The organism is Cellulosimicrobium sp. EB106-03-01-XG111 (assembly GCF_058792115.1).
Map to the genome: position 1 here is coordinate 227,774 of NZ_JBYTEQ010000001.1, position 57,671 is coordinate 285,444.

A 57,671-nucleotide genomic window follows, 5' to 3' on the forward strand; every position below is an offset into this window, starting at 1 on the left:
CGACGTCGTCTGGGGCGCGCCGGTGTTCTCTCCCGCGGCCGTCACGGTCGGTGACGGGGAGGACACGCTCGTCACCCTGACCAACACGACGCAGGACGTGGCCGCGGTCGGCGGGTTCTCCGTCGCGAAGGAGGTCGTGGGCGACCGCGCGGACCTCGTCCCGGCGGGGACGACGTTCACGGTCACGTACGCGTACGAGCTCGAGGGCACGCCCGTGGGCGGCTCCGTCGAGGTCCCGGCCGACGGCACGGTCGTCGCCGGGCCGCAGAACCTCCCGGCCGGGACGGTCGTGACGTTCGGCGAGACCGACCTGCCCGCGGTCGACGGCGTCGTGTGGGGCACGCCCGTGTTCAGCCCGCCGACGCTCGTCGTCGGCGACGGGACGGACGCGCTCGTCACGGTGACGAACACGGCCGACCAGGCCGTCGGCGGGTTCTCCGTCGTCAAGGAGGTCGTGGGGTCCGCGGCGGGCTCCGTGCCGGCGAGCACCGGGTTCACCGTCCGCTACGCGTTCGACCGCGACGGCGAGCCCGTCGCCGGCACGCTCACGGTGCGGGCCGACGGCCGGGTCGTCGACGGCCCGCAGGACGTCCCCGTGGGGACGGTCGTGCGGCTCACCGAGACCGACCTGCCGACGGTCCGCGGCGTCGGGTGGGGCACGCCGGTGCTCACCGTCGGCGACGAGCGGGTGACCGAGGTGACGGTCGGTGCGGGCGCACCGGTCGTCGTGACGCTGACGAACACCGCGTCGTCGGCCGGCGGCCTCGCGATCACGGGCGGGGACGTCGTCGCCGTGACGACGCTCGCGCTGCTGCTCGTCGGCACGGGCGCCGCGCTCCTCGCGGTCCGCGCTCGCCGCCGCCGCACCGCCTGACGCGCGGGGCGTCGTCGGGCCGGTGCCGGACGGCCGACGGGCCGGTCACCTCCTCGCGGGGGTGACCGGCCCGTCGTCGTGCGGGGCGGGACGCGTCAGTCGTGGCCCGCGAGCGTCGCGAGCGCCTTCGTCCACAGCGCGTGGGCGCGCTCGGCGCGCTCGGCCGTCTCGATGTTGCGCTCGACGACGCGCACGAGCGTCCCCGAGTCGTCGGGCTCGAGCGTGATCGCGATGTCGTGGTAGCTCTCCGGCACGTCGGGCAGGCCCATGGTGGGCGAGAAGTGCGTGAAGTGCAGCAGGCGCGGGCGCTCGACGGCCACGACGGTGCCCCAGTCGGCGAACTCGCGGCCCATGTAGTGGCCCTCGAACGTCACGGGGCTCCCGGGCCGGAAGTCGGTCTCGATGTTCATACCGAGCATCCAGCGGGCGCTCGGGTGCATGAGCTCGGCCCAGACGACCTGCGGGGGGCGGGCCACGTGGGTCTCGACGGTCGTGCTGTGCTCGGTCAGGGTGTGGTCGTTCACGAGGGTCTCCGGGGGCTGGGGGCTGGCTCCTGGGCCCGACGGTAGACCCTCCGGGGGGCACCGGCAGCCGGTAGGTTCGGCGCGTGACCCGACTCGTGCTCGTCCACGGCCGCGACAACCAGGGGCTCGACGCCGAGCAGCTCGACCGCACGTGGACCGAGGTCCTGGACGCGGGTCTCGCGGCGGCGGGCTCGGGCGTCGTCGTGCGCGACGCGGACACGGCGTTCGTCTACTACGGCGACACGCTCGCCGCGCTCGTCGGCGGCGCTGCGGCGCCGCCGCCGGTCACCGTGCACGCGGTCGGCGCGCCGCGCGACGGGGACGCCCTTCTGTCCGCGGCCGAGGCCGCGGACGAGGCCGCGTTCGTGGCGGCCGTCGCCGAGGAGGTGCTGCGCGCCGCGGGCGCGACGGTGCCGGCGCGCCCGGAGGGCGCCGGGCCGGGCGCCGTCGGGGGAGACGTCTGCGCGTGGCTGAACCTGCTGCTGTCCGCGCTCGACCGGTCCGTGCCGGGCCTGAGCGGCGCCGTCGTCGCGCTGCTCGCGCGCGACGTCTGGGCGTACCTGCACGACGACACCGTCCGCACGACGATCGACGACGCCCTCGCCGCAGCGATCCCCACGGACGGGCCCGCCGTCGTCGTCGCGCACTCGCTCGGGTCGGTCCTCGCCTACGCCGTGCTGCGCGAGCACCCCGACGCCGCGCGCTGGGACGTGCCGCTCCTGCTCACGCTCGGGTCCCCGCTCGCCGTCCGCGCGATCCGGGACGTCCTCGCCGCGCGCGCCCCGCTGCGCGTGTCGGCCCCGGTGCGGCGGTGGGTCGCGGCGCGCGACCCCCGGGACGCGCTCGCGCTGCACGGCCTCGGGCCCGCGGCGTTCCCGCTCGACCCGCCGTCGCCGGGGATCGAGGAGCTCGTCGTCGCGAACGCCGCGCCGGGTCACCACGCGGCGGCCGTCCTGCTCGACGGCGGCCGGCCCGCCGGGTACCTGGCCGTCCCGGAGGTCGCGCGCACCGTCGCGGACGCGCTCGACGCCTGAGGGCGGCGCTCCGGCTGAAGCGCGGGCGGTGGCGGCCCGGGTGCCCGACGCCGGGTCGGGTCTCGTCAGGCGACGCCGGTCAGGAGACGCCGTGCAGGCGCGCGTGCAGCGCGCGGACCTCCACCTCGAGCTCGTACGCGGGACCGCGCACGGCGATCCCCGGCGCGACGTCGCCGATCGCGAGCGGGCGCACCGGACCCGGCGCGACGCCCCACTCCTCCAGCCACCCCACGAGCTGCGTCGTGCTCGCGGCGTAGACGACCGGGCCGAGACCGACCCACGCGTGCGCCGCGCTGCACATCGCGCAGTGCTCGCCGGACGTGTAGACGACCGCGTCGCGCCGCTCCTCGGGGGTGAGGTGCGCGGCGGCCCAGCGGGCGATCTCGAGCTCGGGGTGCCGGGTCGCGTCGCCGTCCTTGACGCGGTTGCGGTCCTCGAACCGCACGACCCCGTCCCGGTCGACGAGGAGCGAGCCGAACGGCTCGTCGCCGTCGTCGAGCGCCTCGCGGGCCAGCTCGACGCAGCGGCGCAGGTGCACGAGGTCGTCGGCGGTCGGCTGGGGCAGGCTCTGGTCGCTCATGGCGTCATCCTCGCCCGGTCACGACGCGACCGCGAGGGCGGCCCGCACGTCCGCGACGAACCCGTCCACGTCGCCCGGGGTCGTGTCCCACGCGCACATCCACCGCACCTCGACACGGTCGGGCGTCTCGCCCGGCCCCCAGTCGTAGAACCGGTGCCGCTCGCGCAGGCGCGCGACCGCCGTGCGCGGGAGCGTCGCGAAGACCGCGTTGACGAGCGTGGGCTGGGTGAAGGCGAGGCCCGACGCCGGGCCCGGGGCGGCGCCGTCGGGCCCGACGGCGGCCGGCACGACGGCGTCCGCGAGCCCCGCGCGCAGCCGCGCGGCCATCGCGTTCGCGTGCCGGGCGTTGCGGAGCCAGAGCTCGTCGGCGTCGGCGACCTCGTCGACCTCGGCCACGACGTCGCCGACGGGCTCGAAGAGCGCGAGGAGCTGCGCGGAGACGTAGCGCATCTTCGACGCGAGCTGCATCGTCGACTTGCGCACGAACTCGACGCCGTCGACCGCGGACGGGTCGAGCACGACGACCGCCTCGCCGAGCGCGAGCCCGTTCTTGGTGCCGCCGAACGACAGCACGTCCACGCCCGCGTCGGTCGTCAGGGCGCGGAGCGGGACGCCGAGCGCCGCGGCGGCGTTCGCGAGGCGCGACCCGTCGAGGTGCACCCGCATGCCGCGCGCGTGCGCGGCGTCGGCCACGGCGCGGATCTCGTCCGCCGTGTAGAGCGTGCCGAGCTCGGTGGACTGCGTGAGCGACACGACGAGCGGCTGCGCGCGGTGCGGGTCGCCGAGGTCGCCCGCGAACCGCTCGACGGCCGCGGGCGTGAGCTTCCCGTCGGGCGCCGGCACCGTGAGCACCTTGACCCCGCCCACCCGCTCGGGAGCGCCGTTCTCGTCCGTGTTGAGGTGCGCGTGCTCCGACGCCACGACGGCGCCCCAGCGGGGGAGCGTCGCCATGAGCGCGACGACGTTCGCGCCCGTCCCCGTGAGCACGGGGTACGCGGTGGCGTCGGGCCCGAACCGCGCGCGCACCGCATCCTGGAGGCGCGCGGTCCACGGGTCCTCGCCGTACGAGATCTCGTGCCCGGCGCTCGCGGCGGCGAGCGCGGCGAGGACGTCGGGGTGGGCGGGGGAGTAGTTGTCCGAGGCGAACGAGGTCACGTGCCCAGCGTAGGTCGGCGGGGCGGCCCGGCCGCGCGCGAGCGGGCCGGGGCGCGCCTAGCGTCGAGCAGGGACGCGGTGCGCGTCCTCAGGACCGCGCGCAGCGCGCGAAGCACGGAGGTGCAGCGATGACCACGAACCCCGACCAGCCCGGCACGGGTCCGGGCTCCCCGGTGGAGCCGACGGTGGAGCCGCCCAAGTCGCCCGGGCCGCCCCCGGACCCCTCGGAGCCGCCGCACGACCCGAGCCACGCCGACCCGGTCCCCGGCGGGCCGGCCGACCCGTCGCCCGACGTCCCCGACCGGCCGTCGTCCCCGGGTCGGCCCGTCGGTCCCGACGAGCCGACCCACGGCTGACGCTCCGGGGCCAGGCCCGGCCGGCACCCGGCCCCCGGCGCACGCCCCGGCCGCGCCGGCTCAGAGGAGCCGGCGCGACCCGGGCGGCGTGACGCGCAGCCAGCGGAACCCGTAGCCGTCGAGGCGCACCTCGGCGCTGCCGTCGGGCGCGGGCTCGACGTCGTCCGCGTCGAGGACGTCGACGAGCCGCGCCTCGTCGGGAAGGCCCCCCAGCGGCACCCGCACGACGACCGGGTCCGGCGACAGGTTGTGCAGCGTCACCATGGAGGCGTCCTGCCAGGTGGTGCGCAGCGCCAGCACGGACGGCTCGGGCGAGTCGAGCACCTCCGTGTCGCCCCAGCCCAGCTCGGGGCACTCGCGGTAGCGGTGCGCGAGCATCCGCACGAACGTGAGCAGCGACTCCGGGTCGCGGCGCTGGTCGGCGACGTTGACGTGCTCGGGCGCGTAGCCGTCGCCCGGCAGCGGTGCCGCGAGCCGGCGCGCGGGGGCACGGGAGAACCCGCCGTTCGGCCCGGACGTCCACTGCATGGGCGTCCGCACGGCGAGGCGCCCCGGCACGTCCAGGTTCTCGCCCATGCCGATCTCCTCGCCGTAGAACAGCACGGGCGTGCCCGGCAGCGAGAAGAGCAGCGAGTACACCATCCGCAGGCGGCGCGGGTCGCCGCCCAGCATCGGGGGCAGCCGCCGTCGCAGCCCGCGCCCGTAGAGCTGCATGTCCTCCTCGGGCCCGAACGCCGCGAACACCTCCGCGCGCTCGTCGTCCGTGAGCTTGTCGAGCGTGAGCTCGTCGTGGTTGCGCACGAACGTCGCCCACTGGGTGTCGCGCGGGATGGGCGGGCGCGCGGCGAGCGACCCGGCGAGCGGGGTCGCGTCGTGCCGGGCGAGCGACAGGTACAGCGCCTGCATCGCGTTGAAGTCGAACTGGAGCGTGAGCTCGTTGCTCGTCACCCCGCCGGGGTCGCCGTCGGTCGGGTCGCCGTCCCCGAAGTACCGCGCCTGCTCCTCGTACGGCAGGTTGACCTCGCCCATGAGGATCGCGTCGCCCGACCGCCGCCCGACGAACGCGCGCAGCACGCGCAGCAGGTCGTGGGGGTCGTCGATCTCGTCGCCCGGGGTCGCGGCCGCGTCGGTCAGCGCGTACGGGACGGCGTCGACGCGGAAGCCCGAGATGCCGAGCTCCAGCCAGAACCCGATCGTCTTGGCGATCGCGTCCCGCACGTGCGGGTTCGCGGTGTTGAGGTCGGGCTGGTGCCGGTAGAACCGGTGCCGGTACCACTCGCCCGAGGCATCGTCGAGCGTCCAGATGCCCTCCTCCTGGTCGGGGAACACGACCTGGTCCTTGGTCGACGGCGGCTCGTCGGACCGCCACACGTAGTAGTCCCGGAACGGGGACGACGTCGACCGCCGCGCCGAGCGGAACCACGGGTGGCGGTCGGACGTGTGGTTGACGACGAGGTCGACGATCACGCGGATGCCCCGGTCGCGCGCGGTCCGCACGAGCTCGACGACGTCGCCCAGGTCGCCCAGGCGCGGGTCGACGCCGAGGAAGTCGGTGATGTCGTAGCCGTCGTCGCGGTCGGCCGTCGGGTAGAACGGCATGAGCCACAGGCACGTCACCCCGAGGTCGGCGAGGTGGTCGATCCGCTGGACCAGACCGGGGAAGTCGCCGATCCCGTCGTCGTCCCAGTCCATGAACGTCTCGACGTCGAGGCAGTAGACGACCGCGTTCTTCCACCACAGGTCGCCGGTGTCGCGGATCCTCACGCCGCACCCCCGTCCGTCGTGGCGGCGGCGCACGCCTCGCGCAGTCGGGGCAGGAGGGTCTCGCCGGCCGCGTCGAGGAACGCGTCCTGCTGCTGCCCCACGTGGTGCAGGTACACCTCGTCGAACCCGCACGCGACCATCTCGGCGACGCGGTCCGCGAGCCGCTGGGGGTCGTGCTCGACGAGCACCGTGCCGCGCACCTCCTCCGGGCGCACGAGCTCCGCCACCGCGTCGTACTGCTCGGGGGTCTCGAGGTGCCAGTTCACGCTCGGCGGCAGGAGGTTCGAGCGCCACTGGTCGTGCGCGACGGCGAAGGCCGCCTCGTCGTCGGTGCCCCACGCGACGTGCACCTGCAGAGCGAGCGGCCCGCGGCCTCCCGCGTCGCGGTACTCGCCGACGACCTGCCGCAGCGACTCGACGGGCTGGTTCACGGTGGCGAGGCCGTCGGCCCAGTCGGCGTGACGACGCGCCGTGGCGGGCGTGACGGCCGGCCCCACGAGCCGCGGCGCGACGTCGGGCAGGGACCACACGCGCGCCCGGTCCACCGTGACGTGCCCGTGGTGCGTCACCTCCTCGCCCGCGAGGAGCGCGCGGATGACGTCGACGCACTCGCGCAGCCGGGCGTCGCGCTCGGCCTTCGTCGGCCAGCGGTCGCCCGTGACGTGCTCGTTCATCGCCTCGCCCGAGCCGAGCGCGGCCCAGAACCGGCCCGGGAACATCGCGCCGAGCGTCGCGATCGCCTGCGCGACGATCGCCGGGTGGTAGCGCTGGCCGGGGGCGGTGACGACGCCGAACGGCAGGGAGGTCGTCGCGAGCGCGGCGCCGAGCCACGACCACGCGAACCCGGACTCGCCCTGGCGCACGCTCCAGGGGGCCAGGTGGTCGGAGCACATGGCGGCGTCGAAGCCGACCTGCTCGGCGCGGCGGGCCGCGGCGAGGAGGGGGCCGGGCGGGATCTGCTCGTGGGAGGCGTGGAAGCCGACGGTGACCATGGCGCCCAGTGAACCGACCCTCGCCGTCCCACGCTCGGCGAGGAGGGGGAACGGTGGAGGCTCCGTGGCCGCGCCGCGGGGCCCGGCGCGTCCGGGACCCGCGCCCGTACGCTGACGGGATGCGCCTGCTGACCTGGACGTTCGCCGCCTATCTCGCCGCCGTCCTGGTCGTGACGCTCTGGCCGTCGCCGCAGTCGACCGACGCGCCCGGCTGGGCGACGTCCACCCTCGGCTTCCTCCAGGGGCTCGGGATCCCCATCACGCTGCCGGTGCTCGAGGCGCTCGCCAACGTCGTGATGTTCGGGCCGTTCGGCGTGCTCGGCGTGCCCCTCCTGCGGGGCGCGGCAGCCCGCCGGGGCGGTGCGGTCCCCGGCGTGTGGCGCGCCGTCGGGCTCGTGACGCTCGCGGGCTGCGCCCTCTCGGTCGCGATCGAGCTCACCCAGAACCTCCTGCCCGGCCGCGTCCCGACGGTCCAGGACGTCGTCCTCAACACAGCCGGCGCGCTGCTGGGCGCCGTGCTCGTGGCCGCGGTGCTCGCGGTCGGGGCGGCGCGCCGCCCGGCCGCGCCCCGCCGCTGAGCGCTCCCGAGCACTCCTGATCGCCGCGGCGGCGTCGTCAGGCGACCGCGCCGTCGAGGTAGGACCAGCGGTCGCCCTCCCGGACGAACCGGCTCACCTCGTGGAGCCGGCCGCGGTCGGCCGGGTCGGTGCGCGAGCGGTGGTGCGCGACGAACTCCACGACCCCGGTCGTCTCGAACGGGCCGCCCGCCTCCGTCCGCACGACGTCGAGGCGGCGCCACTCGACGTCGTCGTCGAGGTCGAGGTCGGCGGGCCGGGTGGAGGTGTGCCACGTCGCGAGCAGGTAGTCGGCGTCGCCGACGGCGAACGCGCTGTAGCGCGAGCGCATGAGCGCCTCGGCGGTCGGTGCGTGCGGGCCCGGGGCGGCGCCGTCCGGGCCGGGGCGCAGCCCGGCGTGGTACCGGCCGCAGCACGACCCGTAGGTGTCGCCGGAGAGGCACAGGCAGCGTGCGTCGTCGTCGAGGGGGTTCCCGGTCATGCGGCCGCATCCTACGGGCGGGACGTGCGGAGGCGGGCCGCGCACGACGGCGCCCGCCCACCGACCGGTGAGCGGGCGCCGTCGTGCGCGTCAGTCCTGCGGGTCCCAGGGGCCCCAGCGGTCGCCGGGCGCCTGGTTCCGGGTCCACCACTTCGCGGTGTACGTCGTGCCCTCGTACGTCACGCTGTCGCCCTTGACGTAGACGCGGCTCGGCTTCCACGCGCCGACCCCGGCGGAGTCGACCCCCGCGATCTCCTCCCACGGGCCCCACGCGTCGGCACCGGGCGTCTGGCCCTTCGTCCACCACTGCGCGCGCCACACGGCGCCGCCGTAGGTGACCGTGGTGCCGCCCGCGTACGCGGTGCCCTTCGACCAGGCCGGCGGCTCGGTGTACGTCGGCTGGGCCTGCGGGTTGAACTCGTCCGTCACGACCGACTTCGCGGCGTTCGTCACCGGGTCGTCGAGCAGCAGGACGTCGAGGCCCTGCTGGATGTCGTTCGAGATGATCGCGCCGTTGTACCAGTACGCCGACCACGAGCCGCCGAGGATCAGCCGCTCCGCGGACAGCGGGCCGCGGTCGAACCACGCGATCTCGACGGGGTTCGCCGAGTCCGTGAAGTCCCACACCGAGATGCCGCCCTGGTACCAGGCCTGGACCATGATGTCGCGGCCCGGGACGGGGATCAGCGAGCCGTTGTGCGCGACGCAGTTCTCCGTCGCGGCCTGCTCGCGCTCGATCTTGTAGTAGCTCTTGAACACGAGCTCGCCGCCCACGATGTCGTAGATGGCGTCCGCGCCCTTCTCGGGCCCGACGGTCGGGTTGCACGTCGGCGCCCCGCCCCCGCCGAGCTCGTCGGTGAAGACGACCTTGGTGCCGGCGTTGTTGAACGTCGCCGAGTGCCAGAACGCGAAGTTCGTCGTGTCCCGGACGACCTCGGTCACCACCGGGTGCGCGCGGTCGGAGATGTCGAGCAGGATGCCGTCGCCCATGCACGCGCCCGCCGCGAGGTCCTTCGACGGGTAGGTCGTGATGTCGTGGCAGCCCGACGTCGTGCTCGAGCCGTTCCCGCCCGGGTTGCCGCCGTCCGGGAAGAGGACGGGCGTCGAGACGAGCTCCGCCGCGGCGGGGTCGTCGAGCGGGATCTGCACGACGGAGATGAGGTCGTGCGGCGGCTGGCAGTCGGGGAACGCCGCGTTCGGGCTGTACGACGAGACGTAGACGAACAGCTCCTCGCCGTCCTGCGACGGCGCGAGGGAGTGCGTGTGGGAGCCGCACTGCGTCTCGACCGACGCCACGTACTGCGGCGAGGTCGGCTCGGAGATGTCGAAGACCTTGATGCCCTCCCACGAGTCCTTGACCGTGGCGCTCTGGGCGACGTTCTCGCACGAGTCGTTGCTGCGCGAGGAGTCGGTGCTGAGGACGAGCAGGTCGCCGTAGACCGAGATGTCGTTCTGGGACCCGGGGCAGACGACCTGCGCGACCTGCTGCGGGGCGGTCGGGTTCGCGACGTCGTACACGGTGAAGCCGCCGTAGTTCCCGGCGAACGCGTACCGGCCCTGGAACGCGAGGTCGGTGCTGTACTGCCCCTCGGGCGTGAAGTCGCCGTTCTTCGGGATGTTGGCGACGTGCGTGAGGTTGGGGCTGCCGGCCGTCTCCCCGGGCGCCAGGACGTCGGTGGCCTGGGCGAGGGGGGCGAGGCGCTGTGCGGGGAGGTCTGCGAGCGAGGCGGCGGCCTGGTCGGTGAGTGCCGCCACCGCCTCGGGGGAGCCGTCGGACGGCTCCGCGGCGGCTGTCGTGGCGACCGCGAGGGTGGAGACGGCGAGGGTCGCCGCCAGGGACGAGGCGAGCAGGACCCGGCTCCGGTGCCGGTGCGTCTGCCGGTGCGTTCTTCGATGCACGAGGGAAACACCTCCTTGGTAGGGTGCTGCAAATTCTGGCGGGCGAATGTGATCTGGACCACTCAAACCGGGCAGTTCGCGGCGACCTTTTACACGGAGGGAACAGGGCAGGTGCAGATTTTTCCCAGCCGTAACACAGAGCCCCGCACCGTCACGCGTGCCCTGACCTGCGGCGTCGCCGCGACCGGCCTCGCGCTCGGGTCCGCGCTCGGGCTGGCGGCGTGCACGCCCGACCCGCAGCCGACCTCGACGCCGTCGAGCGTCGTCGTGCAGCCCGGGCGGCCGGGCGAGGACGCCACGACCGTCGCCCCCGACGACTACGCGGGGGCGCCCGACGAGGGCTCGTGGAACCAGGCGGACGCCGCGTTCGTCACCGGCATGATCGAGCACCACCTCCAGGCGCTCGAGATCGCCGCGCTCGCACCCGACCGCGCCGGGTCCGACGCCGTGCGGTCGTTCGCGGAGCGCGTCACCGCCGCGCAGGGCCCCGAGGTGCACGCGCTCGCGTCGTGGTTGCAGGCCCGCGACCTCGCCGTGCCCGAGGGCGCGCAGGACGCGGGCGGGACCGGCCCGCGCGCGCCCGACGGCGCGGGGCACGACCACGGCGACGGCACCGCCGGGATGCTCTCGGACGAGCAGCTCGCGGCGCTCGAGGCCGCGAGCGGGCCGGAGTTCGACCGCCTGTTCCTCGAGGGGATGATCCAGCACCACGAGGGCGCGCTCGCGATGGTCGACGTCGTGCTCGTCGAGGGGGAGGACCTCTTCGCGAACGAGATGGCGGCCGAGACGGCGGCCGGCCAGGGCGGCGAGATCGACCGCATGCGGGACCTCCTCGCGCAGCTCTGACCCGTCCGGCCGGGCACGGGGCACCACGCACGACGGCGGCCCGCCCCGTGGGTGGGACGGGCCGCCGTCGGGCGTGCGGGACGGGTCAGCAGGAGAGGTTGTTGCCCGTCGTCGTGCCGAGGATCTGGGCGAACCGCTGGAACGCGGCGATGCGCGACTGCACCTGCGCCGGGTTCCCGCCGTTGCACTCCATCGTGCCGTTGATCGAGCGGATGGACTCGCCGAAGCCGGCGCCCGACACGATCGCCTGGTGCCCGGACATCGAGCCCGCGCCCGACTGCGTGTTCCAGAACCACAGGCCGGTCTTCCACGCGACGGCGGAGTTCTGCTCGACGAGGTACGGGTTGTTGAGCAGGTCGATGCCGAGCGCGTCGCCCGCGGCCTTGTAGTTGTAGTTCCAGCTCAGCTGGATCGGGCCCTTGCCGTAGTAGGCGGACTGGCCCGCGGGGCAGCCGTACGGCTTCGAGGTGTCGCAGTAGTGCGGGTAGTTCGCGGTGTTGATCTCCTTGACGTACACGAGGCCGCCGGTCTCGTGGTTGACGTTGGCGAGGAACGCCGCAGCCTCGCGCTTGGCGACCTCGGTGCCGCCCGTCGTCGCGAAGCCCGGGTAGGCGGACAGCGCGTCGACGAGGCCCTGGTACGTGTAGAACGGGTTCCGGTTGGGGAACATCTGGTTGAACTGCGCCTCGGAGACGACGAACCCGGTCGGGTTGCCCGGGTTCCCGGGGTTGCCGGGGTTCGTGCCGCCGCCGCAGGCGCCCTGGCTGCGCCAGACGCCCCACTCGCCGGTGGTACCGGGCGTGTCGCCCTGGGTCCACCAGCCGGCCTTCCAGTTCTGGCCGCCGTGAGAGACGACGGCGCCGCCCGTGTAGACGGCGCTCGCGCTCCAGGGGGCGGCGCACGTCGCGGCGTGCGCCTGCTGCGCCGGGCCCGCGACGGACCACGAGAGCGCTCCCGCGAGCGCGAGGACGAGGCTGAGGAGCAGGGCGAGAGGGCGGGAGATCGGCCGGGCGGCGGCCGTCGTGGGCGCCGCGGGGGAGGACGACGCCGGGGCTCGCGTGTGCATCGGTGCACCTTTCGTCGGTGGTCGGGTCGGTTCGAGCCTGACCGGGGCCCCGCGTCGTGGACAACCCCCCTACGCGGAACCCCGTACCCGTGGGAGCCCGGGGTAGAGCCGGGGCTCCACCCCGGGGAACCTGAGCTCTACCTCGGCACGGGGTGTGCACGGGGGTTGACGTCCGGGCCGGGCGGGTGCAAGAGTGTCCGCCAACCCGGAAACGTTTCCAGGGCTGTCGAGGTCGTCAGCCTGGAAACGTTTCCAGTACGACGGTCCTTCGACGACGAGGTGGACGACAGTGACGTCATCACGCGCCACGCTGATCCAGGTGGCACAGCGGGCCGGGGTCTCCCTGGCCTCGACCTCCCGTGCGCTGCACGGGACGGGCGCGAGCCCTGCGATGGTCGAGCGCGTGCGCGCCGCGGCCACCGAGCTGGGGTACAGCCCGGACGCCATCGGGCGCTCGCTGCGCCTCAAGAAGACGTTCCAGGTGGCGTTCGCCGTCGCGGACATCGGCAACCCCGTCTACGTCGAGATGATGACGGCGATCCACGAGGTCCTCGCCCCGCACGGCTACCGCGTCGTCGTCATGACGACGGGGGACACCACGCGGTCCACCGTCGAGCTCGTGCGCAGCCTGTCGAGCGGCTTCGTCGACGCCATGATCCTCAGCCCGCTGCGCACCGACGACGAGCTCGTCGAGGAGATCCGCGAGGCGCCCGTGCCCGTCGTCGTCATCGGCCGCACCCTGGCCGACCGCGGCATCGACTCCGTGTCCACGGACTCCGCCGGCGGGATCGGCGAGGCGGTGCGGCACCTGCTCGGGCTCGGCCGCCGCCGGATCGCGTTCCTCAACGGGCCCCTCGACACGACCCCCGGTGAGGCGCGCCAGCGTGGCTTCGACGCCGCGACGCGTGCCGCCGACTTCGACGCCGAGCGGGTCGAGGTCGCACCCGCACTGGACTTCACCGTCGCTGCGGGCCTCGCGACGACGCGCGCGCTGCTCGACGCCACGGACGGCGACGCCCGCCCGGACGCGATCGTCGCGGCCAACGACCTCCTCGCCATCGGCGCCATCCGGGCCGTGCGCGAGCGGGGCCTCTCGGTCCCCGAGGACGTCGCGGTGACCGGCATGGACGACACGGAGATCGGCCGCGTGTTCCAGCCGAGCCTGACGAGCGTCTCGCTCGGCTCGACGGAGCGTGGGCGCGTCGCCGCGCAGCTCGTCGTGGACCTCGTCGACGGCGACGCCGAGCCGGGCCGGCACACCGCCGTCGGGCCGCGGCTCGTCGTGCGCGAGTCGACCGCACCCGGGGGTGGTTCCCGGTGAGCGCACCGACCCTCGCGGGCGACCCCCGTCGCGCGGCCCTGCGGCCCGACCGTGGCCCGGTGCGCCGGACCGGCGGCATGGCCCGCGCCAAGCGGCGCGAGGCGATCGCGCTCGTCATGCCGTCGCTCCTGCCGATCCTCGTGCTCAGCGTCGCGCCGCTCGTCATGGGCGTCGCGCTCGCGTTCACCGACGCGCGGCTCGTGCGCCAGCCGGACTACCAGTTCGTCGGCGTCGACAACTTCGTGCGCCTCGCGGACAACTCGTTCTTCTGGGACTCGTTCCGGATCGGCATGATCTGGGCCGTCTCGGTGACGCTGCTCCAGCTCGTCGCGGCGATGGGCCTCGCGCTCCTGCTCAACTCGGGGCTCCGGCTCCAGGGGCTGACTCGCGTCCTCGCGCTCATCCCGTGGGCCATGCCGCCGGTCGTCGTGGCGATCATGTGGCAGATGATCTACTCGCCCAACGCGGGGCCGCTCAACGCGTTCCTCGGCGCGCTGGGCCTGCCGGACGACATCAACTGGCTCGCGGACTTCTCGACCGCGCTGCCCGCGGTGATCGTCGTCGGGGTGTGGGTCGGCATGCCGCAGACCACCGTGACGCTGCTCGCCGGGCTCCAGCAGATCCCGGACGAGCTGCACGAGGCCGCGGCCATGGACGGCGCGGGCGCGTGGCGCCGCTTCACCGCGGTGACGCTCCCGAGCCTGCGCCCGATCATCACCTCGATCACGTCGCTGAACTTCATCTGGAACTTCAACTCGTTCTCGCTGGTCTACGTGCTCACCGAGGGCGGTCCGGGCGGCCGGACCATGCTCCCGATGCTCTTCACGTACCTCGAGGCGTTCAAGAACCGGAACATCGGCTACGCCGCCGCGATGGGCGTCGTGCTCGTCGTCGTGGTCGTCCTCCTGCTCGCGATCTACCTGCGGTCGCAGTTCCGCTCCGAGAAGGAGAGCTGACCCGTGCGCGCACTCGTCCGCCCCGCCCAGTACGCGGCCCTGGGCTTCTACATCCTGTTCCTCGGCTTCCCGCTGCTCTGGCTGATCTCGGCCTCGCTCAAGTCCTCGGGCGAGCTCAACTCGCTCACCGTGAGCCTGATCCCGCAGGACTGGCACTGGGAGAACTACTCCCAGGCGCTGGCCCGCCAGGGCCTCGTCCGCTCGGCCTGGAACAGCGCGATCGTCGCGGTCGTCTCGACGATGCTCGTCATCGTCATCGCGCTGCCGGCGTCGTACGTGCTCGCCCGGCTGCGGGGCAAGATCCGCGCGGCGGGCGTCGGCTGGATCCTCGTGAGCCAGGTGTTCCCGGTGATCCTCATCATCCTGCCGCTGTTCCTCATCCTGCGGACCGTCGGCCTCACGGACTCGCTCGTCGGCCTGACGCTCGTCCACACCACGTACACGCTGCCGTTCGCGCTGTGGATGATGCAGGGCTACGTCAGCGCCATCCCGGTGGACCTCGAGGAGGCGGGCTCCATGGACGGCGCGAGCCGGCTCACGGTCCTGCGCACCATCGTCTTCCCGCTGCTCATGCCCGGGATCGTCGCGACCGCGATGTTCAGCTTCGTGTCCTCGTGGAACGAGTTCTTCTTCGCGCTCGTGCTGCTCCAGTCGCCCGAGAACTACACGCTGCCCATCACGCTCAAGATGTTCATCGGCGGCGAGGGCAAGGTGGCGCTCGGCCCCCTCGCCGCGGGCTCCGTGCTCGCGGCCATCCCCAGCATCGTCTTCTTCTCCATCATGCAGAAGAAGCTCACCGGCGGCCTGCTCTCCGGCGCGGTGAAGGGCTGACCATGACCCCCTCGACCGGTCCCGCCCCCAGGCTCTCTCGACCCCACCCCCACCCGAAAGGTAGAACCATGAAGACTCGTGGTGCGTCCATCGCCGCATGCCTCACGATCACGACCCTGCTCGTCGCGTCCTGCTCCAGCGGGGGCGGCAGCGGGGACGACGGCACCGACGGCGGCACGGTGACGCTGAAGTTCCAGTCGCTGTCCGACCAGCCCGCCGCGATCGAGGCGACCGAGAAGATCGTCGCCGACTGGAACGAGGCGAACCCCGACGTCCAGGTCGAGATCGTGCCCGCCGGCTGGGACGGCATCTACGACAAGCTCATCACCCAGTTCAACGGCGGCGCCGCGCCGGACATCATCCACTACGAGGCCGCGAGCATCGTGCCGTTCGCGGTCGACGGGTACCTCGCGGACCTCTCGGAGTACATGTCCGACGAGCGCCGGGACGACATCCCCGAGGGCATCCTCGACGCGGTGACGGTCGACGACCAGGTCATCGCGTACCCGACCGAGCTGCAGTCGTACATGGTCTTCGCCAACAAGACGATGCTCGACGCGGCCGACGTCGAGATCCCCACGGGCGAGACGATGACGTGGGACGAGCTGCGCCAGATCGCACAGGCCACGACGAAGGACGGCGCGTACGGGCTCGGGTGGGGGCTCGCGAGCCCGACGGCCGCGTTCATGGCGATGGCCCCCGGCTTCGGCGGCGAGTACTTCGAGGGCACGGGCTCGGACGCGAGCATCACCATCGGCGAGGGCGAGATGGCCCTGCCGGAGCTCGTCGACACGATGGCGCACACCGACAACACGGTGCTGCCGGTGACCCTCACGCAGTCCGGCTCGGAGACGCTCGCGTCGTTCTACGCGGGGCAGGTCGCGATGACGATCCAGGGCTCGTTCCAGGCCGCGAACATCGCGAACGACGCGCCCGAGGGCTTCGACTGGGTCGTGCTGCCCCCGCTCGAGGGCCCCGACGGCGCCGAGCAGGCCGCGAACCCGCAGACGCTCTCGGTCAACATCGACTCCGAGCACGTCGAGGAGTCCGCGGAGTTCATCGAGTTCTTCACGCAGACGGAGAACCTCGCCGCGCTCAACGAGGCGGACGCGCTCATCCCCGCGACGACGTCGGCCCAGGAGGCCATGGCGGAGTCGCTCGGCGACGAGAACGGCTGGTCGACGATCCTCTCCTCCGGCCAGTACCTCACCTCGGCGCCCTACCTGTTCGTCGACGCGTACGCGCAGTGGAAGGACACCGTCGCGACGCCCGCGTACCAGAAGTTCCTCGCCCAGGAGATCGACGCCGACCAGCTCGCGACCGAGCTTGAGTCGGGCTGGGCCGAGATCACCAAGTAGCACTCTCGGTCGCTCGCCGCGGCTCCGCGACACCGGGTCGCGGCGAGCACCGAGCAGCAGCGGCCGGGCGGCCGCGCACGCGACCGCCCGGCCGGGAACCGCGACCCGCACGGGTCGCACCGGCGCGACGCGCCGAGACGGATCGACAGGGAGTGGATCGTGACCTGGCTGGACGACCGAGCGGTGGCAGTGATCACCGGAGCGGCGGTGGGGGACGCGCTGGGAGGCGCCACGGAGGGCTGGACGCCCGAGCAGATCGAGGAGCGCCACGGCGGCCGCGTGACGGGGATCGTGGAGCCCTGGTACCCGAACTGGCAGGACGCGCGTCCGATCGCGCCCTACCACAAGGGCGACGGGCACATCACCGACGACACCCTCATGACGCGCGCGCTCGTGGAGGTGTACGCGAAGCGCCGCGAGCACCTCGACGCGTACGCGATGGCCGAGGACCTCGTGCCCCTCATGATCGGCGAGCCGCGCTGGATCCCCGAGCTCGAGTCCACGGCCCTGCTGCTCCAGCGCGTGTTCCTCGCGGAGAAGTGGATCGTCGCGCGCCTGCACTACGGGCACGTCGACCCGCGCGAGGCCGGCGTCGGGAACGTCGTCAACTGCGGTGCCGCGATGTACGTCGCGCCCGTCGGCCTCGCGAACGCGGGCGACCCGCGCGGCGCGTACGCCGAGGCGATCGACCTCACCGGGGCGCACCAGTCGAGCTACGGCCGCGAGGCCGCGGGCGTGTTCGCGGCCATGGTCGCCGCGTCCGTCGCGCCGGGGGCCACGGTCGACGACGTCGTGCACGCCGCGCTCGACGTCGCGCACGACGGCACGGCCGCCGCGCTCCAGGCCGTCGTCGAGGCTTTCGACGGCTGGACGACGGCGCCCACCACGGACGAGGAGGAGCGCGCCCTCGCGCGGCTGATCCGCGACACGGTCGCGCCGTTCGACTCCGTCGGGCCCGCGTACCGGCAGATGTCGATGGACGCGCGACGCCCGTCGCGCACCAAGTCCATCGAGGAGCTGCCCGCGGCGCTCGGCTTCGTGCTCGGGCACCGCGGCGACTTCCGCGGCGCGGTCCTCGGCGCCGTGAACTACGGGCGCGACGCCGACTCGATCGCCGTGATGGCCGGCGCGGTGTGCGCGGGCCTCGGCGGGACGGCCGTCGTGCCCGACGAGTGGCTCGACGCGATCGAGGAGGCGAGCCGCATGGACGTCCGGGAGACCGGGCGGCTCATGGCGTCCGCCGCGCAGGACATCCTGCGGGCCGACCGCGAGCGCGCGACCGCCCGCCTGCGCGCGCTCGCCGAGCTCGGCAGCGCGCCCGTCGACGGCGCGGCCCTCGCCGCGCGGGCGGGTGAGCGGGCGTGAGGCTGACCTGGGCCCAGCCCGAGGACCTGCTCGCGCACGAGCTCGTCCAGGCCGCCGCGGAGGGCAAGGACCCGGCGGCGCTCGCGGACGTGCGCGAGCGCTGGACCGCGGCGGGCGGCGACCCCGTCCCCGCGGTGAGCGGGGCCGGCCCCGTCCCCGCGACCCCGGAGCTGCGCGCGCTCGCGCGCGACCTGCTCGTGGAGCTCGACGCGCTGCCCGCGGCGCCCGCGCCGCACGAGCCCGACGACTGGGACGCGATCCTCGCCACGCTCCCGGCGGCGCCCGGCCTGCCCACCCGCCCGGGCGCCGTCGGGTCCTCCGGCGGCATCGCGGCCGGTGCGCCACGCGGGACCGCCGCCACCGACGCCGCGTACGCGGACCGCGTGCTCGGCGCGTGGACCGGGCGCGCCGCGGGCTGCCTGCTCGGCAAGCCCGTGGAGAAGATCCCGCGCGCCGGGATCGAGGAGATCCTGCGCGCGACGGGCCGGTGGCCCCTCGACCGCTGGTTCACCGCCGTCGGGCTGCCCGACGACGTCGCCGCGCGCTGGCCGTGGAACCGGCGCAGCGCCCCGACGTCGCTCGAGGAGAACATCGACGGGATGCCCGAGGACGACGACCTCAACTACCCGATCCTCGCGCTCGCCCTGCTGGAGCGGCACGGGCGCGGCTTCACGACGGACGACGTCGCGCAGCTCTGGCTCGACGCGCTGCCCGCGGGCCGGGTGTTCACGGCCGAGCGCGCCGCGTACCGCAACATCCTCGACGCGCGGCCGGTGCCGGAGACGGCGACGCACCACAACCCGTTCCGGGAGTGGATCGGCGCGCTCATCCGCACGGACGTGCTCGGCTGGGTCTCGCCCGGCGACGTGCGCGAGGCCGCGCGCCTCGCGTGGACGGACGCGCGCCTGAGCCACACGCGCAACGGCGTGTACGGGGCGATGTGGGCGGCCGCGCTCGCGTCGGCGGCGATGGTCTGCGAGACGGTGGACGAGGTGCTCGACGCGGCGGACGCCGTCGTGCCTCCGGGCAGCCGCCTGGCCGCCGCGATCCGGCTCGGCCGGGACGCGGGCCGTGACGGCGACGCGTCCGAGGCGGGCGTGCGCGCCGGGCTCGACACGATCCACGCCGCGTACGGCGACCTGCACTGGGTGCACGTGCTCGACAACGCCGCGGTGATCGCCTACGCGCTCACCGCGGGGCGCGGCGCGGACGGCCGCGGCGACTTCGGCGCGAGCGTCGCGATCGCCGTCACCGCGGGCTGGGACACCGACTCCGCGGGGGCGACCGTCGGCGGCGTGGTGGGTGCGCTGCAGGGCGTCGAGGGCATCGGCCAGCGGTGGACGCGCCCGCTCGACGGCCACATCGCGACCTCGCTGCCCGGCGGCGAGCAGAGGATCGTGGACCTCGCGGCGCGGACGGTCGCGCTCGCGACGGTCCCGGTCGTGGTGGCCGGGGGAGCCGTGCAGGGTCCCACGGAGGAGGCACAGGCATGAGCACGACGGCGGACCGGGAGCAGGGCGCCACGGTCCCGGGCGGGTCGGGACGGGTCGTGGTGGTCGGGTCGGCGAACGTCGACCTCGTCGTCGACGTGCCGCGCCACCCCGGCGGCGGCGAGACCATCCTCGGCGGCGAGCTGCGGCGCAACCCCGGCGGCAAGGGAGCGAACCAGGCGGTCGGCGCGGCGCGCGCGGGCGGTGCCGACACGACGTTCGTCGGCGCGCTCGGGCACGACGACGCGGCCGACCTGCTGCTCGCGTCGCTCGACCGCGGCGGCGTGCGGACCGACCTCGTCGAGCGCGTGGACGCCGCGACGGGCACCGCGCTCATCACCGTCTCGCCCGACGGCGAGAACGCGATCGTCGTCGCGCCCGGCGCGAACTCGCACGTGACGGTCGGCGCGGCGCAGGCGGAGCGGATCGCCGCGGCGGACGTCGTCCTTACGCAGCTCGAGATCCCGCTCGACGTCGTGCGCGCCGCCGCCGCGGCGCGCCGCCCGGGCGCGCTGCTGGTCCTCAACGCGGCGCCGTCGCGCGACCTGCCCGACGACGTCTGGGCCGCGCTCGACGTGCTCGTCGTCAACGAGCACGAGGCGGCGGACCTGGCGGGCGGCACCGGGGACGCCGACCCGAGCGCGCTCGCCGGGCTGCTGCTGGAGCGCGTGCCGGCCGTCGTCGTGACGCTCGGCGGAGAGGGCAGCCTCGTCGCGGAGCGCCGCCCGGCCGGGCCCCTGCTCACGACCGTCCCCGCGATCGCCGTCGAGGCGGTCGACACGACCGGCGCGGGCGACACGTTCTGCGGCGTCCTCGCCGCGGCGCTCGCGCGCGGCGCGGACCTGCCCGACGCCGCGCGGCTGGCCGCCGCCGCGGGTGCGCTCGCGGTGACCCGCCCCGGGGCGCAGGACGCCGTGCCCGCCGCGGCGGACGTCGTCGCGCTCGCCGAGCGTGCCGAGAACCCCGCCCGACCGACCTGAGCCACTCCGCAGCACGTCCGAGCGCGGGCCCGGCCCGCCGAGGGAAAGGCACCATGACCTACACGTTCGACCCGCTCGTCCCGCGCCTGATCGACCTGCCGACCGAGGTCGTGCTCGACGGGCCGCTCACGCCCGAGCAGTCCCTCGCGCTCGACGAGGCGAAGATCTTCGTCGGCCCGGCCGACCCCGCCGACCGCCCGGCCTGGCGCGAGCGTCTCGCCGCGTGGCGCGACGACGCGCGCCGCCGCCACGGGTACACGGGCGCCGCGTACGACCGCCCGGATGCCGCGTGGGCCGCGGGGTGCTCGACGGTCGCACAGGTCTGGCTGTGGGACGAGCTGCTGTACTCGTTCGAGGAGCACCGGTTCACGCCCGAGCGGTTCCTTGCCGACGCGCGCGAGCGGTTCGGCGGCCTCGACGCCGTCGTCCTGTGGCACGCGTACCCCGTCATCGGGATCGACGACCGCAACCAGTGGGACTTCTACCGCGACGTCCCGGGGATCGTCGACCTCGTGCGGACGTTCCACGACGCGGGCCTGCACGTGTTCGTCGACTACAACCCGTGGGACGTCGGGACGCGTCGCGGCGGCGACGACCTCACCGAGCTCGCGGCGGTCGTGCGCGACCTCGGCGCCGACGGCGTCTTCCTCGACACGCTGAAGAAGGCCGAGCCGGAGCTCGTGGCGCGGCTCGAGGCCGCGCGCCCGGGGATCGTCCTGGAGGGCGAGTCCAAGCTCCCGGTCGAGCGCATCGAGGACCACTCGTCGTCGTGGGCGCAGTTCTTCGCCGACTCGCCCGTGCCCGGCGTGCTGCGCGCGCACTGGTACGAGCGGCGGCACATGCAGCACCACGTGCGCCGCTGGCACCGCGACCACTCGGAGGAGCTCCAGTCCGCATGGCTCAACGGCGTGGGCGTCATGGTGTGGGAGGTCGTGTTCGGCGTGTGGGTCGGCTGGTCGGCGCGCGACGCCGCGACGGTGACGCGCCTGGTCACGGTCCAGCGCGCCGCGCGGCCGCTGCTGCTGGACGGCGAGTGGACGCCGCTGGCCGAGCTCGCCCCCGAGGCGGAGGAGGCCGGTGTCTACGCGTCGCGCTGGGAGCTCGACGGCGTGACCCTGTGGACGCTGGTCCACCGCGGCGAGACGGACCACGACGGCCCGCTGCTCCCGGACGGCACGCCCGGGCGCGTGCCCGGCCGCGGCATCGCCGCGGTGCTGCACGTGGCCGACGGCGCCCCCGAGCCCGCGTGGCTGCCGCACCTGCGCGACGTCGTCGCCACGCTCGACGAGACCGCGCCGCACGACCCCGACGCGCGGTTCCCGCACCGGCTCGCGCGGCGTCTCGCACCCGCTGCCGAGACCGTCGCGGCACCCGAGACCGTCGCGGCACCCGGGGCGGGCGTGGCGCCCGGGGCGGGCGCCGTCGTCGTCCCCGCGGGGCCGTACGTGCTGACCGTCCGGTACCGCGCGCGCGAGACCGGGATGTACCAGGGCGCGCCATACGTGGACGAGTGGAAGCCGCTCCCGCCGCGCCTGCACGACGCGCGGACCCTCCAGCGCGACGGCGAGCTCGTTGCCCCGGTGGCGGTGGGCCGCGACGTGACGAACGCGGAGTTCGCGGAGTTCCTCGCGGCCACGGGGTACGTGCCCGCCGTCGCGCACCGCTTCCTCGCGCACTGGGTCGACGGGCGTCCCGCGCCCGGCACGGAGGCCGAGCCCGTGACCTTCGTCGACCTCGACGACGCGCGCGCGTACTGCGCGTGGCGCGGCGGACGCCTGCCGACCGAGGACGAGTGGCAGCTCGCGGCCGAGCAGCCCGGCTGGACGCGCGGCGAGCCCGCCGTGTGGAGCTGGACGTGCTCCGAGCACTCCGACGGCCGGACCCGGTTCGTCATGCTCAAGGGCGGCAGCGACCACCGCGCCGAGGGCTCCGACTGGTACGTCGAGGGCGGGCGCCACGCCCCCGACTACGCGGTCAAGCTCCTCGTCCCCGGCCTGGGGCTCGCGCGCGGCGCGACCGTCGGGTTCCGCTGTGCGTGGGACCTCGCCGACGACGCGACGGAGGTGACGGCATGACGGACGCACCGCGCGTCTCGCGCGACCCCGCCGCCGGCGCGCTCGCGGGCCTGCGCGTCGTCGACGCGTCGACGCTGTTCGCCGGGCCCATGGCGGCGATGCACCTCGGCGACCTGGGCGCCGACGTCGTCAAGGTCGAGCACCCCACGAAGCCCGACCCGTCGCGGACGCACGGCGCCGCGAAGGACGGCGTGAACCTGTGGTGGAAGACGCTCGGGCGCAACAAGCGCACCGTCACCGCGAACCTCGGGAGCGTCGGCGGCCGTGAGGTGTTCCTCGCGCTCGTCGCCGACGCGGACGTCGTCGTCGAGAACTTCCGGCCCGGCACGCTCGAGCGCTGGGGCCTCGGCTACGACGAGCTGTCCGCGCGCAACCCGCGGCTCGTGCTCGCGCGCGTGAGCGGGTTCGGGCAGGTCGGCCCGTACCGCACCCGCCCCGGGTTCGGCACGCTCGCCGAGGCGATGAGCGGGTTCGCCGCGATGACCGGCGAGCCCGACGGCCCGCCGACCCTCCCGCCGTTCGGGCTCGCCGACGGCGTCGCGTCGCTCGCGACCGCGTTCGCCGTCATGGTCGCGCTGTCGACGCGGGAGCGCACCGGGCACGGGCAGGTCGTCGACACGGCGATCATCGAGCCCATCCTCGCGATGCTCGGGCCGCAGATCACGCGCTGGGACCAGCTCCGCACCGTGCAGCCGCGCACCGGCAACCGGTCCGCGAACAACGCGCCGCGGAACACCTACCGCACGCGCGACGGGCAGTGGGTCGCCGTGTCGACGTCGGCGCAGTCCATCGCCGAGCGCGTCATGCGCCTCGTCGGGCGCCCCGAGATCGTCGACGAGCCGTGGTTCGCGAGCGGCGTCGAGCGCGCGCAGCACGCCGACCTGCTCGACGAGGCCGTCGGCGGCTGGATCGCGCAGCGCACGCGCGACGAGGTCGTCGCCGCGTTCGAGGAGGCGCAGGCCGCCGTCGCGCCGATCTACGACGCTCAGGACATCGTCGACGACCCGCAGTTCCGCGCGCTCGGCACGATCCACGAGATCGAGGACCCCGAGCTCGGGCCGATGCTCATGCAGGGACCGCTGTTCCGGATGTCCGAGAACGACGGCGTCATCCGCTTCACCGGCCGCGCGCACGGCGCCGACACCGATGCCGTGCTGCGCGAGCTCGGGTTCGCGCCGGAGCGCGTCGCGGAGCTCCGGGCCGAGGGGGCGGTGTGACGGGGCGGGGCGACCGGCCGAGCGCCGCGCCGCCGCTGACGCTGCTGTACGTCCCCGCGGACCGGCCCGACCGGGTCGCGAAGGCGCTCGGGTCCGCGGCCGACGTCGTGCTCGTGGACCTCGAGGACGCCGTCGCCCCGGCGCGCAAGGACGAGGCGCGGGCGCACGCCGTCGCGCTGCTCGACGACGCGGCGGCCGCGCGCGGGGTCCAGGTGCGGATCAACCACCCCGCGACGCCGTGGCACGCCGACGACGTCGCAGCCCTCGCCGGGCTGCCGCTCGCCGTCGGGGCGCGCGCGCCGAAGGTCGAGTCGGCGGACGAGGTGCGCGCGCTCGCCGCGGCGCTGCCCGGGCGCGCGCTGCACCTGCTGGTCGAGTCGGCGCTCGGCGTCGAGCTCGCGTTCGAGCTCGCGACGGCGTCGCCGCAGGTCGCGTCCCTCGGGCTCGGCGAGGCCGACCTGCGCTCCGACCTGCGGGTCGACGACGAGGCCGGGCTCGCGTGGGCGCGCAGCCGGGTCGTCGTCGCGGCCCGGGCGGCGGGGCTGCCGTCGCCCGCGATGTCCGCGTTCACGCACGTGCGCGACCTCGAGGGACTCGCGGCGTCGTGCCGCGCCGGGCGGGCGCTCGGGTTCTGCGGCCGCACCGCGATCCACCCCGCGCAGCTCGACACCATCCGCGACGCGTTCCTCCCGACCTCGGGGGAGGTGGACCGCGCGCGGGAGGTCGTCGAGCGCGTTGGTGACGCGGCGGCGTCGGGCACGGGCGTCGTGGCGCTCGCGGACGGCACGTTCCTCGACGTCGCGATGGTCGAGCGCGCGCGCACCGTCCTGGCGCTGGCGTCCCGCCGCCGCCACTGACGCCGCCGAGCACGGGATCTGCGACCGGATTCCCCCGAGAACGGTCGCCAACCCCGTGTTCGGCGGGTTTAGGGGGAGGGGGCAGAGCAATGGACGGATCTCGACGAGGAGACACCATGGACGCAGCACGACGGCCGCACCGGCGGCCCGGGACGACGGCCGCGCTGGCCGCGCTGGCGGTGAGCGCGACGATCGGCGGGTCGGCGCTCGCGCTGCCCGCGACCGCCGCGGAGCAGGGCACGGTCGAGGCGGGGCGGGTCGCGGACTCCGCGGCCGGCCCGATCGACTACACGGTCTACCTGCCGCCCGGCTACGACGACGCCGCGCAGGAGTACCCGACGCTCTACCTCCTGCACGGCCGCGGCGACACGCAGGCCGCGTGGCAGCAGGTCACGGGCGACCTCGACGAGCTCATCGGGGCGGGCGACATCCAGCCGATGGTCGTCGTCATGCCCGACGCGCCGTGGAACGACCGCGGCTCCTGGTACACGGACTCGCTGTACACCGGGGACGCGACGGGCGCCGGTGCCGGCACCGCCGTCGAGACGGCGTTCACGCGCGACCTCGTCGCGCACGTCGACGCGACCTACCGCACGGTCGAGGACCGCGAGGCGCGCGCCGTCGGCGGCTACTCCATGGGGGGCGCGGGCGCGCTGCGGTTCACGCTCGCCCACCAGGACACGTTCTCCGCGGGCATCGTGCTGAGCCCCGCCGTGTACGTGCCGCAGCCGCCCGCGGACTCGTCGGCCCGCGACCACGGCGGCTACGGCGTCGGGACCGCGCCGTTCGACGCCGACCGGTACACCGCGCTGTCCTACCCGGCGGCGCTCGCGGCGCTCGACCCGGCGCTCCCGGTGCACCTGTTCGTCGCCGTCGGCGACGACGAGTGGGCCAACCCCGACCCCGCCGAGGCCACGCACGACATCGACTTCGAGTCCGCGCGCCTCTACAACCAGGCGCGCCGCGTCCCGGGCGTGACGGCCGAGCTGCGCGTGCTCGACGGCGGCCACGACTGGGACGTCTGGCGGCCCGCGTTCCGCGAGGGGGTCGTCGACGTCTCGGCGCGCCTGCGCACGACGCCCGCCGCGCCGTGGGACGCCGAGCTCCTCGGCTCCGCGGGCGACGACCGCGCGGGCGGGGTCGCGGCCCTGCCCGACGGCGGCACCACCGTCGCGCTGAACCTCGCCGGCGCGTGGGACGGGTACGAGCCCGCGGGCGGGCTCGACACGGTCGTCGTGCGACGTGACGCCGATGGCGCCGAGGTCTGGCGGCACGCGGTCGCGACGACTGCGGACGACCGCGCGTACGGCGTCGTGCCGGGCGCCGACGGCGGCGTGCTCGTCGCCGGGTACACGAAGGGCGACCTCGACGGCGCCCACGCGGGCACGACGCGCGACGACGGGTTCGTCGCGGCCGTCACCGCCGACGGCGAGCGGGCCTGGACGCTGCAGACCGGCGACCCCGGCGCGGCCGACCGCTTCTACGCCGTCGCACCCGACGGCGCGGGCGGCGCCTACGTCGCCGGGTACACGAGCGGCGCCGTCGGCGATGCGCCGAGCGCCGGGGACAAGGACGCGCTGGTCGGGCGGGTCTCCGCGGCGGGCGAGCTGCTGTGGCTGCGCCAGGTGGGCGGGCCCGGCGAGGACAAGGCGCTCGCGGTCGCGGCCTCGCCCGACGGCGCGGTGTACGTGGGCGGGGTGTCGGGCGGCGGGATGCCCGGGGCCGAGCGCGCGGGCGCGAACGACGGCTGGGTCGCGCGCTACGCCGCGGACGGCGAGCAGGAGTGGCTGCGCGCCGTCGCGACGAGCGAGAACGACCAGGTCAACGGTCTCGTGGCGCGCTCGGACGGGTCGGTCGTCGCGGTCGGGCACACGCGCGGGGCGCTCGGCGAGGACGGCAACCTCGGGGACAACGACGTCGTCGTGCGCGCCCTCGACGTCGCGGGCGAGGTCCTGTGGACGACGCAGGTCGGGACGTCGACCGACGACCGCGGCGTGACGGGCGTGCTCGGCGCCGACGACGCGGTGCTCGTCGTCGGCACGACGTACGGCGCCCTGGGCACGGCCGTCGGCGGGGTCGACGTCGTGACGTTCCCCGTCGCGGCCGACGGCACCCCGGGCGAGGCGACGCAGACCGGGTCGCGCGAGCGCGACGGCGCCGACGAGTGGGACGACGCGAACCTGTTCGCGGCCCCCGCACCCGCCGCGGACGGCCGCGACGGCGCCGCGCTGCTCACCGGGCTCACGTACGGCGCCCCCGCGGGCACGACGAACGCGGGCGCCGCCGACGTGTTCGTCGCCCGGACCCCGTGGGACGCCGTCGTGCCCGACGCCGGGGCCGCGACCCCGGCGCTCGACGTCACCGCCGAGGCACGGTGCCTCGCCGGCAAGGCCTACGTCGCGGTGCGCGCGACGAGCACCGGGGACGCGCCCGTCGACGTCGAGCTCGCGACGCCGTACGGCACGCACGTCGTCCCGGACGTCGCGCCGGGCGCGTCGGCCTACCGGTCGTTCGCCGTCCGCGCCACGACCGTCCCCGCGGGCGAGGCGACCGCGACCGCGGACGGCCGCACCGCCGTCGTCCCGTACGCCGCTCTCACCTGCCCCTGACCCCACCCCACCCCACCCTCCCCGCCCGCCGCCGCCCCCGCACGCAGTCGAGCACGGGGTCGGCGACCGTTTCCTCGGGATTTCGGTCGCTGACCCCGTGCTCGGCGGTGGTGGTGGGGGTGGGGAGGGGTCGGGTCAGCAGGTGAGGTGGTCGCCCGTCGTCGTTCCGACGATCTCGACGTAGTGGCGGAAGAGGCGGACGCGGTTGTTCATCTGGCGGGGGTTGCCGCCCTCGCACTCGAGCGGGCCGTTGATGGACCGGATGGTCTCGGCGAAGCCGTGCTCGCCGACGATCGCGTCGTGGCACGTCATCGAGGCCGTGCCGGGCTGGGTGTTCCAGTACCAGAGCGCGGTCTGCCACGCGACGGTCGGGTCCTGCTCGACGAGCCACGGGTCGGCGAGGAGGTCGATCCCCAGCGCCTCCCCGGCCGCCCGGTAGTTGAAGTTCCAGCTCAGCTGGAGCGGGCCGCGGCCGTAGTAGGCGTCCTGCCCGGCGGGGCACCCGTACGGCTGCGCCGGGTCGCAGTAGTGCGGGTAGTTCGCGGTGTTGACCTCGACGACGTGCTCCAGCCCGTGCGTCTCGTGGCTCACCTGCGCGAGGAACGCCGCGGCCTCGCGCCGGGCCACGCGGTCGCCGCCCGACGTCGCGAACGCGGGGTACGCGACCGTCGCCGCGACGAGCCCGGCGTACGTGTAGAACGGGTTCCGCTCCGGGAACATCGCGTCGAACTGCTGCTCGGTCACCACGAACGTCGTCGGTGCGGTGGTGGTCGTCGGGTCGGTCACGGGATCCCCCTCGTCGGCGGCGGCCGCGACGCCGCGGCCGCCGCCCACCCTACGGGATTGGTGAGGATCCCTGCGTAACCATGGGAGGTGTCACGGGACAAAGCCACCGGCCCCCACCGGAACGCCCACCACCCCGCCGAGCACGGGGACGGCGACCGGATCGGTGCGGATCTGGTCGCTATCCCCGTGGTCGGCGGGGTGGGGTGGGGTGGGGTGGCGGGCCAGGGGGTCAGCGGCAGGCCGTCTCCGGGTAGGCGGCGGTCGTCTCCGTCTGGACGGCCCGTCCCTCGACGTCCTTCGTCGCGACGAGCGTGATCTCGCCCGCGTCGAGCGTCTTGGCCTTCACCGCGAGCGTCTTCTCGGCCGACTCGCCGGCGGGGACCGCCGAGAACGTGTGCTCGCCCGCGGGGGTCTGCACGTGGACGTCGATCGGGACCGTGTCCTCGTTCGTCACGGACGCCGTCAGCCAGAGCTGCTTGCCCGCGGCCTTGCACGACGGCGTCGCGGTGCCGGAGAAGCGGACCGTCGTCGAGCCCGGCTCCGCGCCGACCGTGGCCGCCGTCGCGGACTGGTCGAACGACGCGTTGCCGAACGTCGTGAACCAGCCCTGGGCGGTCGCGAAGTCGTCGGTGAAGGCGCGCGAGAGGAGCAGCAGGAGCCGCGCCTTCACGGCCGTCAGGTCGCCGCCCGCGATGATGCCGTTGCCGCCCCCGTACGACGACCCCGACCCGGTGCGCGTCGTCGAGACGAACCAGACGCCCTTGTCGCGGACCGCGGCGGTGCGGGCCTGGCCCATGGCGGACGAGATGCCGCCGGCGCCCGTCCCCGCGGTGACGATGCCCTGCACGCCCGCGTTCGCGAACGCCGTCACGGCCTCGCCGCCGGCCTGCTGGTAGGACATGAGGATCTCGACCCGGGGGAGCGTCTTCGGGTCGACCTTCGCGAGGTCGAACGGCGTGAACCACTCCTCGGTGTCGCACGCGAGCACGCGCGCCGGGGCCCGGCCGAGCGTCACGTTGTCGCCGTCGATCCAGCCGAGCACGCCGTACTCGCGCGTCTGGAACGTGTCGGTGCGGTACGAGTTCGACTTCGTGACCTCGCGGGCCGCCTGGATCTCGTCGTTGAGCATGAGCACCGTGCCGAAGCAGAACGTCTGCTGGGACGCGGCGACCTTGATCGCGTTGTAGAGGTTCGCGGGCGCGTCCGTGCCGAACACGAGGCTCGAGTCCGGCCCGGCGCCCGACCCCCACGGGCGCATCGAGCCGGACGTGACGACGGGCTTGCGCGACCGCACGGTGAGGTCGAGCCAGTACGCGAACTCCTCCTGCGTGTCCGTGCCGGTCGTGACGACGACGGCGTCCGCCGTCTCGAGCTGCTTCTCCACCTCGAGCGTGAGCGCGTGGAACTGCTCCATCGAGTAGCCGGACGAGCCGGCGTTGCCGAACTGGACGGCGGTGACGTCGGCGACGGCGTCGAGCTCGGGCCGCAGCGTGTTCAGCATGTCCTCCATGCGGTACGTGCCGGCGCGGTAGCTCGTGAACGTGTCGCGGCCGGTCGCCTTGCCGGCCATCGTGCCGCCGGTCGCGACGACGACGACCTTCGGCTTCTCCGCCGCGGCGGTCGCCGTCGCGGTTGCGTACTGCGCGGACGTGATGCCGAGCGGGTTGGCCGGTGCGGTCCCGGCCGCGAGCACCGGTGCCGCGGCACCCTCGGCGCGCGCGGCGGCGGCCGACGCCCGGGAGTCGGCGACGGTGTACGCGACCGTCGCGGCGAGGGCGGCGCACGCGAGCACGAGCGCGACGACGGCCGCGACGGCGCGGCCGGACAGGGTCAGGGTGAACGTTCTCAACAGGGGGCCTTCCGTCGGGGGAACATCTGGCCCGCCCGACGCTAGGGACCCTGTGTTGCCTGGGGATTGCCTGGGCGTAAGAAGTACGGACGTGCCGGATCCCGGCGGAGCGGTTGACCGGCGGTCCCCGCGGGTCCAGCCTGGCGGGAGGGCCGGCGTCGGTCCGGCCCGGTCAGGAGCGGTCATGGACGATCGCGACGCCGCCCTCCTGCGGGCGCACGAGCACGCCGCCGCGTGGCTCGACTCCCTCGCGACGCGCCCGGTCCCGCCCCGGGCGGGCGTCGCGGACGTCGTCGCCGCGCTCGGCACCGACCTGCCCGACGGCCCGAGCCCGGCCGCCGACGTCGTCGACCTGCTCGCCACGGCGTGCGGACCGGGCCTCACCGCGATGCCGTCGGGCCGCTTCTACGGCATGGTCATCGGCGGCAGCCACCCGGCGGCGCTCGCGGCCGACTGGCTCACGAGCGCGTGGGACCAGAACTCCGCGCTGCGCGCCGTCACCCCGGCCCACACGGCCGTCGAGGACGTGACGAGCGCGTGGCTGCTCGAGCTGCTCGGCCTGCCCGCGTCGTGCGCGGTCGGGTTCGTCACCGGCGCCACGACCGCGAACTTCACGGCGCTCGCCGCCGCGCGCGGCGAGGTGCTGCGCCGCGTGGGGTGGGACGTGCGGCGCGACGGCCTCACGGGCGCGCCGCGCGTGCGCGTGCTCGTCGGGGCCGAGCGGCACGAGTCGGTCGACCTCGCGCTGTCCTACCTCGGGCTCGGGGCGCCCGAGGTCGTCGCCGCGGACGACCAGGGCCGGGTCTCGGTCGCCGCGCTCGAGGAGGCGCTGGCCGACCCCGCCTCTACCTCGGACGACCCGGCCTCTACCTCGGACGACCGGGGCTCTACCTCGGGGGACCGGGGCTCGACCTCGGCGCCCACGATCGTCGTGCTGCAGGCGGGCAACGTGCACGCCGGCGCGTTCGACCCGTTCGGCCCGGCGGTCGAGGCCGCGCACCGGCACGGCGCGTGGGTGCACGTCGACGGCGCGTTCGGGCTCTTCGCCGCCGCGTCGCCGTCGTACCGCCACCTCGTCGCGGGGTACGAGGGCGCGGACTCGTGGGCGACCGACGCGCACAAGACGCTCAACGTCCCGTACGACTGCGGCCTCGCGATCGTCGCGGACCCGGTGCCGCTGCGCGCCGCGATGGGCATGCACGGCGACTACCTCATCCAGAGCGCGGCGGGCGATCCCCTGGACAAGGTGCCCGAGCTCTCGCGGCGCGGTCGCGCGTTCCCCGTCTGGGCGGTGCTGCGGGCGCTCGGCCGCTCGGGCGTCGCCGACCTCGTGGACGGGTTCTGCCGCCACGCGGCGACCTTCGCCGACGCGGTGCGGGCGCTCGACGGCGAGGTGCTGCACGACGTCGTGTTCACCCAGGTGTGCGCGGCGTTCGGCGACGACGCGCGCACGCAGGACGTCGTGCGGCGCGTGCTCGACGACGGGACGGCGTGGATGTCCGGCTCGCGCTGGCACGACCGCGCCGTGCTGCGCGTCTCCGTGAGCTCCTGGGCGACGACGGACGCCGACGTCGCGGCGAGCGTCGACGCGCTCGGCCGGGCGGTCGCCGCGGCCCGCGCCTGACGACCGACCCGGGCGCCCGCACGACGGCCGGCTCGGGCGCCCGCACGACGGCCGGCTCGGGCGCCCGCACGACGGCCGGCTCGGGCGCCGTGGCGACGACCGGCTCGGGCGCCGTGGCGACGACCGGCCCCGGGCGACGACACGACGCTCGGGGCCGGTGGTGCGTCAGCGCCCGCGGTGCCGGCCGAGGTCGATGCGCACGAGGTGTCCGTCGGGCGGCGTCGTCTCGTCCGCCGGGAGGGCGTTCGTCGTCGCGAGGAGGCCCTTGCCGTCCCACTCCAGGCCCGCGGGGAGCGGGACCTCGACGAGGGTGCTGGGTCCGCGCTTGCCGACCTGCGAGATCTTGCCGCCGAACAGCTCGGCGACGTAGACCGTGCCGTCGCCGGACACGGCGAGGTTGGTCGCGCCGAGGAACCCGGAGGCGACCGGGCGCACCGAGCCGCGCCACGGGTCCACCGTGTAGACCGCCCCGCGCGCGCCGAGGCTCGCGTCCTCGGGCCCGCCGGGGAGCGTCGTCACGTAGAGCACGCCGCGCGGCCCCACCTCGACGTCCGTGGGGACGGGCTCGAACCAGTACGTCTGCCCGACGACGCACGCGGGCCACCCGAGGCCCGCTGCCGCCTCGGCGGTGACCACCGCGGGCTGCGCGGGCAGCACGGCCACCGTCCGGACCCGGCCGCGGTCGCTCACCGACAGGATCGCGTTGGCGCCCGCGTCCGCGACGTACGTGGTGCCGTGGGACGACGTCGTCGCGTACGGGTGGGAGTCCGCGATCCCCGTGTACCGGGGCGGGACGGGCGACGCGGGGACCTGGGCGACGCACGCCGGGTCGGTGTCGCGCAGGCCGTACGTCACGCCGCCGTCGGGGTTGTTCGCCTGCTCGTACGCGAAGGTGTCCGCGAGGACGACCGGCGCGCCCGTCGGGTTGCCCCGCCGGTCGGTGCGCAGCGTCGACACCTCCGACGCGACCGGTCCCTCCTCGCCGAGCTGCGTCTCGGTGAACGTGATCCGGCGGCCGTCGTAGGAGACGCCGCCCACCTCGCCGCCGTCGGGCGAGGCGTACAGGACGGTCGGGGTGCCGTCGCGGCCGACGGCCGTGAGCAGCCCGGGGAAGTTCTGGGTGACGTAGGTGGTGCCGCGCGGTCCGACCGCGAGGCTGAGCGGCGTGACGAGGCCGGTCGCGACGTCGGTCACGGTCGGCGGGCGCGGCGAGGGCTTGCCGCCGTGCGCGACGGCAGGCCCCGCGACGAGCACGAGGGCGGCCGTCGCGGCGGCGACGGCGGTGGGCAGGGCGGTGCGGAGTCTTCTCATGGGTGCTCCTGGTCCGGCGGTCCCGTGGGTGCGAGGGGAGCCGGCGCGCGCTGCTGTCGGCGCGGGCGTCGCCCCGGGGACGAGGGTGAGGTGGTCGTCGGGCCGGACGACGTGGCGCGCCGGGGGCGTGCCGTGCGACCGGCGAGGCGCCGGCCGGGAGTCTGCTGTGCGTCGGCGGTGAGCACAGACCTCCGAGTGTGCACCTGCGGGCGGCGCGGGTCCACCATCGTCGCCCCGGGCGACGAGCATCCGGGGCGACGGCGAGACCGGTGGGTCAGCCGCGGACGGCCAGGTCCACCCACACGAGCCGGTGGTCGCTGCTCGGGAACGGAAAGACGCCCGTGAGCCGCGAGAGCGGGTCCGCCTGGACCGGCCAGAACACGCCCGCGTCCCGGACCCGCAGGTCGCGCGACGGGAGCACGTAGTCCACGCGCAGGTTCCCGGGGGCGGTGTCGGCGAAGTCGGCGGTGTCGAGCGCCGGGTCGCCCCGGTGGGTCGCGTTCGCCCCGCCCTGGAGCGCGGCGGCCTCCACGGCACCGGCGGACCGGGGCACGGGGTCCTGGACGCGCCGGTGGTCCAGCAGCTGGTCGATCGCGGCGTCCACGGAGTCGCCGTCGAGCGGGTCGGCGTTCTGGTCGCCGAGGACGACGAAGCTCGCGCCCGGCCGGAGCCCGCCGCGTCGGCCCGCGTCGTCGTACACGTACCGCGACGCCGTGCCGGGCGTCACGTAGTCCGCCCAGAACCGGATCTCGTCGTGGTTGCGTCGGCCGTTGCGGTCCTCGGGGCCGTCGAACGTCGGGGGCGTGGGGTGCGACGCGAGGACGTGGACCGTCTCGCGGCCCACCCGGACCGGGACGTCCCAGTGCGACTTGCTCGACAGGCGCACGACCTCGAGCTCCTCGGGCGTGAACCAGTCCGCGGGCGCGGGCGTCGCGGGGTCGTCCGGGAGGAGCGCTCCCGGCATGTCCTTCCACAGGAAGTGCTGGAACGTGCGGACGCCGCGCGTGTCGATCGGGTACCGCGACAGCACGACCATGCCGTACTGCCCCCCGAACGCGCCGAAGCCGAACGCGTCGTCCCCGCCGCCGACCACGCCGTCGTCGTTCAGGTCGAACCCGCTGGGCACGCCCGTGTTCGACGGCGCGACGTAGGCGTGGCGGTACTCGATCGGCTCGGCGCCGCCCTGCGGGACCTCGAGGTAGTTCTCGCGGAACAGGTCGACGGCGCGCTCGTCGGGCACGTAGTCGAACTCGTTGAGCAGAACGACGTCGGGCCGCGTGCGCTGGAGCACCTCGGCGATCGTCGCGGCCTGCGGGTCGTCGGGGTTCGAGAGGTCGGCCTCGAGCTCGCCCGCGGCGGCGCGGTTGAGGCTCGCGTTGTACGTCGCGACGCGGAGCGTCACGCGGTCGTGGCCGTGACCGTGGCGGTCGCCGTGCGCGACGGCGGGCGCGGCGACGGCGCCCGCGGACGCCACGGCGAGGGCCGCCGCGGCCGCGAGGGCGGGGACGAGCGCGGGACGCGCCGGGCGTGGTCGGGTGCGGGGCGCGGTCGGGGTGGACGGTCTCGTGGACACGGTGGCTCCTCGTCGTCGGGGACGGTGGTCGTCGAGAGGTTCCCCGCCACCGTACGCACGGGTGCCCACGCCCGGAAGGTCAGGAAGGTGTCGCGCGGGCGAACACCCAGGGTCGCGGGCGGGGTGCCGATGTGGGTGCCCGGTGGGACCGTGAGACATGGACACCTCGCCGTCCCGACCCGTCCGCACCTACCCGCACGGCGTGCCCTGCTGGGTGGACACCGAGCAGCCCGACGTCGACGCCGCCCTCGCGTTCTACGGCGCCCTCTTCGGGTGGGAGTTCGAGGACCGGCTCCCGCCCGGCGCGGGGGAGCGGTACGTCGTCGCGTCGCTCGACGGGCAGGACGTCGCGGCCGTCGCGACGGGCCGGGGCGAGCCCGGCTGGATCACCTACGTCGCGGTCGACGACGTGGACGCCTCCGCGCGCGGCGTCCCGGACCTCGGGGGCGAGGTCCTCGACGGCCCGACGACGGTCGGCCCGCCGGGGCGCATGGCGACCGTCCGCGACCCGCAGGGCGCGACGTTCCGGCTGTGGCAGCCGGGCACGCGGCTCGGTGCGCAGCGCGCCAACGAGCCGGGCACGTGGAACTTCAGCGTGCTGCGCACGCCCGACGTCGCGCGGGCCCTGCACTTCTACGGTCCGCTGCTCGGCTGGGAGGTGAGCCCGGACCTCGGAGCCGGGATGGCGCGCGTCGAGGGCTACGGCGACCACCTCGCGCGGACCGTCAACCCGGAGATCGACGCGAACCAGGCGGGCGCGCCACCCGGCTTCCGGGACGTCGTGGCGGGCGTCCTGGAGGAGCCCGGACCCGCGCGCCACACCGTGACGTTCGCCGTCGCGGACCGGGACGCCGCGGCGGCGGCGGCCGAGCGGGCCGGTGCGGTGGTGCTGTCCTCGGCCGACACGGGGTGGACGCGCGAGGCCGAGATCCGTGACCCGCAGGGCGCGGTGCTCACGCTCTCGCAGTTCACGCCGCCCGAGGGCTTCTGACGGGACGGTGCCCGCCGGGTCGCGGCGCGTGCGGCATCATGACGCCGTGAACGTCGTCACGCGCAGCCCGCACGCCCAGGTCGTCGACCGTCTCCGCGCCGCGGACCTCGAGTACGGGCGCGTCGGCCCGACGGACGAGCGCGGCTGGACCTTCGCCGAGGTCGACACCGAGAACGGCACGGCGACCGACGCGGCGGACGCCCCGACGTCGGCCGCGGAGGCCCTCGCGCAGGTCGACGCGCTCGTGCCGGTCCCGTGGGTCGTGCAGCTCGACGCGGGCTCGGACCTCCTGCCCGAGGGCGTGAGCGCGATCCTCGCCGCCCGCACCGACGCCGTCGCGCCGCCGGTCGTCGTCACGTGGGCCCCTGCGCAGCCCGGCTCGAGCACCGACCACACGATGCGCCTCGACGGCGACCCGGGCGCCGTGCTCGCGGCCGTCGGCGCGCTCGTCGGGCTGCGGGACGCGACGACCGCCGCGGACCGCCTGCGCGCGCTCGAGCACCCCGACGACCTTCTCGAGGCGTTCACCGCGGTCGCCGACCTGCCCGCGACGGACTCGGCGGCGCCCGACGCCGTCGTGCAGCTCGTCCGTGCGGACGCCGCGTTCGTCCGCGCCGCCGTGCGTCGGGTGGGCACGGCGTGGGTGCGCGCGACCGACGAGCGCACGGTCGTGTGGACGGCCGCGCGCCCGGAGGCGCCGACGCCGGGCGCGTCGGACGACGAGGCGCAGGAGGCGTTCCGCTCGGCCCTCTCGGGCGAGTTCCGCGCGCGGTCCACGATCGAGCGCGGCCTGCGCGCCGGGGAGGTCGTCGTCAGCCTGGAACGGACCGGCGGCGGCGTCGCCTGGACGCTCAGCACGCCGGGGCGCCCGTGGGTCTTCGGGAGCTGGAACGACACCTGGACGGACCTCTCGACGTCCGGCACCGAGGGCGCGTACGAGGCCCTGGTCGAGGCGTTCGGCGCGCCGCGCGACCCGGGCCGGCTGCGCGCGCTGCTCGCCGCGTCGACCTGGCCCGGCGACCCCGTCGCCGAGCTCGCCTACCTCCTCGGGCTGCCCGCCGCGCTCGTCGAGGCCGTCGAGGACCCGGCGCGGTTCCGGCACGGCGCCGAGCGCGTCCAGCCCCTCGGCCCGACGGCGCCGCTCACCGCGGCCGAGAAGGCCGCCCTCGTCGCCCGGGCGCCCCGGCGCGGCGCGGGGAGCGCGGCGTGGGACGTCGTCCTGCTGGTGCTGGGCCTCGCGCTGCTCGGCCTGGGGGCGGCGATCCTCGCGACGGACGGCGCCGTCGTCGGGTCGGACGGGCCGCCCGGGTGGGACGTCGTCCCGTGGGTCCTGGGTGGCGCCCTGGTCCTCACCGGCTGGGCGCGGATCGGGTCCGCCCGCGGGGAGCGGCGGCGCTTCCTCGCCGACGCGTGAGCGACCCGTCCCCGGTCGGCTCCGACCGGGGACGGGTCGCGCGGCCGCTCCGTGGAGCCGCCCCGCGCGTGACGACCCGTCAGCGGCCGTCGAGGTGGTCGACCTCCGCGAGCAGGCGCTCGCGCGTCGCCGTGTCGCGCACGAACTTCTCCACGACCTTCCGCACCGACGCCCACCGCCCGGCCTCGACCGCGTCGAGCGCCTTCGTCAGCTGCCCGGGCGGGAGGTCGAGCGCCGCGAGGCGCGAGCGCAGGCCCTCCGGCGTGACGGTCACGACGACGGTCCGTTCCGCCGTCGCCTCGCCGCCGGCGCCCCGGGCGGTCGCCGTCACCGTGTGCTCGCCGAGCGCGAGGTCCGCGGCCGGGACGGTCGCGCCGTTGTCCACGGGCTCGCCGTCGAGCGTCACGACGACCTCGTCCGCGTCGGTCGTGCTCGCCGCGACGACGAGCGTGCCGCCCCGCTCGACCTCGGTGCCCTCCGCGGGGCTGACGATCGTGACCGTCGGCGCGCCGGGCGCGGGCGCCTCCTGCTCGCGTGCCTGCTTCCACCCGACGAACGCCCCCGCGCGGTCGGTGATGACGCCGTCGACCCCGATCTCGGTGAGCCGCGCCCAGTCGGCGGCGGAGTTCACCGTGTACGGCATGACGGCGACGCCCGCCGCGTTGAGGTCGGCGACGACGCCCGGTCGCGCGAGCAGCGCGCTCGCCGACGGGTTGTACATGACCGCCCCGAGGTCCTGCGCCACGGCGACCGGGTCGGCGTCGAGCGCGCCGCGGAGCAGCCCGCGCGGGATCTGCGGGGCGTGCTCGCGCGCGGCGCGCAGCGCGTCGACGTCGAACGACTGGAGCACCACGCGGTCCTCGAGCCCGGCCTCGACGACCATGTCGACGACCCGCTCGACCTCCGCGGACGTCTCGGGCCCCTTGATCTCCAGGAGCAGGGTCGACGAGCCGGTCTCCAGCAGGTCGAGCAGCTGCGCGAACGACGGCAGCCGCTGCCCGGCGAACGCGGGGGAGAACCAGGACCCGGCGTCGAGCGCGGTGACCTGCTCGCCTGCCAGGACGGCCACGTCGCCCGTGCCGTCGGTCGTGCGGTCGACCGTCTGGTCGTGCAGCACGACGGGGACGCCGTCGGCCGTGGTGTGCACGTCGACCTCGACGTACTCGGCCCCCGTGCGCATTCCGGCCGCGACGGCCGCGAGCGTGTTCTCGGGCGCCACGGACGAGTAGCCGCGGTGCGCGACGGTGACGGGCAGCTCGCCGTCGCCGCCCACGTAGGACGCGGGCTCGATCTCCGTGACGGTCACGTCGTCGACGCTCACGGTCGCCCCGGCGGTGACGAAGCCGAGCGCGCCGTCCCGCGACCGGTCGATCCGCCCCTCCAGCACGGTCCGCCCGTCGAGCGCGTACGTGACGGCCGCGCCCTGCACCTCGACGGACAGGTGCACGTCGCGCCCGGTCGCGGCGTCGGTCGACGCGGAGCCGGTGTACGGGACGTTCCACGCGTCCGCGGCGGTGCGCTGGGCGATCTCGACGCCGTTGGACGCGGTCGTCGTGCTGCGCAGCACGGCCTGCCACCACGGGGTCGTGCCGTCGGGCGCGACGTCGAGGATCGCGCCCGCCCAGCGCGACGCGTTGTCGACGCTCTCGAACCGGAGCGTCGCGTCGAGCCGGTAGTTCTCGGCGGAGCGGCCGAACACGATCCGCGCGGGCGACGAGCCGTCGGGCGCGTCGCCGACGAGGCGGCCGTCACGCACCCGCCAGTCGCCGAGCACGGGCGTCCAGCCCTCGGGGAGGTCGTCGCCGTCGAACGACTCGGCGAGCAGCACGTCGCCGGGTGCGGCGGCGGCCGGGGCCGCGAACGGCACGGTCGCGGTCGTGGCGGTGGCGGCGACGAGGGTCGTCGCGAGCAGGGTCCCCGCCAGTGCGGCGGCGGTACCGCGCACGGCGCGGCGTCGGGTGGTCGTCATCGGGTCCTCCGAGCATCGGGTCGGTTGCCCCGGCGACCTTAGGAACGCGGCGTTGCGCTCCGGTGGACGCCGGGCGACGCCCCGGGGACGGTCAGGTGTCGGGACGCCGCCGCCCCCACGGCATCCCCTCGAGCCTCACCCGCCCGGCTCCGTCCCGCCCGTCAGGAGCCGCGCGACGTCGGCCCCTGCCGCCCGCCGTCGACCACGGGGTTGATCCCGCCGAGCACGGGGTTGGCAACCGGATCTCGCCGGAGAGCGACCACAACCCCGTGTTCGGCGGAGGGCGGCCGGGGGAGGGGGAGGGGGTCAGGCGGGGAGGAGGGGGGTGGTGCGCGCCGGGGCGGGGCGGGCGGCGACGTGGCCGTGGCCGGCGACGTCGACCCCGGCCGCGAGGAGGCGGGGGACGCCGTCGGTCATCTCGACGGTCGAGACGGACGCGTTGGGCAGCGCGACGAGGCCGGAGGGCGAGAGCGTCGCGAGCCAGGCGCCGAGCGTCAGGCCGTGCCCGACGACGAGCACGTGCCGGTCGCGCGTCGCGCCCGGGCGGGACGCGTCGTCGTGCGCGGCCACGACGCGCGTGAACACGGCGCGCACGCGCGCCATGAAGTCCCGGCCCGGCTCCCCGCCGCCGACGCCCGGGTGGGTGCCCGCGAGCATGCGCGGCACGAGCTCGGCCCACGGCTCGACGGCGTCGAGGTGCGACTCCGGCCGCCGCTCGTAGGAGCCGAAGGACAGCTCGCGCAGGTCGGGGTCGACCGTGAGCGGGAGGTCGGGGTGGTGCCGCAGGATCTCCATCGCGGTGAGTACCGCGCGGCCCTGCGGCGAGGAGTAGGCGGCCGCGAAGTCGTGCCGCGCGAGGTGCTGCGCCGTGACGCGCACGCCCGCGCGTCCGGTGCGGGTGAGGGGGGAGTCGCACGCCCCCTGCAGGTGGCGTCGTGCGTTGAGGTAGGTCTGCCCGTGGCGTACGAGCGTGATCGTCAGGGTCATCGTCGCTGTGCCCTCTCCGGTTCGTCCCGGTCTGCTGGTCACGGCCGACGCTAGGGGGCCCGGGTGTCGGGACGACGACCGCCGGGTGACGCCGGGGTGGCGGGTGCCGGAACGCCGTCCCTCAGGTGCGCGCGGTGACCTCGTCGCGGTGCCGGGCGTCGTCGGGCGCGGGGGCGTCGTCGGCGGCGTGCGGCCCCGCCTGCTCGGCGTCGGGCGCCTCCGCGTGCTCGGGCGCGGGCTCCCCGGGCGCGGACCCCTCGGGCGTGACCGGCGCGGGCCACGGCTCGTCCGCGGTGGCCGCCTCCGCGAGCGGTCGTGCGCCCGCGTGCCGGTGCACGACCACCGCGAGCGGCGCCACGAGGACCCCGCACACCATCCCCCAGGCGAGGCCCGACTCGAGCACGGGCAGGGTGCGGCCGGCGTCGGGCAGCACGCCGCCCGCGGCGAGCGTGGAGGCGACGACGGGCACGGCCGCTGCGAGGGCCGCGCCCCCGGCGCACGCGAGCCACACCGCGAGCAGCAGCGCCGCGCGGCCCTCGACGGGTGGCAGCCGCCGCGCGGCGAGCGCCGTGAGCAGGCCGACCGCGAGCCCGACGCCGACGGGCAGCAGCAGGTGCACGGGGTCGGCGAGGAGCGCCGCGCGGTCGACGGAGATCCGGGCGGAGGGCAGCAGCACGACGTCGCGGGCGACACCCCACGGGGACTGCGGGTCCGCCGCGCCGGGGAGCGTCGTGCGCCCGACGCCCGCGGCCGCCCACAGCACGCCCGTCGCGGTGCTGGCGGCGAGCGCGGCGGGCCACGCGCGGACCCGGGTCGGCGTCCGGGTGTGGCGCGTGCCGGCGGGGTCGTCGTGCCGGTCGGTGAGGGCGCGCGCGACGGCGACCGTCACGGCCACGAGCGGCCCGTTGACGAACCCCCACCAGCCGCCGAGCGCGGTCGCGACGAACCGGGCGACGGTGTCCGCGCGCCAGGCCAGCGTGACGCCCGCGAACCACGCCGCCGTCGCGGCGAGCGCGGAGGCGAGCACGGCCGCGCCCCACACGGCGAGGAACGCCGCCCCGCGGCCCTCGCCCGCGGGCATGCGCCGCAGCACGAGGTGCGTGCCGAGCGCGACGAGCCCGCCCGCGAGCGCGGCCGCGAGCACGGTGCTGCCCGAGACCTGCTGACCGCCCGTGACGACGCCGGTCGGGTGGGGCAGGACCGTCCGCACGAGCCCGGCGGGCAGGGTGTGCCCCGCCCCGGCGAGCCAGTCCGCGGCACGGCCGGTGACGACCCAGAGCACCGCGGTGAGCGTCCCCGCGGCGACGACGGCGGGCACGGTCCTCGATGACGGCATCCTGCGAGGGTAGTGGCAACGCAGGGCCGCCAGGACCGCTCAGTTCCGGTCCCGGGCGTCGTCTCTACGCACGGGACCTGCCGCGGGACGCGGCGGGACGACGACACGGAGGACGCCATGAGCGAGACCACGACCCGCACCACGAGCCACACCCTGGACGTGCCGGGAGCCGTCCTGGCCTACGACGTCCGGACCCCCGCGACGACGAGCGACCTGCCGCCGCTCGTCGTCATGGGCTCGCCGATGGCGGCGTCCGGGTTCGGGCAGCTCGTGGACCTCCTCGACGACCGGGTGGTCGTCACGTACGACCCGCGCGGCACCGAGCGCAGCACGCTCGCCGCCGACGGCGAGGTGTCGGTCGAGCGGCACGCGGACGACCTGCACGAGGTCGTGACCGCGCTCGGGCTCGGCCCGGTGGACGTGTTCGGGTCGAGCGGGGGCGGCGTCGTCGGGCTCTCGTGGATCGAGCGGCACCCGGAGGACGTGCGGACGTTCGTCGCGCACGAGCCGCCGATCACGCCGCTACTGGAGGACGCCGAGACCGCGACGGCGGTGCAGGCGGACGTCGTGGAGACGTACCGCCGCGAGGGCTTCGGGCCCGCGATGGCGAAGTTCGTCGCGCTCGTCAGCCACGTGGGGCCGCTGCCCGCGGACTACCTCGACCGCCCGGCGCCCGACCCGGCGATGTTCGGCTTCCCGACGGAGGACGACGGGTCGCGCGACGACCTGCTCCTCGGCCGGAACCTGGCCACCATGCCGTCGTGGGCGCCCGACGGCGACGCCCTGCGCGCGGCGGCGACCCGCATCGTCCCCGCCGTGAGCGCCCAGGGCGAGGGCACGCTCGCGTGGCGCGGCGGTGCCGCCCTCGCCGCCCTCCTGGGCGCCGAGCCGGTGACGTTCCCGGGCGACCACGGCGGCTTCATGGTCAACGAGTGGTCGCCCGCGAACGACCCGGCCGCGTTCGCGACGACCCTGCGCGAGGCGCTCGCGGGCTGACGGCGCGTCCCGGACGCGCCCCCGCGTCTCAGCGGAGGGCGGCGAGGGCGAGGCAGCCCAGGCCGAGGACGACGTCGAAGTACAGGCACGCCTCCGCCATCGGCCGGGGGACGACCTCGCCGCGCCGGTGGTGGACGACGTCCCACGCGGCGTGGCCGGCCAGGGTCAGCCCTGCCAGGACGAGACCGATGCCCGGGTCGACGGCGAGCGCCACCACAGCGACGGACCCGTAGCCGAGAAGTGCGGCAGCCTGGGGGAGCGTCGGTCGTGCCGCGCCGCGCGCGACGCCGATCCCGAGCAGCACGAGCGCGGTGAGCCCGATGCCGGCCCACCAGGGGATGCCCGCCACCTCGCTCGCGACCACGACGAGCGAGGCGCCGAGGATGCTCACCCAGGCGACCCAGGGGCGTCCGAGCGCTGCTGCGGCCACGTAGCAGAGCGCGGCCGCGCTCACACCGATCGCCAGGGTGGTGCGGTCGGCCACGCCGATCGCGAGCAGAAGGACGGCGACGCCGAGGCCGAGCGCGGCGGGCCAGCGGGCCACGACGGCCCGGGCGGTGCTCGTCCCGGTGCTCGTCCCGGTGCTCGTCCCCCGCGCTGTTCCGGAGCGCGGTCCGGTGGTCTGCCGGGCGGTGCGTGGAGTGCTCATGACGTCCTCGTCTCTCGTGCGGGTCGCGGTCGGGCGACCGCTCTCCTGGGAGGACCAGCCTCACTCTGGGTCGCGGTACTCCCCGGGGGTATCGTGGACGGTGTCCGGATCTGTGGACCGGACGTCGGGAACCCGGGGGTGACGGCTCATGGCGGAGCGGTTGGTGGCGGTCGTCGGCTACGCCGGCGCGGAGCTCCTGGACATCGCGTGCGTGACCTCGACGCTCGTCCTCGCGAACCGTGTGGGCGCCGCGCCGCCCTACCGGGTGGTGCTGCTGACCCCGGGCGGGCGACCCGTCGCGTGCGACTCGGGCCTCACGCTCGCGAGCCACGGCTCCCTCCAGCGGTGGGTCGAGCCGGTCGACACGGTCGTCGTGACCGGAGGGCTCGGCCACGAGGAGGCCGGTGCCGACCCTCTCGTCGTCGCGCACGTGCGCCGGGTGGCCGCCCTGAGCCGCAGGGTCGCGTCGGTCTGCACGGGCGCGACCGTCCTCGCGGCGACGGGTCTCCTCGACGGGCGTCGGGCCACCACGCACTGGCGCTACGCCGACCGGCTCGCGCAGGAGTACCCCGCTGTCCGCGTCGACCCGGCGCCCATCTACGTGCGCGACGACAACGTCTACACGTCGGCGGGCGTGACGAGCGCGCTCGACCTCACGCTCGCGCTGGTCGAGGAGGACAACGGTCCGGAGCTCGCCCGCAGGGTGGCCCGCGCGCTCGTGACGTACCTCCAGCGTCCGGGGAACCAGGCCCAGATGAGCGTCTTCACGGCGGCCCCTCAGGTGCGGGACGCATGCGTCCGGGCCGTGGTCGACCTCGTCGCCGCGCGGCTCGACGGAAATCTCTCGCTCCCCGCCCTCGCCGCCCACGCCGGCGTGAGCCAGCGCCAGCTCACGCGCCTTTTCGTCCGGCACCTCGGCCGCACGCCGGCGCGGTACGTCCGGCGAGCCCGGACCGAGGCGGCGGCCCACCTGCTCGCGTCGACCGACCGCCCGGTCACCACCGTCGCCCGCGAGTGCGGGCTGAGGTCCGCGGAGGCGCTGCGGCAGGCGTTCGCCGCGGAGTACGGCCTCGCGCCCTCGCAGTACCGGGCCGCGCACCGGCGTGCCGAGCGCCTCGACCCGCCTGGCGGGACCGGTCCGGGTGCCGCCGGGTTCCGCGGCGCGCGCGGCGAGCAGGAGCGGCTGCCGACGTAGCGGACCTCCGCGTACGGCCCACCGGGCCCGCCGCGGGTACGTCCACCTACGAGGCGGCGAAGAGCGGCGCGCGGCCGGGCGGCTGCGCGGGCGGCGGGTCCTGGATCCCGGCGAGCAGCGGCCGCTCGAGGACCGCGTGCTCGGGCGTGAGCTCGAACGGCTCGTCGCCGTGCACGACCCGCAGCCGCTCGCCGGACTCGAGGCGGTACGTGACGCCGTCGGGCCGAACCTCGACGCGCGCCCGGGCGTCGCCGTGGTGGACGGCGAGCGCGAGCCGCGTGAGCCGGGACGGGAGCCGGGGGGCGAGGCGGAGCCCGTCGTCGTCGTGCCGCAGCCCCACGATGCCCGTGACGACGGCGGTCCAGGCGCCCGCGAGCGACGCGACGTGCAGCCCGCCGTCGGTCGACGCGCGCAGGTCGCACAGGTCGAGGAGCGCGCACTCGCGCGCGTAGTCGTACGCGAGCTCGACGTACCCGATCTCCGCGGCGACGACCGCCTGCACGGGTGCGGACAGGGACGAGTCGCGGACGGTGAGCGGCTCGTAGTAGTCGAAGTCGCGGCGGCGCTGCTCGGGCGTGAACTCCTCGGGTGCGGCGTGCAGGGCGAGCACGAGGTCGGCCTGCTTGACGACCTGCCGCCGGTACAGCTCGACGTAATGCACGTGGTCGTCGAGCGGGAACCGCGCGGTGCCGCGCGACTCGAAGTCCCAGTGGGCGTGGCGCGTGAAGTCCTGCGACTGCTCCGTCACGCCGAGCTCCGCGTTGTACGGGACGACCATCCGGTCGGCCGCGCGCCGCCACCCCGCGCGCTCGTCGGCGGTGACGTCCAGCCGCGCCGCCTGCTCCGGGAACCGCTCGCACAGCTCGTCCGCCGCGCGCAGGTTCTTGCGCGCCATGAGGTTCGTGTACGTGTTGTTGTCGACGACGGCGGTGTACTCGTCGGGCCCGGTCACGCCGTCGATGCGGAAGCCGTCGGCGGTGTGGTGGCCGCGCCCGGCCCACAGCCGCGCGGTCTGCACCACGAGGTCGACGGCGACGTCCCGGGCGAGCTCGTCGTCGTGCGTGGCGGCGACGTGCCGGACGGCGGCGAGCGCGACGGCCGAGGCGACGTGGAACGCGGCGGTGCCCGCGGGCCAGTAGCCCGACGACTCGCGACCGCTGATGGTGCGCCACGGGAACGCGGCCCCGGGCAGGCCCAGCTCGGCGGCCCGCTCGCACGCGTGGGGGAGGGTGGCGTGCCGCCAGCGCAGGTGCGCGGCCGCGGCGTCGGGCAGCACGTGGTCCAGGACGGGGAGCACGAAGGTGTCCGAGTCCCAGAACGCGTGGCCCGCGTAACCGGTGCCCGTGAGGCCCTTGGCGCGCACGCCCACGCCCTCGACGCGCGCCGACGCCTGGACCACCTGGAACAGGGCGTGCCGCAGCGCCTGCTGCATCTCGTCGTCCCCGTCGAGCTCGACGTCGCCCCGCTCCCAGACCGCCGCGAGGGCGTCGGCCTGCTCGCGCTCGAGCGCGTCCCAGCCCGCGTCGACGGCCGCGGCGAGCACGGAGTGCGCGTGCGCGGGGAGCGCGTCCGCGTCGGCGCCGCCCGCGTAGGCGGCGAGGACGACGACCTCCAGCCACTCGTCGGTGCGCAGGTCGACGGTGAGGACCGCGGCGCCGCCGCGGTGGTGCCAGCGTGGGCGGACGCCGTCCGCCGCGTCGACGAGGTGCGCGGTCTCGACGGCGACGCCGCGCTCCGAGCGCACGGTGCGCTGCCGCACGGACGACCCCTCGGCGTCGTGCCGGCACGAGACGGTGACCAGCCCGGGCGCCTCGCGGCCGGGGTCCTGCCCGCCGTGGGCGCAGCCGGGCACCGGGCGCAGGGTGACGGTGACGTCGTCGTGCGCGTGCACGCGCCAGCGCGACGCGACGACCTCGCGCCGGGTGAGCGGGACGAGCCGCTCGTTGTGCAGGGTGACGCTCCCGCCCGACGGCGCGGTCCAGCGCAGCTCGCGCCGCAGCACGCCGCGGCGCAGGTCGAGCACCCGCTCGTGCGCCTCGACCGTCCCGTCGGGACCGGCGGGGTCGTCGGTCCGGACGTCGACCGGCTCGCCGTCGACGGACCAGCCGACCCGCCACGCGTCGACGACCGGCACGAGGCGCTCCTCGACCTCGGGGTAGGCGTACGCGCGTTCCGCGTAGGTCTGCTCGAACTCCTCGTGCACGGAGGCGACGAGGGTCGAGGGGTCGTCGTCGGGGTCCGCCTCGTCGAGCGTGCCGCGGACGCCGACGTACCCGTTGGCGAGGGACAGGAGGGACGCGGCCGTGGCCGGGTCGTCGACGTCGAGGGCCGACTCCCGGACGGACCACGCGGGGAGGTCGCGAGTCACGCGGTCACTCCACCACGACCGGCCGACGCACACCCGTCCGGGGCGGGTCGGAGGCCCGTCGAGAGCCGCTCCGGGGACAAGTGTCGATCGGCCGGGGACTTTTGCTTGTTGTCGACACAACTTTCGCCTACCTGTTGACATCCATGCATTGACTGCGGTGTCATGAACCTCGTTGCCCCTGGAACCCACCAGGGGGCCGGACGTCGGCGCAGGGGAGCCCGTCGTCCGGACCGACAGCCGAGCGGTACGCACCGACGCGCACCCCGGCGGGGGCCATGGCGGCCCCGGACCTCGCCCCACGGCCGGTCTCCCACCGACCCGGGTCGAGCCCCGCACGACCGAGCACCCTCTCGACCCTCTGCGACCGCGGGACACCCCCGCACCACCCAGTCCTGCTGCTCAGAGTCCCCCCGCACCACCTCGGGGAACCTCCGCGCGCCCGAGCGCGCCGGCACGCGGGGCGGCGACCGCCGTCCCGCCGGTCCGGCGCGCCACGGACCGCCCGGACGACCCCGTACGCCCGGAAGGAGTCCCCCATGCCCGACCCGACGACCGAGACGGCGCCGAGGCCGCTCTCGAGGCGGGCCCTGCTCGCCGGGGCCGGCGTCGTCGCTGCCAGCCCCGCCGCCGCGCTCCTGCTCGGAGCCGGCGGCAGCGTCGCCGCGGCGCCCCCCGCCGCCGCCGCGACGACCGTCACCGCAGCCACCGGCGTCCGCAAGATCACCATGTACGCCGAGCGCATCTCCGACACCCTCGTCGGCTACGGGCTCGAGCGCGGCAAGGCGACCGTCCCCGGGCCCATCCTCGAGATGTGGGAGGGCGAGACCCTCGAGATCACGCTCGTCAACACGACGGACAAGCGCCTGTCGATCCACCCGCACGGCGTCAACTACGACGTCAACAGCGACGGCAGCACGTTCAACAACTCGTTCAACGAGCCGGGCGAGACGCGGACGTACACGTGGTCGACGGTCAAGATGGCGCGCGACCGCGGCATCTGGATGCCCGGCAGCGCGGGCTACTGGCACTACCACGACCACGCGTGGGGCGAGCACGGCACGCAGGGACTCGCGGCGGGCCTCTACGGCGCGCTCGTCGTGCGCCGGGTCGGCGACGTGCTGCCGCAGAAGCAGTTCACGATGGTCTTCAACGACATGACCATCAACAACAAGGTCGCGCCGGACACGCCGATGTTCGAGGCGAAGCTCGGCGAGCGCGTCGAGTTCATCTGCATCGGCCACGGCAACCAGCTCCACACCTTCCACCTCCACGCGCACCGCTGGGCGAACAACCGCACCGGCCTGCTCGCGGACCAGTACGACCCGAGCCAGGTCGTCGACAACCGGGACCTCAACCCGGGCGACGCGTTCGGGTTCCAGGTCGTCGCCGGGCTCGGCGTCGGCGCGGGTGCGTGGATGTACCACTGCCACGTCCAGTTCCACTCCGACGGCGGCATGGCGGGGATCTTCCTCGTGCGCAACGCCGACGGGTCGATGCCGCCGGGCGCGCAGGAGTCGATCGACCGGTTCCAGGGGCACGGCAGCCACACCATGTCGGCCCCGTCCGGGGCCGCGCCGTCCGGCGCCGCCGCGACGACGAGCGCCCCGGCCACGGCCCCCGGCGGTCCGGCCGCCGGTGGCTCCGGTCCGGCCGTCGTCGACCTCACGGGCCACGCCGGCCACTGACCGCGTGGCGGTGAGGCGGGACGGGCCGCCGGCCCGTCCCGCACCAGCAGGACCGCTCCCGGTCCGTCCGGGGGCGTCGCACCGATGACGAAGGAGTTGGAGAGTGCTTTCTAGACGATCGACACCCCCCACGAGGGGGCGCTCCCGACCGGGGGCTCTACGGGCCCTGACCGTCGGCCTGACGGGCGTCGCGCTCGTCGCGAGCGCCGCCGTCCTCCCAGCGGCGGCCCAGACCGGCGCCACCGCGCCCACCACCGCGGTCAGCGCGGGCGGGTCGCTCGCGGCGGGGTCCGTCGCCGCCGCGCCGGCCGCCGCGGCCGCGCCCGTGCGCGTGCTCGTGTTCCACGGCGCGCCCGACGAGCAGGCCGACCCCGTCGTCGAGGCGACGGCGGCGCTCACCGAGCTCGGGGCCGCCAACGGCTTCGAGGTCGAGGCGACGTCCGACCCGGAGATGATCAGCGCGGCGACGCTCGGCGAGTACCGCGGCGTCGTCATGCTCTCCGCGGAGGGCATCGAGCTGAGCGGCGAGCAGGAGGCCGCGCTCCAGGCGTACATCAACGGCGGTGGCGGCTTCCTCGGCGTGCGCGACGCTGCACGCTCGCAGGAGGCCTCGAAGTGGTTCGAGGGCCTCGTCGGCGCCCGGATCAAGGGCGCGACGATGACGGCGGAGAAGGTCGCCGAGGCGACCGGCACCGGCCGCAGCCCGGCCGCCGAGACCCCGGCCAAGGCCGTCGACGGCGACCCCGGCACCAAGTGGCTGACGTTCGCTCGCACGGGCCAGCTCACGCTGCGCATGGAGCAGCCCGTCGCAGTCGTGAAGTACGGCATCACGTCGGCGAACGACTCCGCGGGCCGCGACCCGAAGAACTGGAAGCTCCAGGGCTCGACCGACGGGCAGACGTGGGTCGACCTCGACACGCGCACCGACGAGGACTTCCCGCAGCGCTTCCAGCCGCGCACGTTCGACGTCGAGAACGAGACCGCGTACGGCTGGTACCGGCTGGACGTCACCGCGAACTCCGGCGACGCCGAGATCCAGCTCGCGGAGCTCTCGATCTTCGGCCCCGACTCCGTCGAGCAGCCCGACCCGGAGATCCCGCTCGAGGAGCGCACGGTCGACCTGGTCGACCGCCAGCACCCCGCGACGGCGGACCTCCCGCTCACGTGGGACCGCGAGGACCGGTGGCTCGACTGGGCCGACGACCCGACCGGTGACGTCCACACGGTCGCGACGCTCGAGCCCGGCCCCGACGCCGGTCCGACGACGAACCCGTTCCAGCCTCTCTCCTGGTGCCGCGACTACGACGGCGGACGCTCGTTCTTCACCGGCATGGGCGGCACGCCCGAGAGCTGGGCGGACGCGACGTTCCGCGAGCACCTGCTCGGTGCGCTCCAGTGGACGACGGGCGTGGTGCGCGGCGACTGCCAGGCGACCATCGCGTCGAACTACAAGGCGGAGCGCCTCTCCCAGGTGAACACGGCCGGCACGCTCGACCAGAACGGCGAGCAGCACGGCCTGACGATCGCCCCCGACGGCACGGTCTTCTACATCGGCCGCGGCGCCTGCGCGACCGGCCCGATCGTCCCGTGGAGCGACCCGAACGTGGGCCTCGGCTGCGGCACGATCCACCAGTGGGACCCGGAGACGGGTGAGGCGAAGCTGCTCACGACGCTCGACGTCATGGGCAACCGCGGCAGCGGCGACGAGCTCGTGAAGAACGAGGAGGGGCTGCTCGGCATCGTGCCCGACCCCGACTTCGCGACCAACAACTGGCTCTACGTGTACTGGATGCCGCACGAGAACATCGACCGCGAGCGTCGCGTCGGCTACCGGACCGTCTCGCGGTTCACCTACGACCCCGAGACCCCGACGATCGACCAGAGCACGCGGGTCGACCTGCTCGAGTGGGAGACGCAGATCCACAGCTGCTGCCACGCGGGTGGCGGCATGGCGTTCGACAGCGAGGGCAACCTCTACGTCGGCTCGGGCGACAACAACTCGTCCGGCGGGTCGAACGGGTACTCCGGCAACAACTGGACGCAGGAGTACGCGGGGATCAGCTTCCAGGACGCGCGCCGCACGTCGGGCAACACGAACGACCTCAACGGCAAGATCCTGCGGATCCACCCCGAGGACGACGGCACGTACACGATCCCGGACGACAACCTGTTCCCGGTGGGCGAGTACCCCGCGGACAAGACACGCCCGGAGATCTACGTCATGGGCGTGCGCAACATCTCGCGCCTCCAGATCGACCCGGACACCGACTGGCTGACCGCGGCCTGGGTGGGCCCGGACGCCGGCAGCCCGAGCCCCGAGCTCGGCCCGGCGAAGTACGAGACCGCGACGATCATCACGTCGGCGGGCAACCAGGGCTGGCCCTACTGCATGGGCAACAAGCAGCCGTACCGTGACCGGAGCAACGAGGACGCGAGCGTCCTCACCGGCTGGTACGACTGCGACAACCCGAAGAACACGTCGCCGCGCAACACGGGCCTCGTGGACCTCCCGCCGGTGCGGGACAACATGATCTGGTACTCGCCCTCGGGCGGCGGACCGGTCTTCCCGGACCGCGGCAACGGCATCCCGACGTACGAGGACGACGAGGCGACCTACACCATCCCGTGGCTGCGGGGCGGCGGCCAGGCCGTCATGTCCGGCCCGACCTACCGCCAGTCGCAGGTCGACCCCGAGTCCGACGTCGCGTGGCCGTCGTACTGGGAGGGCAAGTGGTTCATCGGTGACCAGTCGAACTCGAACAACCGCGTCGCGGTGACGGTCGACCCGGACGCCGTCGAGGAGCAGGGCGCCCCGGCGTTCATGGAGGACCTGCGCCAGATCATCCCGGGCGGCCGCGGTGACGGGCTGCTCCAGAGCTGGATGGACGCGAAGTTCGGTCCGGACGGCGCGCTGTACCTGGTCGACTACGCGGGCGGCTTCTTCAGCCTCGACCCGAACCAGAAGCTCATGCGGATCACGTACCAGGGCGGGGCCCCGACCCCGGCCCCGGCCGCGTCCGCGACGAGCATCCAGGGCGACCCGCTCACGGTGCAGTTCACGGGCGCGCGGTCCGGCGGCGTCTCCTACCTGTGGGAGTTCGGCGACGGCAAGACCTCGCGCCAGGCCAACCCGAAGCACAAGTACCCCCGCATCGGGACCTACGAGGCCAAGCTCACCGTCACGTACGCGGACGGCTCGACGGCCACCGTCACGACCGACGGCTCGCCGTCGTGCACCCTGCCCGACGAGCGCGAGACCGTGTTCTTCGGCGACGTCGACTCCACGGTCGAGAACCTCGACCTCGGCGCTTGCACGATGAACGACCTGTTCCAGGACGAGAAGGAGTGGCGCACCCACGCCCGGTTCCTGGCGCACGTCGAGTCGGTCGCGAAGAGCCTGTACGACGACAGCCGGATCGACGAGCGCGAGCGTGCTCGCCTCGTCGACGCCGCGGCGCGGTCGCAGATCGGCGTGGACCCGGGCGGTTACCGCACGATCTTCGACGGCACGCAGGAGTCGCTGTACGACTGGTTCCAGGCACCGAGCGGCAAGTTCACGCTCGAGCCGGGCGGTTCGCTGAAGTCGAGCGGCGGTCTCGGGATGCTCTGGTACGCGGGCGAGGAGCTCGGGGACTTCTCCGTGAAGCTCCTGTACCGCGACGTCTCCGCGGGTGACCACCACGCCAACACGGGCGTGTTCACCCGGTTCCCGAACCCGAACGACCCGGGCGACGTGCCGTGCGCGGCCAACCAGTCGCCCGCGTGGGTCGCGATCTCGTGCGGTCACGAGATCCAGATCTACGACGGCCCGACGGGCGAGCCGCAGAAGACCGGCTCGGTCTACAACTTCGACCCGCTCGGCCTGAACACCGGCGGCGAGAAGCCGAAGGGCGAGTGGAACGAGTACGAGATCCGGGTGGTCGGCCAGCAGTACACGATCATCCGCAACGGCGTCGTCATCAACGAGTGGGAGAACACCCCGGGACAGCAGTCGTCCCGCGCCGGTGACCCGCCGACCGACCTGCGCCAGTTCGACAGCGGGTTCATCGGGCTCCAGAACCACGGGAACGCGGACCTCATCGAGTTCCGCGACATCCGGGTCGCGGACCTGTAGCACCGCCGGGCGGGGGCGGCCGGTCAGGCCGTCCCCGCCCGTACCCCGCAGTCCGACAGCACCCCAGAACTCCCAGAACCTTCCCCGAGACACCCCCCGAGGAGTGCACCCTCATGGAACGACGTACCAGTCCCGGCGGCGTCCGCCGCCGCGGCGCGCGGCGGTTCCTCGCCGCCACGGTCGCCGGGCTCACCGCGACGACGGTCCTCACCGTCGCCCCGGCGTCCGCGTCCCCCGCAGGGACGGCAGCGCCGTCGTCCGTCTTCTCCGTCGCCGACGCCACCGTCGCCGCGGAGCAGGTCCTCACGTGGACCGCGGACAACAGCGTGACCGACTACAAGGCCTTCCCGGCCACGGCCGAGGCGGGTCCCGCCACGATCGTGTTCGAGAACAGCATGGCGACCGGCAGCACGTTCGGCATGAGCCACACGCTCACGTTCGACACGTCGTCGCCCGGCTACAACCACGACGTGAACCTCAACATCCTCGCGAGCCCGTTCGACGCGAACGGCGGGCGGCACGAGGCGCAGGTCACCTTCACCCCAGGCAAGTACCGCTACTTCTGCGCCATCCCCGGGCACGGCGAGATGTGGGGCGAGCTCGTCGTCACCGACGGCGGCACCGGCGGCGAGGACACCACGGCCCCGTCCGTGACCGCGCTCGTCACCGGCGAGCAGGACGGCGACGGCGCCTACGTGGGCGGCGCGACCGTGACGCTCGACGCGACCGACGACGACTCCGGCGTGGCCGGGGTCGAGTACGACCTCGACGGCGCGGGCTGGCAGGCCTACACGGAGCCGTTCGTCGTCGACGCCGTCGGCGCGCACACGCTCCAGTTCCGCGCGACCGACGCCGCGGGCAACACGTCCGAGGCGCAGACCGCGAGCTTCACCGTCGTCGAGGGCGACGTCGAGGAGGACACGACCGCCCCGGTCGTCGAGCCCATGGTCATGGGGCAGCAGGACGAGGACGGCGCCTACGTCGGCACCGCCGCGTTCATGCTCCACGCCACGGACGAGGGCTCGGGCGTCGCGTCCGTCGAGTACCAGGTCGACGGCGGCGCATGGCTCCCGTACACGACCACGGTGCCGTTCACCGAGGTCGGCGAGCACACCGTGTCCTTCCGGGCGACCGACGTCGCGGGCAACGTGTCCGAGGTCGGCTCCGTGACGTTCACCGTCGTCGCCGGCGGCGGCGAGGACGACACGACCGCCCCGACCGTCACCGCCGAGGTCACCGGCACGCAGGACGGCAACGGCGCGTTCGTCGGGTCCGCCACCGCGACGCTGACCGCGACGGACGACGCGTCCGGCGTGGAGAGCGTCGAGTACGACCTCGACGGTTCCGGCTGGCAGCCGTACACCGAGCCGGTCGTCGTCGACGAGCCCGGCGAGCACACGCTCGTCTACCGGGCCACCGACGTCGCGGGCAACGTCTCCGAGGAGACCGTCACCGAGTTCGTCGTCGTGGCGGAGGCCGAGGAGGACACGACGGCCCCGATCGTCGCGACCGAGCTCAGCGGCCAGCAGGACGAGGACGGCGCCTACGTCGGCTCCGCGTCCGTGCTGCTCACCGCCACGGACGACGGCTCGGGCGTCGCGTCCGTCGAGTACGACCTCGACGGCGCGGGCTGGACCGAGTACACCGAGGCCGTCGTCGTCGACGAGCCCGGCCGCCACACGCTCGCCTACCGCGCGACCGACGTCGCGGGGAACGTCAGCGAGCCGGCGACCGTCACGTTCGACGTCGTCGCGGGCCAGGGCGGCGACACCGTCGCCCCGACCGTCGACCACCGCGTCATGGGCGGCGACAAGAACGAGGCCGGCGAGTATCTCGACAACGTGTTCGTGCGCCTCCTCGCGAAGGACGCCGACTCCGGCGTCGCGTCGGTCGAGTACCAGCTCGACGGCGGCGAGTGGGCCCCGTACGCCAAGCAGATCTCCGTGCGGACCCCCGGGTCGCACACGGTCACCTACCGCGCGACGGACGTCGCGGGCAACGTGTCCGCCCCGAAGACGGTCACGTTCGTCATCGCGGGCGGCGAGGAGCCCGGCGGCGACACCGACGGACCCGTCGTCACGGCGGGCGTCAGCGGCAGCCGCACGCGCGACGGCGACTTCGTCGCGAGCGCTCGCGTCACGCTCACGGCGGTCGACGAGGAGTCCGGCGTGGACCGCATCGAGTTCCAGGCCAACGACGGCGCCTGGCAGCGCTACGCGGCCCCGGTCGCGTTCGCGGCCGACGGCCAGCACGTGGTCCGGTACCGCGCGGTCGACGGCGTCGGGAACGTCACGAGCGGCGAGGTGACCTTCACGGTCCTCAAGCTCGTGCGGGACCGCTGCGTCGGCTCGGACATCCGCCCGACGGTGATCATCGACGGCCACGACAGCACGGTGCAGAACTACGACGACGGCACCGGCTGCACGGTCAACGACCACGTCGCCGAGAACGACGAGTACGCGACGCACCGCGAGTTCGTCGACCACGTGAGCCTCGTGACCGAGGACCTCGTCCTCGACGGCGTCCTCGACGACGCCGAGCGGGACCTCGTCATCACGGCGGCCCAGCTGTCCGACATCGGTCGCCGCTGACAGCACCCGTCCCACCAGCACGTCCGACCGGCGAAGGCCCGGACCCGCTCCCTCCAGGAGCGGGCCCGGGCCGTCGTCGTCCCCGGGCCCCCTGGGCCCGACGGCCACCCCCGGTCCGCCGGACACCCCCGGTGCGCCGAGCACGACGTTGCTGTCGCCATGGGAGGGATGCCGACGACAAGGTCGTGCTCGACCGCGCGCAGGGTCGTGCTCGGCCTGCCCCGCGGGGAGGGGCGCCCAGGAGGGGCGTGCCGCGCCGTCAGGTTGTGGGCGGGACGGCCAGGCTGCCCGACGCCGCGCGGCCGAGTCAGGCCGGCGGCTCGCCGTACACCGGGCGGACGAAGGCCAGGACGATCCCGAGCCCGCCGCGCTGGGCGAGGCGCGCGCGGTCCTCCGGGTGGTCGAGCAGGTGCCGCAGGACGCGCGCGACCGCCTCGGGGTCCGTCACGACGACGGGGTCGGGGTCCGGTCCGTGCGCGGGCCGGCCCTGGAGCAGGTCCTCGCCCTCCGCGTGGCGTGCCCGCGCGCCGTCGTGCAGCTCGACCCGGAGCGACGGGCGCCCCTCGCCCCGGACGACGTGCACGCGCGCGACGTCGTCCCACCGCACGACGACCCGGACCACCTCCGCGCGGCCCACCGGCAGCTCGACCTCGTGCGGCCGCAGCACGACCGCGTGCTTCGACGGCCCGCGCACGTACGCCAGCAGCCCGCCGCCGAAGGCGAGGGCGACGATGCCGATCAGGGCCGCCGCGAACCCTTCGTCGTTCCGCAGGAGCCACACCGCGAACGCCACCGCGCCGCCGCACAGCGCGAGCAGGATCAGCAGCACCGCGAGGTAGTCGGCGACGGGCGTCAGGCGCTCGCGACCGCGCACGCCGCCGCGCACCGCGGTCCACACCATGCTCGGCCGGTACGGCTGCCGGGGTCGGCGGCTGCTGCTCACGGAGGACAGTCTGCCGGGTGCTCGGGTCGCGCCGAGCACGCCGTTGCTGTCGTTCTCGCGGCGATACCGCCAGCAACCTCGTGCTCGGCGGCTTGGGAGCTCGGGCTGCCGAGCGGTCGGTTCAGGACCCGCCAAGGAGCATCCGCTTGGCGGCGGTGAACTCGTCGTCGGTGAGGGAGCCCGCGGCGTGCAGGCTCGCGAGCTCGGCGAGCGCCGCGGTGACGCCGTGCTGCACGGTCACCTCGGGGGTCCCCGCGCCGCGGGTCAGGCGGGTCGTCGTGTACGTGGTGGTCGTCGAGGACGACGAGTGCGCGGGCGAGCCCCACGCGGGGGCGTCCGCGTCGGTCGTCGGGTCGTCGGCGACCGCCGCGTCGGTGACGTTCGGGCCCGCGGCCCGGGCGGCGTCGTGCAGGGCGCGCGTGCGGTCGCGGCGGGCCTGCACCACGACCCGCTCCCCGGGCAGGCGCCAGACGACCACGGGGTCGCCGGGCTGCGGGACCTCCGAGGGGAGCAGGTTCGTGACCGGGGCGAGGCGCGTGACCGTCGTCGTCAGCGCCCCGTGCCGCACGCGCACGGCGCAGTGCGCGACGCCGCCCGACTCCGTCCGGTCCGTGACCGACGCCGTCACGACCCCGGCCTCGCGCGTCGCCGCCAGGCGGTCGCGGTGGTACTGCGCGTAGAGCGGGGCGTCGTCGCGCGACCGGCGCAGCGACCGCGCGTAGCCCGCCCACATCGGGCCGAGGAAGACCCACGGGAAGATCGTCCACACGACGTTCCAGAACCACGGGAAGAAGCCGTCGTGGTCCCACGCGTTGACCGTCACGAGCCAGACGAACCCGCCCGACAGCAGCGCGAGCAGCACCCCGTTGCGGATCTTCGTCCCGACGCCCGACGGCGGCTCCATGAGCCCCTCGGGCGTGCGCGGCAGGTCGTCGACGGACTCGTCGTTGCCCACTAGCCGCAGGATGGCCTTCGGGTCGGCGGTCTTGCGCGCGAGCGCGGCGGACGGCGGCAGGGGCGATTCGTCGTGCGGGGCGGACGGCGCCCCCGTCGTGTGGTCAGACATCACCCCGATCCTACGATCGCCCCGCCTCGACGGAACCACCTGCCGCCCGTCCTGCCCACCCCTCTCCAGGCGAACACGGGGATGGCGACCTCTTGCGGCTGTTTCTGGTCGGCAACCCCGTGGTCGACGGGCGGTGAGGGCGTGGTCGTCAGCGGTTGGTGGTCACCGTCGTGCCGGAGGTGCGGGTCGCGGCCAGCAGCGAGTGGAGGCCGAACGCCTGGACCGGGCCTAGCGCTCCCGTCCCGTTCGTCTCGCCGGCCGCTGCTCGGGTCGCGCCCCACGCGAGGTAGTAGGCCGTGAGGTCGTACGCGTCGGGACCGTCGAGTCGGGCCCGACGCAGCACCTTGCCCTCGGCGTCGCGCGCCACCGCGAGCACGTGCGTGCGCGACGCCGCGCGGGCTGCCTCGTCCGGCCCGCCGCTCGACCCGCTGCGCGAGCGGGCGAGCCGCCGCAGGCCGTCGCCCAGCCCGGGGACGCGCAGCGCGGCCGTCGCGACCGCCGTCGCCACCGGCGCGAGCCGCACCGCGGGACCGGACACGCCCAGCGCCACCTCGACATCGCGCAGCCGCGGCGCGAGGCCGGGGAGCGTGAACGGCTCGGTCCCACCCGCGGTGACACCGCGCACGCGCCGTCCGGGGCCGACGTCGAACGTGACGACGTGCGCCGCGACGCGCTCGGTCCGGAGACCGCCGTCGCGCCACGCGTACGACGGCTCGAGCGCCGTCTCCAGCGCGCTCACGCGCGTGCCTCCGCTCACGCCGCCGCTGGTGGGGAAGTAGCCGATCTCCAGGCGCACCGCGTCGGCGCCCTCCTCCTGGAGCGCGAGCGCCCCCGCGAGGTTGCCGGGCACCCAGTCGTGGCCGAACGCCGTGAGCAGCGCCGCACCCGTGCGCCGGGCGCGCGGTCCGAGGTCGTCGAACACGCGCCGGATGAACGCCGGCTCGCCCGTCGAGTCGAGGTACACCGCACCCGCGTCGATCGCGGCCTCGACCGCCGGGCCGCCGTGCCGCCCGAACGGC

44 protein-coding genes (2 of these 44 running past the window's edge) are annotated in these 57,671 nt (G+C 75.2%); 24 read left to right on the forward strand and 20 right to left on the reverse strand.

The window, feature by feature from the left end; genetic code table 11:
* Positions 1 to 874, forward strand: partial view of a DUF5979 domain-containing protein gene (locus AC3WT4_RS00980; protein ID WP_492314450.1) — the 3' portion only. The gene continues 2,729 nt to the left of window position 1, outside the view; only the last 874 of its 3,603 coding nucleotides appear in the window; the start codon falls outside the window, past its left edge; the stop codon is at positions 872 to 874.
* Positions 875 to 969: 95 nt separating this feature from the next.
* Here AC3WT4_RS00980 and AC3WT4_RS00985 read toward each other — a convergent pair whose 3' ends face one another.
* On the reverse strand, positions 970 to 1,398 hold the full coding sequence (locus AC3WT4_RS00985; RefSeq protein ID WP_255437345.1) for an SRPBCC family protein: 429 nt from the start codon (positions 1,396 to 1,398) through the stop codon (positions 970 to 972).
* Between the two features lie 83 nt (positions 1,399 to 1,481).
* Here AC3WT4_RS00985 and AC3WT4_RS00990 point away from each other — a divergent pair, with 83 nt between their 5' ends.
* The gene (locus AC3WT4_RS00990; RefSeq protein ID WP_492314451.1) at positions 1,482 to 2,432 is read left to right on the forward strand and encodes a hypothetical protein; all 951 of its coding nucleotides are present in this window, start codon (positions 1,482 to 1,484) and stop codon (positions 2,430 to 2,432) included.
* A gap of 79 nt (positions 2,433 to 2,511) precedes the next feature.
* Here the strand turns inward: AC3WT4_RS00990 and AC3WT4_RS00995 are convergent, their stop codons facing one another.
* Together AC3WT4_RS00995 and AC3WT4_RS01000 are read right to left on the reverse strand one after the other, a co-directional pair.
* Positions 2,512 to 3,012, reverse strand: a complete 501-nt coding sequence (locus AC3WT4_RS00995) for a nucleoside deaminase (protein WP_108047213.1) — start codon at positions 3,010 to 3,012, stop codon at positions 2,512 to 2,514.
* Positions 3,013 to 3,030: 18 nt separating this feature from the next.
* Complete coding sequence (locus AC3WT4_RS01000) at positions 3,031 to 4,167, reverse strand: threonine aldolase family protein (protein WP_492314452.1); 1,137 nt, start codon at positions 4,165 to 4,167, stop codon at positions 3,031 to 3,033.
* 128 nt (positions 4,168 to 4,295) lie between these two features.
* Here AC3WT4_RS01000 and AC3WT4_RS01005 point away from each other — a divergent pair, with 128 nt between their 5' ends.
* The gene (locus AC3WT4_RS01005; protein WP_108047210.1) at positions 4,296 to 4,523 is read left to right on the forward strand and encodes a hypothetical protein; all 228 of its coding nucleotides are present in this window, start codon (positions 4,296 to 4,298) and stop codon (positions 4,521 to 4,523) included.
* 60 nt (positions 4,524 to 4,583) lie between these two features.
* Here AC3WT4_RS01005 and AC3WT4_RS01010 read toward each other — a convergent pair whose 3' ends face one another.
* Both AC3WT4_RS01010 and AC3WT4_RS01015 read right to left on the reverse strand, forming a co-directional pair.
* A complete protein-coding gene (locus AC3WT4_RS01010) occupies positions 4,584 to 6,287 on the reverse strand; it encodes an alpha-amylase family protein (RefSeq protein ID WP_492314453.1) in 1,704 nt (567 codons plus the stop codon).
* Positions 6,284 to 7,279 (reverse strand): TIGR03885 family FMN-dependent LLM class oxidoreductase, encoded by a 996-nt coding sequence (locus tag AC3WT4_RS01015; RefSeq protein WP_108047208.1) that lies wholly within the window; start codon positions 7,277 to 7,279, stop codon positions 6,284 to 6,286. The genes AC3WT4_RS01010 and AC3WT4_RS01015 overlap by 4 nt, the downstream gene beginning before the upstream one ends.
* Before the next feature lie 119 nt (positions 7,280 to 7,398).
* On the opposite strand from AC3WT4_RS01015, the gene AC3WT4_RS01020 reads away from it, so the two are divergent.
* Positions 7,399 to 7,857, forward strand: coding sequence for a VanZ family protein (locus AC3WT4_RS01020; protein ID WP_492314454.1), 459 nt, complete (start codon positions 7,399 to 7,401; stop codon positions 7,855 to 7,857).
* A gap of 37 nt (positions 7,858 to 7,894) precedes the next feature.
* Here AC3WT4_RS01020 and AC3WT4_RS01025 read toward each other — a convergent pair whose 3' ends face one another.
* Positions 7,895 to 8,335, reverse strand: a complete 441-nt coding sequence (locus AC3WT4_RS01025; protein ID WP_492314455.1) for a YchJ family protein — start codon at positions 8,333 to 8,335, stop codon at positions 7,895 to 7,897.
* A gap of 90 nt (positions 8,336 to 8,425) precedes the next feature.
* A complete protein-coding gene (locus AC3WT4_RS01030; RefSeq protein WP_074803585.1) occupies positions 8,426 to 10,234 on the reverse strand; it encodes a carbohydrate-binding protein in 1,809 nt (602 codons plus the stop codon).
* 111 nt (positions 10,235 to 10,345) lie between these two features.
* Between AC3WT4_RS01030 and AC3WT4_RS01035 the strand changes: the two genes are divergently transcribed.
* The gene (locus AC3WT4_RS01035; RefSeq protein ID WP_492314456.1) at positions 10,346 to 11,080 is read left to right on the forward strand and encodes a DUF305 domain-containing protein; all 735 of its coding nucleotides are present in this window, start codon (positions 10,346 to 10,348) and stop codon (positions 11,078 to 11,080) included.
* Between the two features lie 85 nt (positions 11,081 to 11,165).
* On the opposite strand, the gene AC3WT4_RS01040 is transcribed toward AC3WT4_RS01035, so the two are convergent.
* Positions 11,166 to 12,146 carry a glycoside hydrolase family 19 protein gene (locus AC3WT4_RS01040; RefSeq protein ID WP_083384651.1) on the reverse strand — a complete coding sequence of 327 codons (981 nt, stop codon included), beginning with the start codon at positions 12,144 to 12,146 and terminating at the stop codon, positions 11,166 to 11,168.
* 289 nt (positions 12,147 to 12,435) lie between these two features.
* On the opposite strand from AC3WT4_RS01040, the gene AC3WT4_RS01045 reads away from it, so the two are divergent.
* The 11 genes from AC3WT4_RS01045 to AC3WT4_RS01095 all read left to right on the forward strand — a co-directional run bounded on the left by AC3WT4_RS01045 (position 12,436) and on the right by AC3WT4_RS01095 (position 27,205).
* Positions 12,436 to 13,467, forward strand: coding sequence for a LacI family DNA-binding transcriptional regulator (locus AC3WT4_RS01045; RefSeq protein ID WP_167405665.1), 1,032 nt, complete (start codon positions 12,436 to 12,438; stop codon positions 13,465 to 13,467).
* The gene (locus AC3WT4_RS01050; protein ID WP_206158315.1) at positions 13,464 to 14,423 is read left to right on the forward strand and encodes a carbohydrate ABC transporter permease; all 960 of its coding nucleotides are present in this window, start codon (positions 13,464 to 13,466) and stop codon (positions 14,421 to 14,423) included. The genes AC3WT4_RS01045 and AC3WT4_RS01050 overlap by 4 nt, the downstream gene beginning before the upstream one ends.
* Before the next feature lie 3 nt (positions 14,424 to 14,426).
* Positions 14,427 to 15,254, forward strand: a complete 828-nt coding sequence (locus tag AC3WT4_RS01055) for a carbohydrate ABC transporter permease (protein ID WP_074803579.1) — start codon at positions 14,427 to 14,429, stop codon at positions 15,252 to 15,254.
* A 68-nt stretch (positions 15,255 to 15,322) separates the two neighbouring features.
* Positions 15,323 to 16,612, forward strand: a complete 1,290-nt coding sequence (locus tag AC3WT4_RS01060; protein WP_108047176.1) for an ABC transporter substrate-binding protein — start codon at positions 15,323 to 15,325, stop codon at positions 16,610 to 16,612.
* Between the two features lie 159 nt (positions 16,613 to 16,771).
* Positions 16,772 to 17,977, forward strand: coding sequence for an ADP-ribosylglycohydrolase family protein (locus tag AC3WT4_RS01065; RefSeq protein WP_074803577.1), 1,206 nt, complete (start codon positions 16,772 to 16,774; stop codon positions 17,975 to 17,977).
* On the forward strand, positions 17,974 to 19,470 hold the full coding sequence (locus AC3WT4_RS01070) for an ADP-ribosylglycohydrolase family protein (protein WP_108047174.1): 1,497 nt from the start codon (positions 17,974 to 17,976) through the stop codon (positions 19,468 to 19,470). The genes AC3WT4_RS01065 and AC3WT4_RS01070 overlap by 4 nt, the downstream gene beginning before the upstream one ends.
* A complete protein-coding gene (locus AC3WT4_RS01075; protein WP_492314457.1) occupies positions 19,467 to 20,447 on the forward strand; it encodes a ribokinase in 981 nt (326 codons plus the stop codon). Before AC3WT4_RS01070 ends, AC3WT4_RS01075 begins: the two co-directional genes overlap by 4 nt.
* Before the next feature lie 53 nt (positions 20,448 to 20,500).
* Positions 20,501 to 22,522 (forward strand): SUMF1/EgtB/PvdO family nonheme iron enzyme, encoded by a 2,022-nt coding sequence (locus tag AC3WT4_RS01080; protein ID WP_492314458.1) that lies wholly within the window; start codon positions 20,501 to 20,503, stop codon positions 22,520 to 22,522.
* The gene (locus tag AC3WT4_RS01085) at positions 22,519 to 23,739 is read left to right on the forward strand and encodes a CaiB/BaiF CoA transferase family protein (protein WP_492314459.1); all 1,221 of its coding nucleotides are present in this window, start codon (positions 22,519 to 22,521) and stop codon (positions 23,737 to 23,739) included. Before AC3WT4_RS01080 ends, AC3WT4_RS01085 begins: the two co-directional genes overlap by 4 nt.
* Positions 23,736 to 24,596 carry an HpcH/HpaI aldolase/citrate lyase family protein gene (locus AC3WT4_RS01090; RefSeq protein ID WP_492314460.1) on the forward strand — a complete coding sequence of 287 codons (861 nt, stop codon included), beginning with the start codon at positions 23,736 to 23,738 and terminating at the stop codon, positions 24,594 to 24,596. The genes AC3WT4_RS01085 and AC3WT4_RS01090 overlap by 4 nt, the downstream gene beginning before the upstream one ends.
* Positions 24,597 to 24,712: 116 nt before the next feature.
* Positions 24,713 to 27,205, forward strand: a complete 2,493-nt coding sequence (locus AC3WT4_RS01095) for an alpha/beta hydrolase-fold protein (RefSeq protein ID WP_492314461.1) — start codon at positions 24,713 to 24,715, stop codon at positions 27,203 to 27,205.
* 135 nt (positions 27,206 to 27,340) lie between these two features.
* Here AC3WT4_RS01095 and AC3WT4_RS01100 read toward each other — a convergent pair whose 3' ends face one another.
* Together AC3WT4_RS01100 and AC3WT4_RS01105 are read right to left on the reverse strand one after the other, a co-directional pair.
* Positions 27,341 to 27,991, reverse strand: a complete 651-nt coding sequence (locus tag AC3WT4_RS01100) for a chitinase (RefSeq protein ID WP_232322685.1) — start codon at positions 27,989 to 27,991, stop codon at positions 27,341 to 27,343.
* Between the two features lie 229 nt (positions 27,992 to 28,220).
* The gene (locus AC3WT4_RS01105; RefSeq protein WP_492314462.1) at positions 28,221 to 29,840 is read right to left on the reverse strand and encodes an asparaginase; all 1,620 of its coding nucleotides are present in this window, start codon (positions 29,838 to 29,840) and stop codon (positions 28,221 to 28,223) included.
* A gap of 184 nt (positions 29,841 to 30,024) precedes the next feature.
* On the opposite strand from AC3WT4_RS01105, the gene AC3WT4_RS01110 reads away from it, so the two are divergent.
* Positions 30,025 to 31,464 (forward strand): pyridoxal phosphate-dependent decarboxylase family protein, encoded by a 1,440-nt coding sequence (locus AC3WT4_RS01110; protein WP_492314463.1) that lies wholly within the window; start codon positions 30,025 to 30,027, stop codon positions 31,462 to 31,464.
* A 165-nt stretch (positions 31,465 to 31,629) separates the two neighbouring features.
* Here AC3WT4_RS01110 and AC3WT4_RS01115 read toward each other — a convergent pair whose 3' ends face one another.
* Together AC3WT4_RS01115 and AC3WT4_RS01120 are read right to left on the reverse strand one after the other, a co-directional pair.
* On the reverse strand, positions 31,630 to 32,775 hold the full coding sequence (locus tag AC3WT4_RS01115; RefSeq protein WP_492314464.1) for a ScyD/ScyE family protein: 1,146 nt from the start codon (positions 32,773 to 32,775) through the stop codon (positions 31,630 to 31,632).
* A gap of 274 nt (positions 32,776 to 33,049) precedes the next feature.
* On the reverse strand, positions 33,050 to 34,348 hold the full coding sequence (locus AC3WT4_RS01120; RefSeq protein ID WP_492314465.1) for an endonuclease/exonuclease/phosphatase family protein: 1,299 nt from the start codon (positions 34,346 to 34,348) through the stop codon (positions 33,050 to 33,052).
* Positions 34,349 to 34,505: 157 nt separating this feature from the next.
* Between AC3WT4_RS01120 and AC3WT4_RS01125 the strand changes: the two genes are divergently transcribed.
* Together AC3WT4_RS01125 and AC3WT4_RS01130 are read left to right on the forward strand one after the other, a co-directional pair.
* Positions 34,506 to 35,339 (forward strand): VOC family protein, encoded by an 834-nt coding sequence (locus AC3WT4_RS01125; RefSeq protein ID WP_492314466.1) that lies wholly within the window; start codon positions 34,506 to 34,508, stop codon positions 35,337 to 35,339.
* 46 nt (positions 35,340 to 35,385) lie between these two features.
* Entirely contained in the window at positions 35,386 to 36,753 is a 1,368-nt protein-coding gene (locus tag AC3WT4_RS01130) for a hypothetical protein (RefSeq protein WP_492314467.1), read from the forward strand.
* Between the two features lie 79 nt (positions 36,754 to 36,832).
* On the opposite strand, the gene AC3WT4_RS01135 is transcribed toward AC3WT4_RS01130, so the two are convergent.
* The 3 genes from AC3WT4_RS01135 to AC3WT4_RS01145 all read right to left on the reverse strand — a co-directional run bounded on the left by AC3WT4_RS01135 (position 36,833) and on the right by AC3WT4_RS01145 (position 41,045).
* A complete protein-coding gene (locus tag AC3WT4_RS01135; protein WP_492314468.1) occupies positions 36,833 to 38,722 on the reverse strand; it encodes a glycerophosphodiester phosphodiesterase family protein in 1,890 nt (629 codons plus the stop codon).
* Positions 38,723 to 39,028: 306 nt separating this feature from the next.
* On the reverse strand, positions 39,029 to 39,709 hold the full coding sequence (locus AC3WT4_RS01140) for a histidine phosphatase family protein (RefSeq protein ID WP_492314469.1): 681 nt from the start codon (positions 39,707 to 39,709) through the stop codon (positions 39,029 to 39,031).
* A gap of 121 nt (positions 39,710 to 39,830) precedes the next feature.
* Entirely contained in the window at positions 39,831 to 41,045 is a 1,215-nt protein-coding gene (locus AC3WT4_RS01145) for a hypothetical protein (protein WP_492314470.1), read from the reverse strand.
* A 117-nt stretch (positions 41,046 to 41,162) separates the two neighbouring features.
* On the opposite strand from AC3WT4_RS01145, the gene AC3WT4_RS01150 reads away from it, so the two are divergent.
* Complete coding sequence (locus AC3WT4_RS01150; RefSeq protein WP_108047142.1) at positions 41,163 to 42,041, forward strand: alpha/beta hydrolase; 879 nt, start codon at positions 41,163 to 41,165, stop codon at positions 42,039 to 42,041.
* 28 nt (positions 42,042 to 42,069) lie between these two features.
* Here AC3WT4_RS01150 and AC3WT4_RS01155 read toward each other — a convergent pair whose 3' ends face one another.
* Complete coding sequence (locus tag AC3WT4_RS01155) at positions 42,070 to 42,690, reverse strand: hypothetical protein (RefSeq protein WP_492314471.1); 621 nt, start codon at positions 42,688 to 42,690, stop codon at positions 42,070 to 42,072.
* Positions 42,691 to 42,838: 148 nt separating this feature from the next.
* Here AC3WT4_RS01155 and AC3WT4_RS01160 point away from each other — a divergent pair, with 148 nt between their 5' ends.
* Positions 42,839 to 43,885: a GlxA family transcriptional regulator gene (locus tag AC3WT4_RS01160; RefSeq protein ID WP_492314472.1), complete on the forward strand. Its 1,047-nt coding sequence runs from the start codon at positions 42,839 to 42,841 to the stop codon at positions 43,883 to 43,885.
* A 46-nt stretch (positions 43,886 to 43,931) separates the two neighbouring features.
* On the opposite strand, the gene AC3WT4_RS01165 is transcribed toward AC3WT4_RS01160, so the two are convergent.
* Positions 43,932 to 46,253, reverse strand: a complete 2,322-nt coding sequence (locus tag AC3WT4_RS01165; RefSeq protein WP_492314473.1) for a glycoside hydrolase family 65 protein — start codon at positions 46,251 to 46,253, stop codon at positions 43,932 to 43,934.
* A gap of 536 nt (positions 46,254 to 46,789) precedes the next feature.
* Here AC3WT4_RS01165 and AC3WT4_RS01170 point away from each other — a divergent pair.
* The 3 genes from AC3WT4_RS01170 to AC3WT4_RS01180 all read left to right on the forward strand — a co-directional run bounded on the left by AC3WT4_RS01170 (position 46,790) and on the right by AC3WT4_RS01180 (position 54,643).
* Positions 46,790 to 47,938, forward strand: a complete 1,149-nt coding sequence (locus tag AC3WT4_RS01170; protein WP_083384644.1) for a multicopper oxidase domain-containing protein — start codon at positions 46,790 to 46,792, stop codon at positions 47,936 to 47,938.
* Positions 47,939 to 48,041: 103 nt separating this feature from the next.
* Positions 48,042 to 52,052 (forward strand): ThuA domain-containing protein, encoded by a 4,011-nt coding sequence (locus AC3WT4_RS01175; RefSeq protein ID WP_492314474.1) that lies wholly within the window; start codon positions 48,042 to 48,044, stop codon positions 52,050 to 52,052.
* Positions 52,053 to 52,165: 113 nt separating this feature from the next.
* The gene (locus tag AC3WT4_RS01180) at positions 52,166 to 54,643 is read left to right on the forward strand and encodes an OmpL47-type beta-barrel domain-containing protein (protein ID WP_492314475.1); all 2,478 of its coding nucleotides are present in this window, start codon (positions 52,166 to 52,168) and stop codon (positions 54,641 to 54,643) included.
* Between the two features lie 307 nt (positions 54,644 to 54,950).
* Here AC3WT4_RS01180 and AC3WT4_RS01185 read toward each other — a convergent pair whose 3' ends face one another.
* From AC3WT4_RS01185 to AC3WT4_RS01195, 3 genes are all read right to left on the reverse strand, one after another.
* Positions 54,951 to 55,586, reverse strand: coding sequence for a glycosyltransferase (locus tag AC3WT4_RS01185; RefSeq protein WP_492314476.1), 636 nt, complete (start codon positions 55,584 to 55,586; stop codon positions 54,951 to 54,953).
* 121 nt (positions 55,587 to 55,707) lie between these two features.
* Positions 55,708 to 56,652 (reverse strand): hypothetical protein, encoded by a 945-nt coding sequence (locus tag AC3WT4_RS01190; protein ID WP_492314477.1) that lies wholly within the window; start codon positions 56,650 to 56,652, stop codon positions 55,708 to 55,710.
* A gap of 148 nt (positions 56,653 to 56,800) precedes the next feature.
* Positions 56,801 to 57,671, reverse strand: the 3' portion of a protein-coding gene (locus AC3WT4_RS01195) for a saccharopine dehydrogenase family protein (protein ID WP_492314478.1). It continues 380 nt past the right edge of the window; 871 of the gene's 1,251 nt are visible here — the last part of the coding sequence; the start codon falls outside the window, past its right edge; its stop codon occupies positions 56,801 to 56,803.

What these genes read in the sequence shown, in the direction of transcription:
- AC3WT4_RS01075 (WP_492314457.1), top strand. Translation starts at nt 19,467, where the DNA reads ATGAGCACGACGGCGGACCGGGAGCAGGGCGCCACGGTCCCGGGCGGG.
- AC3WT4_RS01145 (WP_492314470.1), bottom strand. Translation starts at nt 41,045, where the DNA reads ATGCCGTCATCGAGGACCGTGCCCGCCGTCGTCGCCGCGGGGACGCTC.
- AC3WT4_RS01040 (WP_083384651.1), bottom strand. Translation starts at nt 12,146, where the DNA reads ATGCACACGCGAGCCCCGGCGTCGTCCTCCCCCGCGGCGCCCACGACG.
- AC3WT4_RS01080 (WP_492314458.1), top strand. Translation starts at nt 20,501, where the DNA reads ATGACCTACACGTTCGACCCGCTCGTCCCGCGCCTGATCGACCTGCCG.
- AC3WT4_RS01095 (WP_492314461.1), top strand. Translation starts at nt 24,713, where the DNA reads ATGGACGCAGCACGACGGCCGCACCGGCGGCCCGGGACGACGGCCGCG.
- AC3WT4_RS01085 (WP_492314459.1), top strand. Translation starts at nt 22,519, where the DNA reads ATGACGGACGCACCGCGCGTCTCGCGCGACCCCGCCGCCGGCGCGCTC.
- AC3WT4_RS01135 (WP_492314468.1), bottom strand. Translation starts at nt 38,722, where the DNA reads ATGACGACCACCCGACGCCGCGCCGTGCGCGGTACCGCCGCCGCACTG.
- AC3WT4_RS01190 (WP_492314477.1), bottom strand. Translation starts at nt 56,652, where the DNA reads ATGTCTGACCACACGACGGGGGCGCCGTCCGCCCCGCACGACGAATCG.
- AC3WT4_RS01060 (WP_108047176.1), top strand. Translation starts at nt 15,323, where the DNA reads ATGAAGACTCGTGGTGCGTCCATCGCCGCATGCCTCACGATCACGACC.
- AC3WT4_RS01015 (WP_108047208.1), bottom strand. Translation starts at nt 7,279, where the DNA reads ATGGTCACCGTCGGCTTCCACGCCTCCCACGAGCAGATCCCGCCCGGC.
- AC3WT4_RS01140 (WP_492314469.1), bottom strand. Translation starts at nt 39,709, where the DNA reads ATGACCCTGACGATCACGCTCGTACGCCACGGGCAGACCTACCTCAAC.
- AC3WT4_RS01115 (WP_492314464.1), bottom strand. Translation starts at nt 32,775, where the DNA reads ATGAGAAGACTCCGCACCGCCCTGCCCACCGCCGTCGCCGCCGCGACG.
- AC3WT4_RS01020 (WP_492314454.1), top strand. Translation starts at nt 7,399, where the DNA reads ATGCGCCTGCTGACCTGGACGTTCGCCGCCTATCTCGCCGCCGTCCTG.
- AC3WT4_RS00995 (WP_108047213.1), bottom strand. Translation starts at nt 3,012, where the DNA reads ATGAGCGACCAGAGCCTGCCCCAGCCGACCGCCGACGACCTCGTGCAC.
- AC3WT4_RS01110 (WP_492314463.1), top strand. Translation starts at nt 30,025, where the DNA reads ATGGACGATCGCGACGCCGCCCTCCTGCGGGCGCACGAGCACGCCGCC.
- AC3WT4_RS01150 (WP_108047142.1), top strand. Translation starts at nt 41,163, where the DNA reads ATGAGCGAGACCACGACCCGCACCACGAGCCACACCCTGGACGTGCCG.
- AC3WT4_RS01180 (WP_492314475.1), top strand. Translation starts at nt 52,166, where the DNA reads ATGGAACGACGTACCAGTCCCGGCGGCGTCCGCCGCCGCGGCGCGCGG.
- AC3WT4_RS01025 (WP_492314455.1), bottom strand. Translation starts at nt 8,335, where the DNA reads ATGACCGGGAACCCCCTCGACGACGACGCACGCTGCCTGTGCCTCTCC.
- AC3WT4_RS01125 (WP_492314466.1), top strand. Translation starts at nt 34,506, where the DNA reads ATGGACACCTCGCCGTCCCGACCCGTCCGCACCTACCCGCACGGCGTG.
- AC3WT4_RS01005 (WP_108047210.1), top strand. Translation starts at nt 4,296, where the DNA reads ATGACCACGAACCCCGACCAGCCCGGCACGGGTCCGGGCTCCCCGGTG.
- AC3WT4_RS01160 (WP_492314472.1), top strand. Translation starts at nt 42,839, where the DNA reads ATGGCGGAGCGGTTGGTGGCGGTCGTCGGCTACGCCGGCGCGGAGCTC.
- AC3WT4_RS01170 (WP_083384644.1), top strand. Translation starts at nt 46,790, where the DNA reads ATGCCCGACCCGACGACCGAGACGGCGCCGAGGCCGCTCTCGAGGCGG.
- AC3WT4_RS01155 (WP_492314471.1), bottom strand. Translation starts at nt 42,690, where the DNA reads ATGAGCACTCCACGCACCGCCCGGCAGACCACCGGACCGCGCTCCGGA.